The following is a 53835-nucleotide window of genomic DNA, read 5'->3' as shown; positions in this document are numbered from 1 at the left end:
AGCGCGGCGCGGGCGGCGTCGAGCAGGGCCTGGCCCATGTCGAGGCGGTTCGTGTAGGTGTGCACGCGGTCGGTGGTGCCCAGGCCGATGTAGTCGGTCAGGACGACGGCCATGCCGCGGTTGAGGAAGTCGTGGATGCTCGGGATCTCGTAGCCGATGCCGAACTCGTCGCCCTCCACGTTGATGAAGGTCTCCAGGGACTTGGAGGGGGCGCACGCGTCGCCCTGTCCCTGGGTGCCGGCAGCGACCGCGACCAGCGGGCGGGGACCGGTGCCGGTCCACTTCTTCGTGGGCTCGATGTACGCGCCGCTGACGGCCGCGGGGGCGCCGGCCTCGTCGGTGGAGGTGTACATGATCCGCGTGGCCTTGCCCGGGAGGTAGAGGCCGTTGAGGGTCAGCGCGAGCTTCATCGGCTCGGTGCGGATGACCGTGCCCTTGCCGGCCGGCAGGTCCGCGGGCGGGTCGTAGAACGTGGGCGCGGCGGTGGCCTGGGGTGCCGCGGCGAGGCCGGCGACGAGGGCGCCGGCGGCCGCGAGGCCGAGGAATCTTGCGGAACGGAACACAGGGTACTCCCAAGTAATGTGACGCTGGTCACGCGAAAGGTATCACGGAGTTACACCTGAGCGACATGGGGAATTCTCTGGCTCGCAGGTCCCGGCAGTAGGCTGGCTCCCCGTGGCCCTCACCATCGGAATCGTCGGACTTCCCAACGCCGGCAAGTCGACGCTCTTCAACGCCCTGACCAAGAACGACGTCCTCGCGGCGAACTATCCGTTCGCGACGATCGAGCCCAACGTCGGAGTGGTCGGCGTGCCCGACTCCCGCCTGGAGAAGCTGGCCGAGATCTTCGGCTCGGAGCGGATCCTGCCGGCCACGGTCGAGTTCGTGGACATCGCCGGCATCGTCCGCGGTGCGTCCGAGGGCGAGGGCATGGGCAACAAGTTCCTGTCCCACATCCGCGACTCGGACGCGATCTGCCAGGTGACGCGCGTGTTCCGCGACGAGGACGTCACGCACGTCGACGGCGACGTGAACCCCGCGAGCGACATCGAGACGATCGCGATCGAGCTGATCCTCGCCGACCTCCAGACCGTCGACAAGGCGCTGCCGCGCCTCGACAAGGAGTCGCGCAAGGACAAGTCGCTCGTGGCGCAGTTCGAGGAGGCGAAGAAGGCCAAGGAGGCCCTCGAGGCCGGCACCGGCGTGCGCAACGCCGGACTCGACCTCGAGGCGCTGCGCGACCTGCACCTGCTCACCGCGAAGCGCTTCCTGTACGTCTTCAACTGCGACATCGACGAGCTGTCCGACGAGGACCTCAAGTCGAAGATGCGCGAGATCGTCGCGCCCGCTGAGGCCGTCTTCCTGGACGCCAAGAGCGAGGCCGAGCTGGTCGAGCTGGGCGACGACGAGGAGGCCGAGCAGATGCGCGCCGAGATGCTCGCCGACCTCGGCATCGAGGAGCCGGGCCTCGACCAGCTCGCGCGCGTCGGCTTCGACACCCTCGGCCTGCAGACCTACCTGACCGCGGGCCCCAAGGAGTCGCGCGCCTGGACGATCAAGAAGGGCGCCACCGCCCCCGAGGCCGCCGGCGTCATCCACACCGACTTCCAGAAGGGCTTCATCAAGGCCGAGATCGTGTCCTTCGAGGACCTGGTCGCCGCGGGCTCGATGAACGAGGCCAAGGCCGCCGGCAAGGTGCGCATGGAGGGCAAGGACTACGTCATGGCCGACGGCGACGTGGTGGAGTTCCGCTTCAACGTCTAGAACCTCTGGCAGCCGCCCTCGGCTGATGGAGCTGATGCTCGCGGACCCCTGGGCTGAGGGGTGAGCCCGCCTGACAGCCTACTGTCATGGGTCACGTCGACGTCGCACACCTTGATTACGTCCTGCCGGACGGGCGGATGCTGCTCGGGGACGTGTCGTTCCGCGTGGGGGAGGGTTCCGTCGTGGCGCTGGTCGGCCCGAACGGGGCCGGCAAGTCGACGCTGCTCCGGCTGATCGACGGCTCCCTCCAGCCCGACTCGGGCACCGTGAACGTCTCCGGCGGCCTGGCGGTGATGCCGCAGTTCGTCGGGACGGTTCGTGACGGGTCGTCGGTGCGTGACCTGCTGGTGACTGTGGCGCCTGATCGGATCCGCAACGCCGCGCGGGCGGTCGATGCCGCCGAGGCCGCGCTGGCCTCGAACGACGACGAGGCCACGCAGATGGCCTACGCCCAAGCGCTCTCGGACTGGGCCGAGGCCGGCGGCTACGACTACGAGAACACCTGGGACATGTGCACGATCGAAGCACTGGGTGCCTCGTACTACTCCGTCATGGACCGCGAGGCCGTGACGCTGTCGGGCGGCGAGCAGAAGCGGGTCGTGCTGGAGGCGTTGCTGCGCGGACCGGCCGAGGTGCTGCTGCTCGACGAGCCCGACAACTACCTCGACGTGCCCTCCAAGCGCCGGCTGGAGCAGCAGCTGCGCGAGACCCGCAAGACCGTGCTGCTGGTCTCGCACGACCGTGAGCTGCTGTCGGAGGCCGCTGACAAGATCCTGTCGGTCGAGCCGTCGCCGGCCGGGGCCGACGTGTGGGTGCACGGAGACGGCTTCGCGTCCTTCCACGAGGCCCGCAAGCAGCGCTTCGCCCGGTTCGAGGAGCTGCGCAGACGGTGGGACGAGCAGCACGCGCGGTTGAAGAAGCTGGTGGTGAGCCTGCAGCAGGCTGCCGCCGTCAGCCATGCGATGGCGTCGCGGTACGCCGCGGCGCAGACCCGGCTGAGGAAGTTCGAGGAGATCGGGCCTCCCCCTGAGCCGCCGCGCGATCAGGACATCACGATGCGCCTGAAGGGCGGCCGCACCGGCGTGCGGGCGATCACCGTCGAGAAGCTGGAGCTGACGGGCCTGATGATGCCGTTCGACCTCGAGGTGTTCCAGGGCGAGCGGGTGGCCGTGCTCGGCTCGAACGGCTCGGGCAAGTCGCACTTCCTGCGCCTGCTGGCGGGCCAGCCGGTCGACCACTCGGGCACGTGGAAGCTCGGCGCGAGGGTCGTGCCGGGTCACTTCGGGCAGACCCACGCCTACCCCGAGCTCGAAGGCCGCACGCTCCTGGACATCCTGTGGGCCGAGCATGCGCTACAGCGCGGGCCGGCGATGTCGTCTCTGCGTCGCTACGAGCTGGAGCAGCAGGCCGAGACCACGTACGAGCGGCTCTCGGGAGGGCAGAAGGCGCGGGTGCAGATCCTGCGCCTCGAGCTCGGCGGAGCGACGTCGCTGCTGCTCGACGAGCCCACCGACAACCTCGACCTGGAGTCGGCCGAGGCGCTGCAGTCCGCGCTCGAGTCGTACGAGGGCACCGTCCTGGCCGTGACCCACGACCGTTGGTTCGCCAAGACCTTCGACCGATTCCTGGTCTTCGGGGCCGACGGCGTGGTGCGCGAGAGCTCGGAGCCCGTGTGGGACGAGGGACGCGTGCAGCGCGACCGCTGAGACACTGGACTGCCCGGAACCGCTGCCCACACGCCGCTCGACTCCAGAGGAACACTGCATGACCGCAACACTCGTCGCCACCGGACTGGCCGGTGGCTACGCCCACCGGACGCTCTTTGACGACCTCGACCTGACGGTCGCGCCTGGCGACGTCGTCGGCGTGGTGGGTGTCAACGGGGCCGGCAAGTCGACCTTGTTGCGCATCCTGGCTGGAGACCTGGAGCCGCAGGCCGGCACGGTGCAGCTCGCGCCGGCCGACGCGTTCGTCGGAAGTCTGCTGCAGGAGCACGAGCGGGTCCCGGGCGAGACGATGGCGCAGTTCGTCGCGCGCCGCACCGGCTGTGCCGCCGCGACCACCGACATGGACGCCGCGGCCGTGGCGCTGGGGGACACCGAGCCTCCCGCTCCTGGCGCGCCCGACCCCGCCGACGTCTACCAGGCGGCGCTCGACCGCTGGATGGCCAGCGGCGCTGCCGACCTGGAGGACCGACTCCCGGCCGTGCTCGCCGAGTTGGGGCTCGTGCTGGAGGACTCAGCCGACCCGAACGCCGGCGCGCTCTCGCCCGACAGCCTGATGACGTCGCTGTCCGGCGGCCAGGCCGCGCGCGTGGGCCTGGCCGCGCTGCTGCTGTCGCGGTTCGACATCGTGCTGCTCGACGAGCCCACGAATGACCTGGACCTGGATGGCCTCGAACGCCTGGAGAAGTTCGTGCAGGGCCTGCGCGGCGGCGTCGTGCTGGTGAGCCACGACCGCGAGTTCCTGGCGCGCTGCGTGACCCGTGTCCTCGAGCTCGACCTCGCCCAGCACAGGAATCGGGTGTTCGGTGGTGGCTACGAGTCGTACCTGGAGGAACGCGAGATCGCCCGCCAGCACCAGCGCGACGAGTACGAGGAGTTCGCGGCCAGGAAGGCAGACCTGGTCGGGCGCGCCCGCGTGCAGCGCGAGTGGTCCAGCCAGGGCGTGCGCAACGCGATGAAGAAGAACCCGGACAACGACAAGATCCGCCGCAAGGCCGCGTCGGAGTCGAGCGAGAAGCAGGCGCAGAAGGTGCGGCAGATGGAGAGCCGCATCAGCCGGCTCGAGGAGGTCGAGGAGCCGCGCAAGGAGTGGAAGCTGGAGTTCGTGATCGGCGCCGCGCCGCGCTCGAGCGCCGTGGTGGCCACGCTCAACCAGGCCACGGTGCGGCAGGGTGAGTTCACGCTCGGCCCGGTCTCGGTGCAGCTCAACGCCGGCGAGCGCATCGGCATCACCGGCCCGAACGGTGCCGGCAAGTCAACGCTGCTGCGGGCGCTGCTGGGTCGGCAGGAGCTGACGAGCGGAACGGTCGGTCTGGGTGCGTCCGTCGCGATCGGCGAGGTGGACCAGGCGCGCTCGCTGTTCACCGGAGCCGCCACGCTGACCGACGTGTTCGAGGGGCTCGCGCCCGACATGTCACCGGCCGACGTGCGCACCCTGCTGGCGAAGTTCGGGCTGAAGGCCGACCATGTGACCCGACCCGCCGGCGAGCTGTCACCCGGCGAGCGCACCCGCGCCGGACTCGCGCTGCTGCAGGGCCGCGGCGTCAACGTGCTGGTGCTCGACGAGCCCACCAACCACCTCGACCTGCCCGCGATCGAGCAGCTGGAGCAGGCACTCGAGACGTATGAGGGCGCGCTGCTGCTGGTGACCCACGACCGTCGCATGCTGAGCACGGTGCGGCTCGACCGTCGCTGGCACGTCGAGGCCGGGCGGGTCACCGAACTCACGGCGTAGTCTGGCGTCGAGCGTCCCCAGTCGGAGGTGGTCCTGATCGTGACCGAGACGACCCCGCGATGGGAGTGGCGCAGCTTCGCCGACTCAGCCGTCGACATCGGGTCAGCGCGGATGCTCTCTGACGAACGCGGGCTCCAGCAGTGGTCCCCGGTGAGGAAGGCCGGCTTCCCCCTGTCCTCGGCCGACGTGCACCCGAGGCGACCTGGTCGTGCGCGCGGGTGTGCCGGGCGGCCCCTGCGGGTTTACGCTGCGATGGACAACGAGCCGAGTCACATCTGACCAGGACGCACCGGACGAGCGAGGCCCGCGGCGACCGTCATGCGATGTCGTCGCAGCCTTGCCCGCAGGGCAGGGGGCAGCGACATGTGCACGAGCATCAGGTTCTCCGACGGCAGCAATCATCTCTATCTCGCACGCAACCTCGACTGGACGAGCGGCTACGGCGAGCGCGTGGTGGTGACACCCACGGGATACGACACGAAGTCACCATTCGGCGCGGTGCCGCGCATCCAGCACGCCGTCATTGGCATGGGCATCGTGGAGGATGACACGCCGCTGTACTTCGACTGCGGCAACGACGCGGGCCTGGCCGTGGCTGGCCTCAACTTCCCGGGCTACGCGAGCTACGCGCACGAGCCGGTCGAGGGCAGGACCAACGTCGCCGCCTTCGAGTTCCCGCTCTGGGTGGCCTCGCAGTTCGCCAGTGTCGACGAGGTCGAGGCAGCACTGCGCGACGTGGTCATCGTCGACAAGCCCATCAACGATCGGTACCCGAGCTCGCTGCTGCACTGGATCATCGGCGACTCGACGCGCGCCATCGTCGTGGAGTCCACCAAGGAGGGCCTGCAGGTCTTCGACGACGACGTCGACGTCCTGGCCAACCAGCCGGGCTTCGGGTGGCATCACGAGAACCTGCGCAACTACCTCAACGTGGGGCCGGAGTTCCCCGAGGAGACCGTCGTCGGGCGGGCGCGCCTGAGCCCCTTCGGCTCGGGGTCGCACATGCGAGGGGTTCCCGGCGACTACTACTCTCCGTCGCGGTTCGTGCGCGCGGCCTACGTCAACGCGCACTACCCGCAGAAGGCGACGGAGGAGGAGAACGTCAGCCGGGCGTTCCACACGCTCCAGCAGGTGGCGATGGTGGACGGCAGCGCGGCGATGGGCTCCGGCGAGTTCGAGAGGACGATCTACACCGGGCTCTTCTCGTCGCGGACCGGCACCTACTACTGGAACACCTACGACGACCCCGCGATCCGGAGTGTCGCCATGGCCGACCATGAGCCTGCCGGGAGCAAGCTCCTGGTCGTCTGAGCCGGGCGTGCCGTCCAGCCGGGCGGCTACTCGGAGTGCGCCAGCCGCTTCGGACGGTGCGTGGCGTCGAGGGCCACCCGGACGAGGGTCGCCGTTGTGAGCAGGATCAGGGGTGGCAGCAGGAAGTAGGGCAGGATCACGCCGGGGAACTCGTTCGCCTGTCCGGCGCCGGTGTGGAAGTTCGAGGTGTAGAACAGCACCCCGGCGACGACCGCGCACACCTTGAACCACTGTCGCCGTCGAGGCGCGACGAAGGTCCCGATGAGGCAGCAGGCCGTAGCCACCCCGAGCGACCGTCCCTGGACGTTGGAACCGTAGGGGAGCCATCGAGATCCGTACGGCAGGGTCTCCCAGTAGTCGATCGTGGCGGCGATCACGGCGACGAGCGCGAGCGCGGCGAGAGCGATCGACCAGCGCCACGAGACGGTGGGCATGCCTGATGGTGCCACGCGGCCCTCACCCTCGCGTGGCGGTCCCCGATCTTGTGTCGTTGACGCCCCCATGTGGGCTCAATCGACACAAGATCGGGCCAGTCGGGCGATGTTCAGCGCTGGTCGGGCAGGGTGCCGAAGCTGTTGTTGTACTGCCGGCCGGGCTTCGGGTGGGTGAAGCGCAGCGCGCTCCAGGTGTCGTCGATCGCCAGGCACGTGCTCTCCACGAGGCCGTGGTCGTAGCCGATCTCGATCACGGTCGGCAGGGTCAGGTCGGATCCGAGGCGCCGGCCCTTCGGCCACGACAGCCAGAGCTTTCCCTGCGGTGCGAGGTGCGGGACGAGACGCGGGAACTCGTCACGCATCTCCTCCTGGGTCGTGACGAAGAGGTGGAGGTAGTCGACCTCGCCGCTGAGGGGTACCGGCTGGAGGTCGGGCAGACCCATCGACTCCGGCACGCCGTCGGGAGCGTTCACGAAGTGCGCCGTCCAGCCCGCTCGCAGGCCCATCTTCTCGGCGACGGTGCGCATGCTCATGAGTTCAGCCTCATGAGTTCAGGTCCGGCAGGTCGAGGTCGGCGCCGGTGACCTCCCAGTGGTCGACGTGGAGGTCCTTCTCGACGAGCAGCTCGTCGTCGCCGGGGTAGAACACGGCGACCTCGGGCTGCTCGCCGGCGAACCGGCGGACGTCCTCCATCGAGTCCCACAGCGAGAGCGTGACGACCTCGACGAGGTCGCCGAGCGGCCTCCGCAGCACGAACACGCCGCGGTTGCCCGGGGTGGCGCGGTACTCGCGCACGCCCGTGTCGTCCTGGTGGGCGAGGTAGGCATCGGCGTCCTGCGCCCTGACCGCTCCCCGCCAACGCCGCATGATCACGGGTTCATTCTCGTCCGCGGCGGTGGCATGCTGCACGGTATGGAGTCTCGTCACGTCAGCCGGGTCATCGCCGCTTCGCCGCAGGACGTCTACGACTTCGCGGTGGAACCCGCGAACCTGCCGCGCTGGGCCTCCGGTCTGGCGGAGGCGGAGGTCGAGGTGAAGGACGACCACCTCGTCGTGCAGTCGCCGATGGGCGAGGTGCGGGTGCGGTTCGTCCCGCGCAACTCCTTCGGGATCCTCGACCACGACGTGACCTTGCCCTCCGGCGTGACGGTCACGAATCCCCTTCGCGTCCTCGCGCACCCCGACGGCGCCGAGGTCGTCTTCACCGTGCGCCAGCTCGACCTCTCGGACGAGGAGTTCGAGCAGGACGCCCGCACGATCGCGAAGGACCTCGACGCGCTGGCCGCTCTGATCGAGTCCTGACGGTCAGGGGTGGAGCGCTCTCGCCCGGCGCCCACGTCCGGCGAGCATCGCGAGCGCGAGCAGCACGATGCATCCGACCGAGCTAGCGTGCATCAGCGCAGTGGAGAGCGTGAAGAGCGCGTTCGGAACGGTCTCCCCGGGAATCGGCTCGTCGAAGGCGAACAGCCAGACGACCCAATTGGCCAGCCACAGGCCCCACGTCACCGCGGCCACCGCGAAGGTGGAGACCAGCAGCGACCTCCTCGGTGCCACACGCACCGCCAGGACGTAGACCGCCGGAGCCAGCCCACCTGCGAGCAGGCCGCCGAGGATGAGCGACGACTCCTCCCAGGTCTCCATGAGGTGAGGCTAGGCGCTCCGTCTTCGCCGGGGGCCCGATTCCTCGTCAGGGGTGGACGGCGCGGCTCTCGGCGGGGTGGCCGGGCTCGAGGTGAGTGGCTGCCGAGACGCGCAGCGGCGTGAACGGCTCGCCGGCGTGGGCCGCCACGACGCGCGACGCCAGGCACACGTGGTCGCCGCCGTCGTCGAGCACGGCGATCCGCTCGAGCACGATGCGGTTGGGGCAGTCGCGCAGGAGGGGGACCGCGTACTCGTCGGTGTCCACGTCGAGGCCGTCGAACTTGTCGGTCTCGGCGCTGCACGTGGTGCCGAACCGCTCGGCCAGGGCGAGGTCGCGGTCGGTGAGGAAGTGCACGGCGAAGTGCTTCGCGCGCAGGCCGGTGCGGTACGTGTGGTTCGCCTTCGACAGCCACACGCTGTAGTGCTCGGAGTCGATGCTCGACTGCGCGTGGAACCCGACGAGGCACCCCGCGCGTTCGTCCTCGGCGGCCGTCGTCACCACCACGAGCGGCTGGTCGACGGAGGCCATCAGTGTCTCGAACGCGTCGTCATCCACGCGACGACCCTACGTCCGCTCGCGCGGGTCCGCAGGGAACGAACGATGAGGCATTCGGGTACCTGAGCGGGGCGAAAGGCATCATCGTTCGTCGCCTACGGTGGACGCGTGACCGAGGAGCTGGTGGGCCGGGCCGTGATCGGCGTGGTGATGCTCGGCGTCGCCGCGCTGCTGTGGTGGATGGCGCGGGCCGCGGCCGAGGGGCGGTTGGAGCGCAACGCCCTCGTCGGCATCCGCACGCCGAGCACCATGGCGAGCGACGAGGCCTGGCTCGCCGCTCACCAGCGGGCCGAGCGACCGACCAGGGCGGCGGCGGTCGCCTCCGCCGTCGTGGCCGTGGCCTGCCTCGTCCCGATGCCGGAGGCGGCGCTCGTCACGGTGGTGCTCGGCGGGGCCGCGGTCATCCTCGGGCTCGTGATCCGCGCCGCCGTGGTCGGCGGCCGGGCCGCCCGCGCCACGTCGGCCGACTGACCTCACACGTCGGCGAGGTCGGTGCCCTCGGGCGCCCAGTTCCCGTGGAAGCCGGCCGGCACCCGGCCGGGCAGGTGCACGGTGGCCACGTCGTCGAGCGTCGCCGCGTCGAGCAGCCGCAGTTGGCTGCGCCCCTCGGCGCGGTCGTGGACGTACCCCATGAGCACGCCGTCGTCCTCGGCCGTGCCGTCGGGATTCGGCACGAAGCAGAACTCGCTGGCCTCCAGCCCTGCGCCGAGCCGACGCGACTCGGTGGAGCCGGACTCGAGGTCGTGTCGCAGCAGCGTGTCGCCCGGTACGCCGTCCTCGAAGCCGACGGCCCAGCCGTAGCGGTGGCGCCGTCCCGTGAGCCGCTCGTCGTGACGCGGGAACTCCTGCGAGCGCTGGTCGATGCCGGTCTCGCTGGCCCGTCCCGTCCGCAGGTCGAGGGTGAACCGGGTGAGGACCGCCGGGCCCTCGTCGGGCCCGTTCAGCACGGTCGCGAACATCTTCGGGTGGCGGATCACGTCGACCACGACGGTGTCCCCGTCGTCGTAGGCGTTGAGGGTGTGGAACACGTAGCAGGGCGCGATCTCGAACCACCGGACCGAGGCGCTGTCGCCGTCGCGCGGCATGATCCCGATCCGGGCCGGGTAGTCGGGATTCCAGCGGTAGGGGAGGGAGACCGCATCCCCGCCGCGGGCGATCCGCGCGATCACGGGCTCTGGCAGCGGGTTGCGCCCGATGACGCGGTTGAGCAGGCCCCGCACCAGCGGCCGGACGAGGCGCGGCACGTCCTCGGTGGCCGTGCCGATGTCGAACGTGACGGGCAGGTCGAGGATCACGACGTGGCGCTCGGTGAGGGCGAAGTCGTGCATCATCGGGCTGCCGTGCACCTCCACGTCGACGCTGCGCCTGATGCGACCGTCGTTCCCGAGCACCGAGTAGGCCACGCGATTCCCGGCGGTCCAGTTGTAGGACAGGGCGTGCAGCTCGCCGGTGTCCGGGTCGCGGTGCGGGTGCGCGGCGTAGCCCGGCCGGCCGGCGACGCTCGGAAGGGTGCCGCCGAAGTCGCACGGCCCGACCGTGTCGAGGTCGTGGGTCAGCTCGTAGGGCGGTGCCCCCGCCTCGACGAGCGCCAGGGTGCGGCCGTGGTGCTTCAGCACGTTCGTGTTCGCGGCGAAGTCACGCTCGCTGGGCGTCCCGCGGTGCGGCTCGCCCAGGGCGTCGGCCACGGCGGCGGACCGGACCCAGCGGTTGCGGTACCACTCGGCGTGCCCGTCGCGGATCCGCACGCCGTGCACCATGCCCTCGCCGAGGAACCAGTGGTGCTGGTCGCCCGGGTCGTCGAGAGGGTTCGGTCCGATGCGCAGGTAGCGGCCGTCGAGGTGGTCGGGCAGGCGGCCGGTGACGGTGAGGTCCGTGGCGGTGAGCTCCTCGCGCACCGGCGCGAAGTTGTCGCGCAGGTACCGGTTCGTGGACTCGGTGGTGGGGTGGATGGTCTCGGTCATGACGTCTCTCCTGGTGACGCGCGCCCGAGTCGCATAACACTGTTATCCACGACCATAACGGCGTTATGCCATGCTGTCGAGTATGAGTTCTGTACCGGGTCCGCAGGCGCCTGCCGTCCGTGCGCGGCTCCTCGAGGAGGCGGCGCGGATCCTCGACGAGGAGGGACCCTCGGCACTGTCGACCCGTCGGCTCGCCACCGGCGCGGGCACGTCCACGATGGCCGTCTACACGCACTTCGGGAGCATGGGCGGGGTCGTCGACGCCGTCGCGACCGAGGGATTCCGCCGCCTCATCGACCGGGTGGGTGCCGTCGAGAGGACCGACGACCCCGCGGCCGACCTGCTGGCGGCCGCGGTGGCCTACCGCGAGAACGCCCTCCAGAACCCTCATCTCTACGCGGTGATGTTCGGGGCGATCAGCGTGCGGGGTCTCGGTGGACAGGGGCCCGACGCGGACGTGGCGTATGCGGCGTTCCGGCAGCTGGTGGTCTTCGTGGAGCGGGCCATGGACGCGGGTCGACTGCGCCCCGACGATCCGAAGGCGGTGGCGGCGCAGTGGTGGAGCGCGCTCCACGGCTACATGATGCTGGAGCTCGCAGGGATGGACCAGGTGGTGAAGGATCCCGAGCACCACGTGCTGTGGCAGCTCATGGGAAACCTGCTCCGCTCGTTCTCGGTCTGACGCGTCAGGCGCTGCGCGGCGCGTACATGATCACGGCCACGCCGACGAGGCAGACCGCGGCGCCGGCCACGTCCCACCGGTCCGGGCGGAAGCCGTCGAACAGCATCCCCCAAGCGAGGGAACCGGCCACGAAGACGCCGCCGTAGGCGGCCAGGATGCGACCGAAGTTCGCGTCGGGCTGCAGCGTGGCCACGAATCCGTAGAGCCCCAGGGCGACGACGCCGAGCCCCATCCACATCACGCCGCGGTGCTCGCGGACGCCCTGCCAGATCAGCCAGGCGCCGCCGATCTCGGCGACCGCGGCCACGGCGAACAGGCTGATCGAGCGCATCACGTCCATGCCGTGATTGTGTCGTGCCACGCCGGGGCCGTGCGAGGCTGGTGCCGTGACGGACCAGCCCCTGACCGCCGAGGCGCTCATGCGCTCGCGGTTCGACGCCTTCAGGCGCGGCGACCGCGACTGGCTGCTCGCCACCTGGCACCCCTCGACCCGTCCGGCCGAGCTCGATCTGGCCGACAACCCGCGGTGGCGGGGGCTCCAGGTCGTGGACACCGAGGCCGGCGGACCGCAGGACGACAGGGGTGTGGTGGAGTTCCGCGCGACCTACATCGCCGACGGCGAGCTGGGGATCCTGCACGAGCGGTCGACGTTCCTGCGCGAGGACGGTCGCTGGTACTACGTGGACGGAGAGGTCAGATGACGAACGCCGACGCACCCCGGCCCAGCGGCCTGCCCGCCTCGATCGGGCGCCCCGCGACGAACGCCCTCGCCGCGCAGGGCATCACGTCGCTGGAGCAGGTCGCGGGTCTCTCCGAGTCCGAGCTGCTCGCCCTGCACGGCGTCGGCCCGAAGGCCGTGCGCCTGCTCGGCGAGGCCCTCGCGGCACGCGGCCTGGAGTTCGGGTCCCGGGCGGCGGGGACTGACTAGGCTCGAGTCATGAGTGAGGACGTCAAGGGACCCGCGTCGTACTTCCCGGCGATCGAGAAGAAGTACGGCGAGCCCATCGAGCACTGGATGCGCCAGCTGGAGTCGGTCGCGAACGCCAAGCACATGGAGCAGGTCGCGTACCTGAAGGACGACTTCGGCTTCGGGCACGGCCATGCCAACGCGGTCGTCGCGGTGTTCCGCAAGGAACGGGGCCTCTGAGTGGCACGCATCGCCTTCGCCACCTGCGACCGACTCGCCGACGGATTCGAGGACGACCACGAGGCCGCGCGTCTCGTCGGAGCCGAGTTCGTCGTCTGGAACGACCCCGACGTCGACTGGTCGGTCTACGACCACGTGGTCATCCGCTCGGCCTGGGACTACACGATCCAGCGCGAGGCGTTCGTGGTGTGGGTGCGGTCGCTCGGCGACCGTGTCTCCAACGCCCCCGACCTGGTCGCCTTCAACTCCGACAAGGCCTACCTCGGCGCGCTCGGCGTTCCCACCGTGCCCACGGCGTACGTGGTGCCCGGGGCGCAGGCGCCGCAGCTGCGCGGTGAGGTCGTCGTGAAGCCCACGGTCTCGGCCGGCGGGCGCGACACGGGTCGCTTCGACCCGGCCCACCACGACGACGCCCGCGAGCTGATCGAGCAGATCAACGCCTCGGGGCGCGTCGCGATGGTCCAGCCGTACGTCGAGGGCGTCGACGCTGCGGGCGAGACGGCCGTGGTCTTCATCGGCGGTGAGATCTCCCACGTGCTGCACAAGAAGCCGGTCCTGCGCGAGCAGGGCACCGCGGCCCTGCTCAACCCTGACGACCCGGCGTCCGAGGCCGCGATCATGCACGACGAGGACCTCGTGACCGCCGGGGAGGCGGCACCGGAGTTCCTCGACCTCGCGAACGCCGCCCTCGGCGAGCTGGCCGCGCGCTTCGGCGTGCCGCTCTACGCGCGCGTCGACCTGGTGCCCGGCCCGGCGGGCCCGGTGGTCATGGAGATCGAGGCCGTCGAGCCGTGCCTCTACCTCGACCTCGTCCCGGGGGCGGCCGAGCGCTTCGCCGACGCGATCAGGTCGCGTCTGAAGCGCTGAGCGTGACGTTCGAGGGGTGCTTCACGGCGTGTCGGCCCCGGAAAGGTCACGCTCAGCGATGCGGGTGGGTGCCAGCCAGACGGCGATGACTGTGGTGATGGGCACCGCCAGCACGAGGCCGATCGCGCCGACGAGCGTGCGCACGATCTCCTGCGCGATCCCCTCGGTGACGGCGACCTCGAGCAGCGGGCGCTGGTACGCCGAGATCAGCAGCAGCGTGGTCATGGCCGTGCCCGCATACGCGAAGACCAGCGTGTAGACGCTCGAGGCGATGTGGTCGCGGCCGATGCGCATGGCCGAGCCGAACAGCTCGGTGCGGCCGGCGGTGGGCTTGAGGGCCCGCATCTCCCACACGGCGCTGGCCTGCGTGACCGTGACGTCGTTGAGCACGCCGAGTCCGGCGATCACCATCGAGGCCGAGACGACGCCGGCCAGGCTCATCTCGGGCGCGGTGGCGAGCAGCAGGTGGTCGTCCTCCGACCCGACCCCGGTCAGGTGGGCCCAGTCCGTGGACATCGCTCCGGCGAGGGCCGTGAAGGCGATGCCGAACAAGGTGCCGAACAGGGCCGCCGTGGTGCGGATCGAGACGCCGTGGGCCAGGTAGAGCACCGCCAGCATGATGACGGTCGAGCCCGCCACGGCCACCGCGATCGGTGGCTGGTCGGCCAGCAGCGCCGGCAGCACGAACCTCAGCAGGACCAGGAGGGTGATGCCGATGCCGACGAGCGCGAACAGTCCGCGCCAGCGGCCCACCACGGCGACGAGGATCGCGAACACGATCGCCAGGATCATCAGCTGGGGACCGCGCTGGTGGTCGTAGAACTCGTACGTGGGCTGCTGGCCGTCGGGGGCGACCTCGATGACGCGGATGTCGTCGCCCTGCTCCACGGCTCCGCCGACGTAGCGCGTCGGGTCGAGGGTGAACACCGCCGACGTCCCGCGCTCGGTCTCGGCCGTGACGTTCGCGCACGAGCCCTCGACCATGGGGATGTTGTCGGGCCCCGTGCCCGTGCTGTTGCAGTCGAACGGGGTGACCTCGGTGACCGTCGCGTCGAGGATCGCGACGGCGCCGTACGGGTCGGCGCCCTGCGGGACGTCGTCGGGATCGGGCCACAGGGCGGCCACCGCGCCGAAGGCCAGGAGGGCCACGACGAGCACCACGGCGGTCAGCGACCACGCCAGGCGGGGTCGGGGCGGTCCCTCGGCAGGCTCGATCGCGTGGTGATGTGTCACGATGCCAGCGTGGCACGTGGTGAAGAGATCCCCGAACACCTCCCCGGTGGTTCCGGCGGCGTGTGGCGTGTGGGCCGCACGGTCCGCCGCCCCACCGGCCCCTGGACGCCGGCCGTCCACGAGCTGCTGGACTGGCTCGCCGGCGAGGGCCTCGGCGGCATCCCGCACGTCTCCGGACTGGACGAGGACGACCGCGAGGTCGTCTCGTACATCGAGGGCCGCGGCGTGCCCGTCGACGACGAGGTGGTGCTGGACACCGTGCTCGTCGAGGCGGTGGCGTGGCTGCGCGACTTCCACGACATCGTCGAGGACTTCCGGCCCGACGGCCCGCGCACGTGGCGCCAGGCGGGCGAGGTCGAGCTCGGCGACGACGAGATCATCTGCCACAACGACCCCGGCGCCTACAACTGGATCATCCAGAGCGGGCACTTCGTGGCGATGATCGACTGGGACCTCGCCGGGCCGGGGCAGCGCATCGACGACCTGGCCTTCCTGTGCTGGACGGCCATCCCGCTCTACCGCGAGATCCCGCTCGAGGACGTCGTCCGCCGACTGGATCTCGTGGTCGACACGTACGCCGAGTGGGGCCCGACGGCGCTGCTGGACGCGGTGGTCGCGCGGATGACCACCGCGACGGAGCGGATCGCCGCCGGGATCGAGCGAGGTGACCCCGGCATGCTCAACCTCGCGCGCAAGGGAGAGCCCCAGCGAACCCGCGACCGGCTGGCCGCCTTCGAGGCCCGCCTGCCGGCCATCCGCGCGGCCCTCTGAACCCGCCCGGAATGTGACACCCGTCACGTAGGGTGTCGGCCATGGATTCGATGCTGTCGACCGTGGGCCTGCCGATCGCCCTCGGGATCATCATGTTCGGTCTCGGGCTGTCGCTCACTGTCGCGGACTTCGCGCGGGTGCGGAGGTCGCCGAAGGCCGTGGCGATCGCGCTGCTGTGCCAGCTCGTGCTGCTGCCGGTCGTGTGCTTCGGGCTCGTGCTGGCGCTCGACCTGCCGCCCGTGCTCGCGGTGGGCATGCTGCTCCTGGCCGCCTCGCCCGGCGGCAGCACCGCGAACCTGTTCAGCCACCTCTTCCGCGGCGACGTCGCCCTGAACATCACGCTGACCGCGATCAACTCTGTCGTTGCGATCGTCTCGCTGCCGATCGTCACGAACCTGGCCATGGCCTACTTCGACCTCGGGGACGAGGTCACGCTGCAGTACCGCAAGGTGGTCGAGGTCTTCGCCATCGTGCTCATCCCGGTCGTGATCGGCATGTGGGTGCGGGCGAAGCGGCCCGACTTCGCCGACCGCATGGACCGGCCCGTGCGGATCGGCTCGGCAGTGGTGCTGTTCATCATCATCGTGGGCATCGTCGTCGACCAGCGCTCGAACGTGGGGGACTACGCGGCCTCGGTCGGCCTGGCGGTCGCGATCTTCTGCGCCGCGAGCCTGGTCATCGGGTTCGTGGTGCCCGCCTGGGCGGGCGTCACCGAGCGGCAGGCCGTGGCGTGCTCGTTCGAGATCGGCGTGCACAACGCCACGCTCGCGATCTACGTGGCGGTCGAGGTGCTCGACAGCGTGGAGCTCTCGGTGCCGGCGGCCGTCTACGGACTGGTGATGTTCGTGATGGCCGCGCTGTGGGGCCTCGCGCTCACCCGGTGGATCCTGCCGCGGACGGAGGCCCGGACGCTACCGTCGCACCATGGCTGACGTGCACTTCGACGAACGCGACGACGCGGAGGCCTTCGCCGCCGTGCTCGGGGCCGAGGGCATCGCCTGCCGGCTGCACCGCGACGAGTTCGCGGGCGAGGACGACTTCGAGGACGCCGCCTGGCTGGTCGAGGTCGACGACTCGGTGCCGGCCCTGGCCGACCGTGCCGAGCAGGCCGGGGGATGGGTCGTCGTCGCGCCGGATCCACCCTCCGCCGCTCCCGCGCCACTGCCCGCCGGACCCCGGCGCATCAAGCGGTCGCAGCACCGTTGACGAGTTGCGTGTCTGCCCCGCGCTCAGGTGGAGACCGAGGTCTCCTCCTCCGGCAGCTGGATGATGCCCTCGAAGATCGTCAGCATCATCTGGTCGAGCACGCTCTCGCGGTCGAAGGGGCGCTCGGTCCACCGGGCCATCTCCGCGGTGAACCACAGGGCTCCAAAGACCTTCTCCATCCCCAGCCGGACGTCGACGTCGTCGCGCATGAGGTCGGGGATGCCGCTGACGGTGATCGCCGTCGCCACCTCGAAGAGTGCGTCGAGGCGCTCGATCAGCTTCGTGCGGACGGGCGACTCGGGACCGAAGCCGGTGGCGCCGATGAGCGGACCGAGGTCGACGGCGAGGTCGAGCAGGTCGGTGAAGAACTTCCGGATGCCGTCCTCGATGTCGGTGGCCGAGCCGGCGAGGTCGCGGCTGATGCCCCGGGCATTCTCCGTGGCGCGCACCATCGCCGCGTCGATGGACTCCAGGACGGAAGCCTCGAAGAGCTCCTCCTTGGACGGGAAGTGGCGGTAGAGCATCGCCTCGTTGACGCCGGCCTCCGCCGCGATCTCGCGCGTGCGGGTGGCGGCGAAGCCCTTCTGGGCGAACACGTGACGCGCCGAGTCGATGATCTGGGCACGGCGTCGTTCCGCGCTCATCCGCCGCTTCGGCCCACGTTCAACGGTCACGGCTGAACCGTAGGACACGCACTCGCCACGGGCGTGGAGAAGTGAAACTAGTGGGGGACATGTGTCCAATGTGACTGGATTGACGAAGAAATGTCGCCGGAATCACAAATTCTCAGGTTTCGATTGCCACTCGCGTCATAGCCCCCCTAATCTGGCGTCACTTGCTTGAAGTCAATACCTACTTACTTAGGTCGGATGCTGCCCCGGCCTTCGCGAAGGAGAAGACATGAGCGTTCCGAAGCCGCTCGTCCGTACCCGCCTCCTGCTGGCCCGCCCCGTGATGCACTCGACCCGAGTCAGCCTCGGTACCAAGCGCACCATGGCCGACTCGATCGCCTCCGCTGCCCGCGCCCCCGAGGGCGCGATCTACGACTTCGACGTGATCGCCGGACTGCCCGTGCAGTTCGTCACCGTCGAGGGCACCGGCCCGGCCACCGGCCGCGCCACCATGATCTACCTGCACGGCGGCGGTCACGTCGTCGGCAGCTCGCGCGCCTACCGTGCCTTCGCCGCCCATGTGGCGATGCACGCCGGCATGGACGTGCTGCTGCCGGAGTACCCGTTGGCTCCCGAGAGCCCCTACCCGGCCGCGCTGGACATGCTCATCGCGCTCTACCGGGCGCTCCCGTCCTACGGCGTCGACCCGAGCACGGTCGTCCTCGCGGGCGACGACGCCGGAGCCGGCCTGGCCCTGGCCATGGCGCTCGAGATCCGCGACCTCGGCCTGCCGATGCCCGCGGCGATCGGCATGATCAGCCCCTGGCTGGACATGCATGCCGACATCGAGCGCTCGCGCCCCTCGGCCTCCGACCCGTGGTTCACCCCGGCGCTGGCCACCCGGTGGGCCCGCACGTACCTGGGCGGCGCCGATCCGCTCGATCCCGGCGTCTCGCCGCTGCACGGCGACTTCGACGGTCTCCCGCCCATCGTCATCCACTACAGCGGCCTCGACCCGCTGCGCACCGACTCCGAGGCGTTCCTGCAGAAGGTGACGCTGAAGTCCGACAGTCCTCGCGTCATCGCGCGGGAGTACCCCGAGATGTGGCAGTCGTTCCACCTGCAGGCCGGCCGCCTCGACGCGGCCGACCAAGCGGTCGAGGAGTTCGGCAAGGCGATGGCCTCGCTCGTCGAGGTCCCCGGCGGTCACGGCGACGTGGTGCCGATCAACCGCCCGGTCGCCGGCCAGGGTGGCCGTCGCCTGCGGCTGGTCAAGCCAGCTGCTGCCGCAGGAACTCCATCTGTATGAGCTTGAGGTTCTCCGCGACCTCTTCCTGAGGCGTCATGTGGGTGACCCCCGACAACGGCAGGACCGTGTGGGGGCGCCCCGCCGCCAGCAGGGCTGACGACAGCCGAAGCGTGTGCGCCGCGACCACGTTGTCGTCGGCCAGCCCGTGGATGAGCATGAGCGGACGCTCCAGCCGCGGCGCGAGCGGCAGCAGCGAGTTGGCGTCGTAGACGTCGGGCTGCTCGTCCGGGTGTCCCAGGTAGCGCTCGGTGTAGCAGGTGTCGTACAGCCGCCACTCGGTGACGGGAGCGCCGGCGACCGCCGCATGAAAGACGTCGGGACGGGCCATCACGGCCAGCGCCGCCAGGTAGCCGCCGTAGGACCACCCCGTGATGCCGACGCGCCCGGGATCGATGTCGTCGGGGAACCGCTCGGCGACCGCGGCGACGGCGTCGACCTGGTCCTGCAGCGTGACGTCGGCGAAGCGGTCGCGGATCTCGCGCTCCCACGCGGAGCCGCGTCCCGGCGTGCCGCGCCCGTCGGCCACGACCACGCAGAAGCCCTGGTCGGCCATCCACTGCGCCTCGAGGAACATCCGTCCCGAGGCCAGCACGCGCTGGGCGTGCGGGCCGCCGTACGGATCCATCAGCAGCGGGAGGCGCCGCGACCCGCGCACGTGGTCGCGGGGGAAGAGCACCGCGGCCCGCAGGTCACGCTCGCCCAGGTGGACGATCTCGACCTGGGGCGTGAAGGGCGCGGGCTCGGCGAGGACCCGGATCGAGCCCGTGGCGTCGCCGGAGTGGACCGTGATCGTGGCGGCGGTGGAGTCGAGGCCGTGACGCACGACGACCGTGGTGCCGCCGTCGGCCACCGCGCCGTGCACGGCCGCGCCCTCGGTGAGCACCTCGGCGGACCCGTCGGGCCCGAAGCGCACGAGCTGGACCTCGGTGGGCTCGGCCGACGCGGTGGTGAGCACGCCCGCGTCGTCGACCGTGACGATCGAGCGCACCTGCCACTCGTCACCGCTGACGGGGGAGCCGTCGAGGCACACGCGGTGGCGGCCGGCGACGTCCTCGAGCGTGACGAGGCGGCCCTGCACGTCGCGGCGCGGGGCCGAGGAGAGCTCGACCCAGGCGTCGTCGGTCAGCTCGCGCAGGGTGCGCGTGGCGCCGGTGGCGGGATCGGCCTCGAGGACGAGGCTGCTGCGCTGGTCACGGCTGAGCACCTGCAGGACGGGATCGTGGCCGGGCGTCCAGTCGACCCGCGCGAGGTACTCGTGCGCCTCGTGGTCCCACGCGATCTCGGTGGGCGCCGTGCCGTCGAGGCTCACGTGCCAGAGGCTGACCGTGCTGTTGGTCGTGCCGGCGGCGGGGTAGCGCTGCTCCACGGCGGGCTGGTCGGGGTTGGCGGGGTCGGCGATGTGCCACACCTGGACGTCGGCGTCGTCGTACCGCTCCACGAGCAGCGAGCGGCCGTCGGGCGCCCACCAGAAGCCGCGGAAGCGATCCATCTCCTCCGCCGCGATGAACTCGGCGCGACCCCACGCCTGCGTGGGGGAGTCGGGCGTGACCAGGGCGCGGTCGTCGGTCCCGGCCACGCCCACGACGCGCAGCTCGCCCGCGGCGTTGGCGTAGGCGACGTGGCGGCCCGTCGGATCGAGGCGGGGGTCGATGACGGGGCCGGCGGCCGGGAGCTCGCGCACCGCTCCCGCGCCGAGGTGGATCGCGAAGAGGCGGCCGGACAGGGGGAAGCAGGCCCAGCGGCCCGTGCCGTCGACGTCGTAGGAGACGAGGCCGCCGGCACCCTCGCGGCTGCGCTCGCGGCGGGCGCGCTCCTCGGGGGAGAGGTCCTCGTCGGCGCCGCCGAGCACCTCGACCGGGTCGGCCAGCAGCGACTCCTCGCCGGTGGCGACGTCGTACTCCCACAGCGCACCCGAGCGCGTGACGCCGTCGGGCGTACGGATGAAGCGGACCGTGGCGCCGTCGGGGGAGACCGTGAGGTTGCGGGGGATGCCGAGGGTGAAGCGCAGCGTGCGTGCGGCCAGTCGGGGGTAGGACTCCGTCATGCCTCCCATCCTGTCAGGGCGGCCTGTCGGCGTCGGCCCCTACATTGGGGGGCATGTCCGATCGCCGACTCCTCCTCGTGCACGCCCACCCCGACGACGAGTCCATCCAATCCGGCCTCACGATGGCCAAGTACGTCGCCGAGGGAGCCCACGTCACCCTCGTCAGCTGCACGCTGGGCGAGCACGGCGAGGTCCTCGTCCCCGAGCTGGAGCACCTCGCCGCCGAGCGGGAGGACCGGCTCGGTCCCCAGCGGCTCATCGAGCTGAGCGACGCGATGGCCCACCTGGGCGTCACCGACTTCCGCCGGCTCGGCGGCGACGGCACCTTCCGCGACTCCGGCATGGTCTGGGACGAGAACGGCAACGCGGCCGCGGTGGAGGACGTCGACCCGCGCTCGTTCTGGCGCGCCGACCTCCTCGAGGCCGCCAACCACCTCGTCGCGGTGATCCGCGAGCTGCGCCCGCAGGTGCTGGTCACCTACGACGAGTTCGGCAACTACGGTCACCCCGACCACATCCAGGCCCACCGGGTGGCCCACTACGCGGCGGCGCTGGCCGCCGTGGAGTCCCACCGGCGCGACCTCGGTCCGGCGTGGGACGTGCCCAAGATCTATTGGACCGCCGAGTCCGCCTCCCGGATGCGCGAGGGCGCCAGGATGATGGCCGAGGCCGGCCAGCCGCCGCCGTTCGAGATCGACCCGGAGAACCTTCCGCCGATGTTCATCGAGGACGAGGACCTCAGCACGGCGGTCTCATCCACGCCTGAGCACGTCACCGCCAAGCTCGACGCGATGCGGGCGCACGCCACGCAGATCACCCCCGACGGAGTCTTCTTCGCGATGGGCATCGACCTCGCGGCGATCGCGTGGGGCACCGAGTACTACCGGCTCGCCAAGGGTCGCCGGGGCCCGGCCGGCGCGTCGGGGTTCGAGGAGGATCTGTTCGCCGGTCTTGACTGAACTGCGGGCGAATCTGCCGCTTGGGCCGGAGCCCGTAGGCTTGTCGGGTGGAGAAGTCCGTCGACCAAGCTGCTTTCCGGGGTGCACTGTCGCGATTCGCCAGTGGCGTGACCGTCGTGTCCACCCAGCACGACGGCATCGATCACGCCATGACCGCGAGCGCGTTCACGTCCGTGTCCCTCATCCCGCCGCTCGTCCTGGTGTGCTCGAACAAGGGCAGTCGCTTTCACGACGCCGTCCGCGAGTCGCGCCGGTGGGGCGTCTCGATCCTGTCCGAGCACGGTCGTGAGGCGTCGGCCTGGTTCGCCCACCGCGGGCGCCCCCTCGACACCCAGTTCGCCGGCGTCGAGCACCACCCCAGCCCGGGTGGCCTTCCGCTGCTCGACGATGCCCTGGCCTGGCTCGAGTGCGAGACCGAGGCCGAGCACGACGGCGGCGACCACCTGATCCTCATCGGTCGCGTCACGTGGGCGCAGTACCAGGACGAGACCGACGATCCGCTGCTGTACTACCGCTCGCACTACGGCACGATCATCCGTCAGGCCGACTCCGAGAAGACCGTCTACCGAGGGGGCGCATGAGTCGCCGTCGCGGGCTGATCGCCCTCGGCGCCGTGGTGGCCGCGCTCGCGATCGCCTACGTCGCCGGCTACGTGATGACCGGGCAGCGCCTTCCCGCCGACACGTCGATCGCCGGCGTGGACGTCGGCGGCATGAGTCCCGACGCCGCCGAGGACGCCCTGACGAAGGGCCTGTCCGACCGCGTCGAGGAGCCGATCGTCGCCACCTTCGAGGATCGCGAGATCGAGATCCAGCCCACGCAGGCCGGGCTCGCGGTGGACGTCCCCGCCAGCGTGAAGGCCGCCGGCGGCCGGTCGTGGGACCCGCGCGACATGATCGCCCTCGTCGCCGGTGGGTCCGACCACGATCCCGTGCTCGACGTGGACTCGGCGAAGCTCTCCGCGGCGGTCGCGTCGGTCGCCGAGACGGTCGACCAGCCGGTGGTGGAGGCCCAGATCACGTTCCCCGACGCGAAGCCGAAGGCACGTCGCCCGAAGGCCGGCAACGAGGTCCCGCAGGACGAGTTCGCCGAGGTGATCCAGGAGGCGTGGCTGGTCACCGACGAGCCCGTCGAGGTCCCCGTCGAGTCCGTCGCCCCCGCCGTCGACGTGGCCGGACTGCGCCAGGCGCTGCGCGACATCGCCGCGCCGGCCGTCGCCGGTCCCGTAGCGCTGAAGGTGGGCGACGCCACGGTCGACCTGCCCGTCACCGCCTACGCGCCCGCGCTGTCCGTGGTGGTCAGCGACGGGAAGATGGTCCCGGTCGTCGATGCGAAGGACCTGGCGAAGCCGCTCACCAGCTCGACGACGGGCGTCGGCAAGCGCGCGGTCGACGCCTCGTTCCGGTTCGAGGGCGGCAAGGCCGTGGTCGTGCCCAGCAAGGCCGGCGTCGGCCTGGATCCCGACACCATGGCGAAGCAGCTGGTCCCGGTGCTGACGAAGACCGGCGCCGCTCGCTCGATCACCGTCGAGGCCAGTGCGGTGCAGCCCGAGTTCACCACGAAGGACGCCGAGGCACTCGGCATCAAGGAGAAGATCGGCAGCTTCACCACCGAGTACCCGCACGCCGACTACCGCAACACCAACCAGGCCGAGGCCGCCCGCCGCATCGACGGCGTCATCCTCGAGCCGGGTGAGACGTTCAGCTTCAACGACATCGTCGGCGAGCGGACCGCGGCCAACGGGTTCGTCGCGGGCTTCGTCATCAACGGGGGAGTGTTCCGCGAGGAGCTGGGCGGTGGCGTCTCCCAGGTCGCCACCACGGCGTACAACGCGGCGTTCTTCTCGGGTCTCGACGACGTCGAGCACCACCCCCACGCCTTCTACATCGACCGCTACCCGGTGGGCCGCGAGGCCACGATCTACTACGGCAGCCTCGACCTGCGGTTCCGGAACCCCTACAAGACCGGCGTCGTGATCCGCGCCTGGGTCGACCGGAGCTCCCCGGGCACGGTCGGCAGGATGAACGTGGAGATGTACGGCACGAAGGTCTACACGGTGAAGTCGCGCTCGAGCGAGCGCTACAACTTCCGCGAGCCCGGCACCCAGTACGACGACACCGACGCGTGCGTCAGCCAGTCCCCGGTCACCGGCTTCGACATCGACATCCACCGCGACTTCTACCAGGGCGGGAAGCGCGTCAGGACCGAGAAGGACACCGCCTACTACCAGGCGGCCGACCGCGTCATCTGCGGCAAGAAGCCCAAGGCCGACTGACCTCGCGGAGACGGTGATCTCGATACACCGTCTCGCAAGCTCGCCGGCACTCGATCACCGGTGGTTGAGTAGCACGGCGAGGAACGAGCCGGCACATCGAAACCACCGGCTCAACCGGGCGTTAGGTAGCGGTACGCGTGGTGCGTCGTGAAGCCGTAGGGCTCGTAGAGCGCGAGGGCGGGCGCGTTGTCGCGCATCGTCTGCAGGTAGGCCTTGTCGGCGCCGTGGGCGACGGCCCAGGCCAGCGAGGTCTCGACGATGCGCCGGGCCAGCCCGCGGCGCCGGTGGGCGGGGTCGACCTCCACCGCGGCCAGGCCGGCCCACTCGCCGGTCACCACCACGCGCCCGATCGCCACCTCGCCGATCGACACGAAGCCCACCGTCGCGGGACCCTCCATCACGGCGCGCGCGGCGGCGGGGTCGCGGACGCGTCCGTAGAGCCCGAGCCACGCGTCGCTGGCGTGATCGCTGACGACCGCCTCCGGGTCGGTCTCCGGTGCCGAACGGAGGTCGGCCACCTGCACGATCGCGCCCGGCGGCTGGTCGACCACGCCCGTCCAGCCCGCGTCCACGAAGCGCCGGTGCCAGGGCGAGTCCTCGACGACCTGAACCAGCGGCCGCAGCCCGCGCGTCGCGTAGAAGTCGACGACCGCCGCGAAGGGATCGTCCACGCCGGGGTCGCCGTGCACGGCCGCGGAGTTCGCCCGGCCGGTGAAACCTCCCGACGCGCGCAGCTCCCACTCGCCCAGCGATGCGGACTCGACGGCGGGCCAGCCGCGCGACGTGATCCGGGTCAGGTCCTCGGGGGTGACGGTGTTGGCACGGCGCGTGCGCACGGGACGATCGGGGACCACCCGCATTGCCAGGACGGTGCCCGTGGGGACGAACGCGAGGTCGCCGTCGCGCCGCTCGATGCGCAGCCCGTCGGCCTCCGCGCTGATCACGCGGCCGACCACGTCGCGCACCCCGTCGGCTGCACGATGCCGCACGGAGACGCGGCGCCCGACCAGATCCACGACGCCACGATCTCATGTGGCGAACCCGCCCAGCGCCACTTGGGTCGGGCACGCGATACTGGAGCCGAACCGAAGGAGCAAGCCCGTGACGTATGTGATCGCCCAGCCGTGTGTCGACATCAAGGACCGTGCCTGTGTGGACGAGTGTCCGGTCGACTGCATCTACGAGGGCAACCGCATGCTCTACATCCAGCCCGACGAGTGCGTGGACTGCGGCGCCTGCGAGCCGGTCTGCCCCGTCGAGGCCATCTTCTACGAGGACGACACCCCGGACGAGTGGAAGGACTACTACGACGCGAACGTGCACTTCTTCGACGACCTCGGTTCGCCCGGCGGCGCGGCGAAGATGGGCGTGATCGACGACGACCACCCGCTCATCAAGGCGCTGCCCCCGCAGAACCAGGAGTGACGTTGTCAGGCGTCCGGGTGTCGGACCGGTTCCCCGACTTCCCGTGGGACACGATCGCCGCCGCCAAGGCCCGCGCGGCCGAGCACCCCGACGGTCTCGTCGACCTCTCGATCGGCACCCCGGTCGACCCGACGCCCGAGGTCGCCCGCCAGGCCTTGGTCGCCGCCGCCGACTCGCCGGGCTACCCCACGGTCCTGGGCCCCGAGTCGCTGCGCCGCGCGGTCGTCGACTGGCTGGAGCGCCGCTTCGCGATCACGGGGGTCGGCACCGAGCACGTGCTGGCCACGATCGGCAGCAAGGAGCTGATCGCCAACCTGTGCGTGCAGCTGGGCGTCGGGCCCGGTGACGTGGTGGGACTCCCGGAGACGGCCTACCCGACCTACGCCGTGAGCGCCGCCTACGCGGGCGCCACCGCGATCCCCACGGACTCGCGCGTCGCTTTCGGTCCCCAGCGGCCGAAGCTCGTCTTCATCAACTTCCCCGCGAACCCGCACGGCCGCGTCGTGGGACGCGAGCACCTCAAGGCGTGGGTGGACTTCTGCCGCGAGTCCGGCGCACTGCTCGTGAGCGACGAGTGCTACCTGGAGTTCGTCTGGGAGGGCGAGCCCGTCTCGGTGCTCGACCCCGAGGTCAACGGCGGGTCGCTCGACGGCATCATCGCGCTGCACTCCCTGTCGAAGCGGTCGAACATGGCCGGCTACCGCGACGCGTTCGTCGTGGGCGACCGGTCGGTGGTGGCCGAGCTGCTGGCCGTGCGCAAGCACCTGGGCTTCATGCTGCCCACGCCCGTGGCCGCCGCGATGCAGGCCGCGCTGGGCGACGACGCCCACGTCGACGAGCAGCGCGCGCGGTACCTGGCGCGCCGCTCCACCCTGCGGGCCGCGCTCGAGGGCGCGGGCTTCCGCATCGACCACTCGCAGGGGTCGCTCTACCTGTGGGCCACCCGTGGAGAGCCCTGCCGCGAGACGGTGGACTGGCTCGCCGAGCGGGGCATCCTCGTCGCACCGGGCGACTTCTACGGGGCCACGGGCTCGCACCACGTGCGGTTCGCCTTCACGGCCACCGACGAACGCATCGCCGCGGCGGCGGCCCGGCTGGCCTGATCAGCCCGGCAGCTCGACGGCCTCGAGGGCCATCAGCACGCTGCCCACGCACGAGGGGCGCCCGGTCAGCTCCGAGCCGGTGACCCGCACCTCGCGGGCGACCGGGGTCAGGGCGTGGCGACGCATCGAGGCCCGGACCTCGTCCAGCAGCAGGTCCCCGGCGGCGGCCAGGTCGCCTCCGATCACGACGACCTCGGGACCGAGCAGGTTCGCGACGGCGGCGACGGCCTCGCCGAGGTGGCGGCCCGCGTCCTCGATCAGGCGGCGGGCGCCTTGGTCGCCGCGCAGGGCCCGCTCGACGAAGCCGGGGACGTCCAGCTCGCCACCGGTGGGGGCGTACTGGGCGATGAGAGCCGCTCCGCCGACGTAGGCCTCGAGGCAGCCGCGGCTGCCGCACCGGCACAGGGGACCGGACTCGTCGATCGTCAGGTGACCGAGCTCGCCGGCGGTGCCGAGGCCGCCGTGGTGGATCCGCCCGTCGAGGACGAGTCCGCAGCCGACGCCCGACGCGATCTTGATGTAGACGAGGTCCTGGTGCCCGCGCCCGGCGCCGAGCCTCCACTCGGCGAGGGCGCTGAGGTTGGCGTCGTTGTCCACCACGGTGGTGCGCTCGAAGACCTTCTCGGCCGCGGCGCGGGCCTCCACGCCCACCCATCCGGGCAGGATCGAGCCGGAGTCGATGATCCCGTCGCGGCCGATGGGGGCGGGGATCGCCATGCCCACCGCGCGGAGGCTGTCGTGGCCGAGGCCGGCCGACGCGAGCAGGTCGTCGATCATGGTGCGGGCCAGGGCGAGCGAGCCGTCGCTCGGGGCGTCCGGCGCGAGGGCGGCCAGCCGCGAGTCGCTGATCTCGCCCCCGAGATCGGCCAGCGCGACCTGCAGGTGCGCGTGGCCGAAGTCGACGCCTGCCACCACGCCGGCCCCGCGCGAGACCGTGACGGTTGCGCCGCGGCGCCCGGCACCGCCCTCGGACTGCAGGAAGCCCGCGGCCACGAGCTCGCGGATGATGCCCGAGACGGTGGCCGGGGCGAGCTGCGTCCGGCGGGCGATCTGGGCCTGGCTCAGCCCACCGGCCTCGCGTACCGCCTGCACGACGCGACTCTGGTTGGAGGCGCGCAGGGCGGCGGTCGAGCCGGGGCTGGTGGACATGGCGTCCACTGTGACTGACGTCGCAGTTGTCGTCAAGACCTGAAGGCAACGTCATGGCTTACGGTGTAGCGACCTGATTTGCGTTCATCTCTTGACGTCAAAGTTGTGACGTAGTTCACTGGTCATGCTCCACGCCGACGTGGGGTCGACATTTCTTGGAGGAACTGTGAACACCATCTCCCGTGTCGCCGTGGTGACGGCGACCCTGACGATCGGCCTCGGCGGCCTCGCCGCCTGCGGCTCCAACGACGACGGCGGCAGCGGCTCGGACGAGGGCAAGACCATCGCGCTCCTGCTCCCCGAGACCAAGACCACCCGCTACGAGAGCTTCGACAAGCCGCTCTTCGAGGCGAAGGTCAAGGAGCTGTGCGACGACTGCAAGGTCGACTACCTCAACGCCGACCAGGACGCGTCCAAGCAGCAGCAGCAGGCCCAGTCGGCGATCACCAACGGCGCTTCCGTGCTCGTGCTCGACCCGGTCGACGGCAAGGCCGCGACCACGATCGTCAAGTCCGCCCAGGGCTCCGACGTGCCCGTCGTCGCGTACGACCGCTTCATCGAGGGTGCCGACTACTACATCTCCTTCGACAACGAGCGTGTCGGCCAGATGCAGGGCGAGGCCCTCGTGGAGGCCACAGGCGACAAGGGCGACATTCTCATGCTGAACGGCTCGCCGACCGACCCGAACGCCGCACAGTTCAAGAAGGGCGCGCACTCGGTGCTCGACGCCAGCGGCCTGAACATCGTGGCCGAGTACGACAACCCCGACTGGAGCCCGGACAACGCGCAGAAGTTCACCAGCTCGCAGTTCAACAAGGTCGACCCGGGCGACCTGGCCGGCGTCTACGCCGCCAACGACGGCCAGGCCGGTGGCGTGTTCGCCGCGTTCACGTCCGCCGGTGCCAGCGAGGTCCCGCCGATCACCGGGCAGGACGCCGAGCTCGCCGCGATCCAGCGCATCGTTGCCGGTCAGCAGTTCATGACCGTCTACAAGCCGATCAAGGCCGAGGCCGAGCAGGCCGCCGAGCTGGCCGTCGACCTCGTCAACGGCGAGGACATCAGCGGCACCGAGGACTTCCAGGGCGTGCCGTCGTTCATCCTGGACCCGATCTCGGTCAAGCAGGACAACGTGGGCGACACGGTCGTCAAGGACGAGTTCTACACCGTCGACCAGATCTGCACCGCCGAGTACGCCGACGCGTGCACGAAGGCCGGTCTGTCCTGAGTGATCCACGGTGGGGCCGGCCCGGCCGGCCCCACCGTGCTTCCTCTCCCTCACTCGTCCGACCCCAGGAATTCCCATGACCACACCCGTGCTTTCCCTGCGCGGCGTCGGCAAGCGGTTCGGTGCCGTCCAGGCACTCACCGACGTCGACTTCGACGTGCGACCCGGCGAGGTGGTGGCGCTCGTCGGAGACAACGGCGCCGGCAAGTCCACGCTCGTCAAGATCATCTCCGGCGTCTACTCCGCCGACTCCGGCGCGATCGAGGTGGAGGGCCGGGAGGTCCAGATCCACGGTCCGAAGTCGGCCCAGGCCCTCGGCATCGCGACGGTCTTCCAGGACCTGGCCCTGGCCGACAACCTCGACGTGGTGGCCAACCTGTTCCTCGGCCAGGAGGCGACCTCGGCCGGTGTCCTCGACGAGGAGACGATGGAGTCGCGCAGCTGGGAGCTGCTGCGTCAGCTCTCCGCCAAGATCCCGTCGGTGCGCATCCCCATCGCCGCCCTGTCCGGCGGTCAGCGCCAGACCGTGGCCATCGCCCGCAGCCTCGTGGGCGAGCCGAAGATCGTCATGCTCGACGAGCCGACCGCCGCCCTCGGCGTCGCCCAGACCGCCGAGGTGCTCAACCTCATCGAGCGGCTGCGCGAGTCCGGACTGGGTGTCGTCGTGATCTCGCACAACATGGCCGACGTGCAGGCCGTGGCCGACCGGATCTACGTCCTGCGACTGGGCCGCAACGCGGCCGAGTTCACCATCGACGAGGTCACCACCGACCAGCTGGTCGCCGCGATCACCGGCGCCTCGGACAACGTCGTGGCCGCCCGCCGCGCCCGCGCCCAGGGAGCCGACGTGTCCCCGATCCCGCAGGTCGACCTGCCCGAGGAGCAGTCATGAGTTTCGCGGACCGCGCCGACGAGCGCCTCGTCCAGGACACCTCCCCGAAGGCCCTGCTCGGCAACGTGAGCCGGCGCCTGCGATCGGGCGACCTCGGGATGATCCCCGTGATCGTCGGACTGGTCGTCATCTGGATCGTCTTCTACGCGATGAACCCGCGGTTCCTGTCGTCGCGCAACCTCGTCGAGCTGAGCCTGGACTCCGCCACGATCGGCATGATCTCCGTCGGCATCGTGCTGGTGCTGCTGCTCGGCGAGATCGACCTGTCGGTCGGATCGGTCTCGGGTCTCTCGGGATCGATCCTCGCGGTGCTGCTGGTCTACCAGGGCTGGCCGCTGCTCGGGTCGATCCTGGCCGCGCTGTGCGCGGGCCTGCTGATCGGTGTCTTCTACGGAGTGCTCTACACCCGCTTCGGCGTGCCGAGCTTCGTCATCACGCTGGCGGGCCTGCTGGCCTTCCTGGGAGCCCAGCTCCAGGTGCTCGGCTCGAACGGCACGGTGAACCTGCCCGGCGACTCGGCGCTGATCGACTTCGCCAACTTCACGTTCCTGCCGCCGTGGCTCTCGTACGTCCTGGCGGGCGTCGTGGGCCTGGCGTACCTGCTCGCGCGGGTGCGGACGATCCGCCGCCGTACCGCGGCGAACCTCTCGACCCCGGGCCTGCAGTCGGTGGTCGTGAAGGCCGTCCTGATCACGGCGGCCGTCGCCGGCGTCGCCTGGTACCTCAACATCGACCGCGGCATCGGCGCGATGCCGCTGCTGTGGGTCGGCGTCATCATCGGGATGGACTTCCTGCTGCGCCGCACGACGTGGGGCCGGCACGTGTTCTCCGTCGGCGGCAACGAGGAGGCCTCGCGTCGCGCCGGCATCGGCGTCGACCGGGTGTACATCTCGGTCTTCGCCCTGTGCTCGATGTTCGCCGCATTCGGTGGTGTGCTGGCGGCCGGACGTCTGCAGGCCGTGAGCCAGACCAGCGGCGGCACCGACACCAACCTGATGGCGATCGCCGCCGCGGTGATCGGCGGCACCAGCCTCTTCGGCGGTCGCGGCTCGGTCTACTCGGCGCTGTTCGGGATGCTCGTGCTGCAGTCGATCACGAGCGGCCTGAACCTCGTCGGCGTCGACGCCTACGTGCGCTACATGGTCACCGGCGCCGTGCTGCTGCTGGCCGTCACCATCGACTCGCTGTCTCGCCAGGCGCGCAAGAGCAGCGGCAGCGGCTGAGCCGTCGCCGCCGCCCTGCGTCGTCCCCCCGGCACGGCGAGCGGCGCAGAAGAGCCCGTCACTCAGCGAGTGGCGGGCTTTTCTGCGCCACTCGGGAGGCGGGCTTGCACCGCTCGCGGACCAAACTGAACCTGACGTTAGGGTCGAGACATGCGAACCGAGACCGACATCGTCGTCGATCACCTGACCAAGCAGTTCGGTTCCGTCAAGGCCGTCGATGACCTGAGCTTCACCGTCCGACCCGGCGCGGTGACCGGATTCCTCGGCCCGAACGGCGCCGGCAAGACCACCACCCTGCGCATGCTCCTGGGCCTCGTGAAGCCCACCGGCGGCCACGCCCTCATCGGCGGGAAGCGCTACGAGGAGATCCACCAGCCCGGGTCCATCGTCGGCGCCGCGCTGGAGGCCTCGAGCTTCCACCCCGGCCGCACGGGCCTGGACCACCTGCGCGTCTACGCGCCCCAGGTGGGTGCCACCGACGCACGCTGCCACGAGCTCCTCGAGCTGGTCGGCATGACCGACGCGGCCAAGCGCCGCGTCGGCGGCTACTCGATGGGCATGCGCCAGCGCCTCGGCCTGGCGTACGCGCTGCTCGGCGATCCCGAGGTGATCCTGCTCGACGAGCCGGCCAACGGCCTCGACCCGCAGGGCATCGTCTGGCTGCGTCACCTGCTGCGCGCCTTCGCCGCGGAGGGCCGCACCGTGCTGGTGTCGAGCCACGTGCTCAGCGAGGTGCAGCACACCGTCGACGACGTCGTCATCATCGCCGGCGGACGCCTCGTGCACTCCTCACCGCTGCAGGGCCTGCACGCCCTGGTGGAGTCCCGCGTGCGCCTCGCCGGACCCGCGCCCGACCGCATCGAGGCTCTCGCCGCCGAGCGGAGCTGGCGCAGCGAGCCGGTGGCCGGCGGCGTCGACATCATCGACGTCCCCGCGGCCGAGGTCGGCGCCGCCGCGTTCGGCGCAGGCATCGAGGTGCACCAGCTGGCCGACGTGGGCGTCGGCCTCGAGGACGTGTTCCTGCGCCTGACCTCCAGTCCCGACGCCCCGGCGTCGCGAGGAGGTGTGGCCGCATGAGCAGTGCGATCCGCGCCGAAGTGCGCAAGCTGTTCACGACGCGTCTGTGGTGGCTGCTGGCTCTCGTGCTGGTGGCGTACCTCGTGTTCATCGGCGCCGTGATGGCGTTCTCGTTCACGGTCGACACGGGCGATACCGGCATGACCGGCGCCGGGCCCCTGGCGGAGGGGGAGGAGCTGGCGAAGCAGATCTACTCCCTGACCAGCCCCATCGGCTACGTCTTCCCGCTCATCATCGGCAGCCTGCTGTTCACGGGCGAGTTCCGGCACAAGACGATCACCGCGTCCCTGCTGGCGCAGCCGAACCGCTCGGTGCTGATGGCGGCCAAGCTGGTCGCCGGCCTCGTCGTCGGCGTCGTGTACGGCGTCATCGGCACGCTGTCGACGGTGCTCGGCGCCGCACCGATCCTCGCGTGGCGCGGTGACGGGGCGTACCTCGGGTCGAGCGACGTGCTGGTGCTGCTGGGCATGTCCGTCGTCGTCATGACGATCTGGGCCGTCCTCGGCACCGCGGTCGGCAGCGTGCTGACCAACCAGGTCGCCGCGATCATCGTGATCCTGGCGTTCACGCAGTTCATCGAGCCCATCGCGCGCGTGGCGCTCGGGGCCTGGGACGCCACGTCGGAGGTGGCCAAGTACCTGCCCGGCGCGGCGGCCGACGCCGTCATGGGCTCGAGCTTCTTCGCGAGCGACGCCTCGGCCGACCTGCTGTCGCGGGGCGCCGGCGCCGCCGTGCTGCTGGTCTACGTCGCGGTGTTCGTCCTCATCGGGCGCCTCGTCACCTTGCGTCGCGACGTCGGCTGAGCGGCCGCCCGAACTCCCCGGGTCACCCGGCCCCCCGCTCCACTTGTGGAACGGGATCCACCGTCTGCCAGCGCAGGAACGTTGATCCTGTTCCAAAAGTGGGCAGGGGGGAGCGGGAGAGGCCGGCGTCAGCGACGGACGAAGCGCACCTCGGTGCGGCTGGCGTCCTCCGTGGGCTCCCAGCCGGGCTCGCTCTGGCCGGCCTTCCAGCGCATGTCGTCGAACGTGACCTCGCTGATGCGGAACTCGGTCGAGTTCGCGACGAGGAACTGCGCGAGCGCCCAGCCGCGTGCGTCAACGTCCTCACCCGTGAGCGCGATCGCGCTCTGGCCCGACGACGGGTCGGTGTCCACGCGCACGCGGCCGAACGCCGCGTTCAGGTAGTCCTCGAGGTCCGCGGAGGTGCTCGACTCGGCCTTCAGGTCGGTCGCGCAGGCGAACGCGGCGGGGGAGAAGCCACGCAGCGACGAGGCCAGCACGCGCGCGTCGGCCTCGTGGTCGGCGTAGGCGTCGGGGAATCCCGAGCGCTGCACGGCCTGGGCCGCGTCGGTGATCTCCATCGACTCGTAGTCGTCGAGCTTCTCCAGCGCGTCGTAGAACTTCGTGATCGAGTACTGCGGGTCGAGGATCTGCTCCACGGTGCCCCAGCCCTGCGAGGGTCGCTGCTGGAACAGTCCCACCGAGTCGCGGTCGCCGTAGTCGATGTTGCGGATCTTCGACTCCTGGTAGGCCGTCGCGATGGCGATCGTGGTGGCCCGCGGCGGCAGCCCCCGCTGCTGGGCCTTGGCGGCCATGAGGGACGCCCACTTCGCCTGCTCGAGGTCGACCTCGACCGTGCGGTCGCCGACCGTGGCCACGCAGAAGCCGCTCGCGTCGGTGCCGCTCTCGAAGACCTTGAAGACGACGAGCACGAGCGCCACCGTCGCGACGACGGTGGCGACGATCCAACGCATCAGTTGGCGTGCAGGTCGGCGTTCAGCTCGACGCCGGTGCGGCCCCCGCGGGGACGCGCCTCGATGGCGCCGGTCTGGCTGTTGGTCAGGAAGAGGATGCCGTCGGAGCCGGACAGCTCGGCGGCCTTCACCACGGAGCCGTCGGGCAGGGTGACCTTGGAGCCGGCCGTGACGTAGGTGCCCGCAGCCACGACGCAGTCGTTGCCCAGCGAGATGCCGATGCCCGCGTTGGCGCCGATCAGGCAGCCCTCGCCGACGCTGACGACCTCCTTGCCGCCGCCGGAGAGCGTGCCCATGATCGAGGCGCCGCCGCCGACGTCGGAGCCGTTCCCCACGACGACGCCGGCCGAGATGCGGCCCTCGACCATCGCGTGCCCGAGCGTGCCGGCGTTGAAGTTCACGAATCCCTCGTGCATGACGGTGGTGCCCTCGGCCAGGTGCGCGCCGAGGCGCACGCGGTCGGCGTCGCCGATGCGGACGCCGGCGGGGACGACGTAGTCGGTCATGCGCGGGAACTTGTCCACGCTGGTGACCGCGACGGTGAGCCCGGCGGCACGGGCGCGGGCGCGCACGTCCTCGAAGTCCTCCACCGGGCACGGGCCGATGGTGGTCCACACGACGTTCGTGAGGAGTCCGAAGACGCCGTCGAGGTTCTGCCCGTGCGGCTGCACGAGGCGGTGCGACAGCAGGTGCAGGCGCAGGTAGACGTCGTAGGCGTCGGTGGGCGCGGCGTCCAGGTCGGCGATCTCGGTGTGCACCACGCGGGTCTCGACCCCGCGGATCGCGTCCTCACGAGCGGCGGCCACGAGGGCGGACGGCTCGGTGGTGGTCTCCGGCGCGGAGCCCAGCAGGGGCTGCGGGTACCAGACGTCGAGGACGGTGCCTTCGGGCGTGACGGTGGCCAAGCCCCAGGCGTGGGCGGATCGGGGGGAGTCGCTCATGGCCCCAAGGCTATCGAGCGGTCACACCCCGCCGGCGAACCCGTGCTGCCGCCAGGCCTCGTAGACCGCGATGGAGGCGCAGTTGGCCAGGTTCATCGACCGGCGCGACGGCAGCATCGGCAGGCGGAGCCGGTCGGTGACGCGGTCGTCGGCGAGGACGTCCTCGGGCAGGCCGGTCGGCTCGGGCCCGAACAGCAGCACGTCTCCGGGTTGGTAGGCGACGTCCGCGTACCCCGTGGTGGCGGCCGTCGTGAACGCGAACACCCGCGCCGGCAGCAGGGCGTCGTAGGCCTGGTCCAGCGTCTCGTGCACCGTGACGACGGCGAGGTCGTGGTAGTCCAGGCCGGCCCGGCGCAGCTTGCTGTCCTCGAAGTCGAACAGCGGATCGACCAGGTGCAGGTGGCTCCCGGTGGCGGCGGCCAGCCGGATCGCGTTGCCGGTGTTGCCCGCGATCCGCGGCTCGAAGAACAGGATCCGGAACACGGACCCACAGTAGGCGCTAGCACTTCCACGACGGCGCGGACGTCCGTTCTTGATGGGTGAGACGTGGTCGAAGGGGCGTGTGGGACCTGCCTACGGTCGTCGTGGCTCCCCCCACAAGGACCGGGGCCGTCGCACCACCGAAAGGAACCACCACCGTGTCCGACCAGAACTCCCCCCTCATCGAGGCCCCCAAGCGCCGCGGACCCGCGATCGCGCTGGCGGTCGTCGTGATCGCCGTCATCGGCGCTCTGATCGCCTTCGCCCTGACCCGGGGCGGCGACAGCGCCGGCAGCGACCTCGAGAAGGTCAAGCTCGGCGTGGTGGGTGCGAGCGACCCGTACTGGAAGACGCTCACCGAGGAGGCCGAGAAGGAGGGCATCGACCTCGAGGTCGTCGACTTCGCCGACTACCCCCAGCCCAACCCGGCGCTGTCCGAGGGCGAGATCGACATCAACCAGTTCCAGCACATCGTGTACCTCGCGGACTACAACGTCGCCAACGACCAGGACCTCGTCCCGGTCGGCGCCACGGCGATCTACCCGCTGGGCCTGTACTCGCAGAAGGTCGACTCGGTCGAGGAGATCAAGGCCGGCGACACCGTCGTCGTGCCCGACGACGACAGCAACCAGGCCCGCGGCCTGCTGATCCTGCAGTCGGCCGGGCTCATCGAGCTCAAGGACGGGGGCTCGATCTTCTCGACCCTCGCCGACGTCGACACGGACGCCTCGAAGGTGAAGGTCAAGGCCATCAAGGCCGACCTCACGCCCACCTCGCTGCCCGACGTGACCGCCGCGATCGTCAACAACGACTTCGTCGAGAAGGCCGGCCTGAAGTTCTCCGACGCCATCGCGCAGGACGACCCGGCCGACCCGAACGCCGTCCCGTACATCAACATCTTCGCCGTCCGCGCCGAGGACAAGGACAACGCGACGTACAAGAAGCTGATCGAGGTCTACCAGAACAGCAAGCCCGTGCTCGACGGGGTCCAGGAGGTCTCCGGTGGCACCGCGCAGCTGCTGAAGACGCCGGCCGCCGACCTCCAGGCGTCGCTGGCCGACGTCGAGGCGGACACCCGCGCGCAGGGCTGACATGGCACTGGTCGAGCTGCGCGACGTCCACAAGACGTTCGCGCCGACGAAGAAGGGCGGCGCCCCGATCGAGGCGATCCGGGGCGTCGACCTCGACGTCGAGGCCGGGGAGATCCACGCGATCGTGGGCTACTCCGGCGCGGGCAAGTCCACCCTGGTGCGACTCGTCAACGCTTTGGAGCAGCCGACGTCCGGCAGCGTCACGGTGGACGGGACGCGGCTCGACCAGCTGGGCGAACGCGACATCCGCCGGGTCCGGCAGGGCATCGGGATGATCTTCCAGCAGTTCAACCTCATGCGGTCGCGCACCGTGTGGGGGAACCTGGAGTTTCCGCTGAAGCTCGCGGGAGTCGACCAGGCCGAGCGCCAGCGCCGGATCTCCGAGCTGCTGCACTTCGTCGGTCTCGCCGACAAGGCGCACGCCTACCCCGAGCAGCTCTCGGGCGGGCAGAAGCAGCGCGTCGGCATCGCCCGGGCGCTGGCCACGAACCCGTCGATCCTGCTGGCCGACGAGTCGACGAGCGCCCTCGACCCCGACACCACGCGCGAGGTGCTGTCGCTGCTGCGCAAGGTGAACGAGGACCTGGGCATCACGATCATCGTCATCACCCACGAGATGGACGTGGTCCGCACGCTGGCCCACCGGGTGAGCGTCATGGAGCACGGCCGCGTCGTCGAGTCCGGCGACGTCGCCGAGGTGTTCGCCCGCCCGCGCGAGCAGGTCACGCGCCGGTTCGTCGCGACGCTCGTCGACGAGGTGCCGCAGGGTGCCGAGCTGGAGGCTCTCCGCGAGCGCTTCGGCGGCCGGCTGCTCGTGGTGGACGTCGAGGGCCACACCAGCCAGGCGGAGGTCTTCGCGGCGCTCGCCGCGCGCGGCGTCTCGGTCGAGGTCGTCCAGGGCGGCGTGAACCGCGTCGGCTCGGCCGTCTTCGGGCACGTGACGCTGTCGGTGCACGGCGAGGACGTCGATGCCGCGGTCGCCCAGGTGGGCCGCCTCGACGGCGTGGAGGTGCTCGCATGATCGCCACCGACACCAACCTCCCCGAGCTCTGGCCGCTCATCGCCGAGGCCACGTGGGAGACCGTCTACATGGTCGCGATCACGGTCGCGATCGGTGGCGTCCTCGGCCTCGGTGTGGGGCTCGCGCTCTACGCCACCCGGTCGGGCGGGCTGTTCGCGAATCGCGTCGCGTTCACGGTGCTGAACGTCGTGGTGAACTTCTTCCGCCCCATCCCGTTCGTCATCTTCATCGCCGCGGTCCAGCCGCTGGCGCGCGTCGTGGTGGGGATCGGGATCGGCAACAAGGCGATCATCTTCGCGATGACGCTCGCGGCGATGTTCGGCATCGCGCGCATCGTGGAGCAGAACCTCGTCACCGTGGAGCCCGGCGTGATCGAGGCGGCGCGGTCGATGGGTGCGAGCCGGCTGCGGATCCTGACGACCGTCGTCGTGCCCGAGGCCCTCGGGCCGCTGATCCTGGGCTACACGTTCGCCTTCGTGGCCATCGTCGACATGAGCGCCATCGCGGGCGCGATCGGCGCCGGCGGCCTGGGTGCGTTCGCGCAGCAGTACGGCTACCGCCAGTTCGACACCGTGGTGACCTGGACCGTCGTCCTGATCATCGTGGCCTTCGTCCAGGTGGGGCAGTTCCTCGGCAACACGCTGGCGCGCAGGGTCCTGCGCCGCTGACCACGGCGTGCCGGTGAGTGGGGTTGGCTATCACCCGATCGACCACATCCTGAGACGGTCCGCCCCGTTTGGTTGCACATGAATGACTGAAGTCCCATTCACGAGCACCCGTCCGGAGGTGACCGTCATGACCGAGCCGATCCGTCGCCCGGTGTCGCAGCTGCGCGCCGGCGACCTGATCGCCCTCGACGACGAGGAGACCGCCCTGGTGGTGTGTGCCGTGTCGCAGCCGCTCGGTGCGAGCCGCCGCGTGGAGCTGGCCGATGCCGCCACCGGCCGGCCGGTGCCGTGGGTGCGGCTCGACCTGCACGACGCCGTGCTGACGCTCCCGGGCCGGGCGCGGTGGGTCGTCGCCACCGACGGGCAGGGCCGCGCCGAGCAGCTCGTCGCCGGCGACGACTTCGAGGCCCCGGTCGGCGACGGCCGGTCCTACGCCTGGTGGCCGGTGGAGGTCGATCCGCTCAGCCGGCCGGGCTGGGAGGAGCTCCGCCGGGGGCCCCGCCGGGACGAGGCCTCGGCCGCCTGACCAGCGGCCGCGCGGTCAGAGGAAGTCGCGCGGGTCGAACTCGTCGATCGGGATGATCCTGATGCGCGGCAGCGGCACCGTGAAGGCGTCGACGTCGTGCTCGAGGTCGAAGCACTCCAGGCCCCGGGGGACGAGCGCGGCGAAGCGGGAGTTGCGGAACTCCTCGAAGCCGAGCACCGCCACGCGCCGCGACCCGCTGACCAGCGCCTCCACCTGGGGAACGAAGTCGCCGTCGTTGCTGGCGAGCATCACGTCGGCCTCGCGGCGGGCGATCTCCTCCAGCGTGCGCTGGATGGCCAGGTCGACGACCTTCTGGTCGGACGCGCCCGACAGCGGCACCGGGCGGTAGCCGATCGAGGTCAGCGCCTGCACGAACGGCATCGGCAGCTCGGTGTCGACGGCGAGGAAGAACAGGCCCTGGACGGGCTGCTCCCAGAGGTCCTCGGCGAAGCGCAGGAGGCGGTCCCAGCGCGGGCGCTCCTGCGGCTGGGGGCGACGCCCCAGGATCGACATGCCGAGGGTCGCGTCGATGTTCTCGCCGTCGACCAGGAGGTAGGTCTGGTTGCCGGGGGCGCTCTGGTTCACGGTCCGACCCTACGCGGCCCGCCGGCACCCCGGGAACGCACGACGCCCCCGGGAGATCCCGGGGGCGTCGTGGCGGACGTGCCTCAGACGAGGTCGTAGCGGTCCAGGTCGACGACCTTGGTCCACGCGGCGACGAAGTCCTTGACGAACTTCTCCTTCGCGTCGGCGCTGGCGTAGACCTCGGCCAGCGCGCGCAGCTCGGAGTTCGAGCCGAACACGAGGTCGGCGCGAGTGCCCGACCAACGGCCGTCCTTCGTGGCGAACTGCGTGCTCGTCGAGTCGGTGGCGGTCCACTCGGTGTCGATGTCGAGCAGGTTGACGAAGAAGTCGTTCGTCAGCGTGCCGACCCGGTCGGTGAGCACACCCAGGTCCGAGCCGTCGTAGTTCGCACCCAGGACGCGCAGGCCACCCACCAGCACGGTGGTCTCCGGCGCGGTCAGGGTCAGCAGGTTCGCCCGGTCGATCAGCTCGTACTCGGCCGGCATGCCGCCCTTGCCCTGGTAGTTGCGGAACCCGTCGTGACGCGGCTCGAGGTAGCCGAAGGACTCGACGTCGGTCTCGTCGGCGCTCGCGTCGACGCGGCCCACGGTGACCGGCACCGTGATGTCCACGCCGCCGTCACGAGCGGCCTTCTCGACCGCGGCCGCACCGGCGATCGCGATGACGTCGGCCAGCGAGACGTTCTTCTCGTAGTCGTCGGCGACACCCTGCAGGACCGACAGCACCTTCGCGAGCTGCGCCGGGTTGTTGACCGCCCAGCCGTTCTGCGGGGCGAGGCGGATGCGGGCGCCGTTGAGGCCACCGCGCTTGTCGCTGCCACGGAAGGACGACGCGGCCGCCCAGGTGGTGGAGACGAGCTCGGAGACGGTCAGGTTGGACTCGAGGACTTTCGCCTTGAGAGCGGTGACGTCAGCGTCGCCGATGACCTCGCCCTCCCACGCCGGCAGCGGGTCCTGCCACAGGAGGTCCTCCTGCGGGACCTCGGGACCGAGGTACCGGGCCTTGGGGCCCATGTCGCGGTGCGTCAGCTTGAACCAGGCGCGGGCGAACGCGTCGCCGAAGGCCACCGGGTCGTTCTTGAACCGCAGCGAGATCTCGCGGTAGGCGGGATCCTCGCGCAGCGCGATGTCCGACGTGAGCATGCGGGGCTCGCGACGACCGGTGCCGTGCGCCTCGGGGACCATGTCCTCGCCCATGCCGTTGACCGGACGCCACTGGTGCGCACCGGCGGGGGAGGTGAACAGCTCCCACTCGTAGGCGAACAGGATGTGGAAGAACTCGTTGTCCCAGCGCGTCGGGTGGTAGGTCCACGTGACCTCGATGCCCGACGTGATCGTGTCGGCGCCGTGGCCGGTGCCGTGGGTGTTCTTCCAGCCCAGCCCCATCTGCTCGATGGGCGCGCCCTCGGGCTCGGGCTGCAGGTGGTCGGCCTCGGCCGCACCGTGCGTCTTGCCGAAGGTGTGGCCACCGGCGATCAGCGCGACGGTCTCCTCGTCGTTCATCGCCATGCGGCCGAACGTCTCGCGGATGTCGCGCGCGGAGGCCAGCGGGTCGGGGTGACCGGCGGGGCCCTCGGGGTTGACGTAGATCAGGCCCATCTGCACCGCGGCGAGCGGGCTCTCGAGGTCGCGGTCGCCGCTGTAGCGGTGCTCGTCGCCCAGCCACTCGGTCTCGGCGCCCCAGTACACGTCCTGGTCGGCCTCCCAGACGTCCTCACGACCACCGGCGAAGCCGAAGGTGGAGAAGCCCATGGTCTCCAGCGAGACGTTGCCCGCGAGGATCATCAGGTCGGCCCAGCTGATCTTCTGGCCGTACTTCTGCTTGACCGGCCACAGCAGGCGGCGGGCCTTGTCGAGGTTGACGTTGTCCGGCCAGGAGTTGAGCGGGGCGAAGCGCTGCTGGCCCGCGCCCGCGCCGCCGCGACCGTCGGTCACGCGGTAGGTGCCCGCGCCGTGCCACGCCATGCGGATCATGAACGGGCCGTAGTTCCCGAAGTCGGCGGGCCACCAGTCCTTGGAGTCGGTCAGGACGGCGGCGATGTCGGCCTTCACGGCGGCCAGGTCCAGCGACGAGAACTCCGCGCGGTAGTCGAAGTCGTCGTCCATCGGGTTCCGGACGGGGGCGTTCTTGGCCAGGATCTGCAGGTTCAGACGCTCAGGCCACCACTTGCGGTTGGCGTCACCGACCGTGGGGGCCGGCAGCTGGTTGTGGACGACGGGGCACTTGCCCTTCGCCTCGTCCGGGTCGTTGACCTCGGCGAGAATCGCGTCGTCGTGGTTCTTGTCAGACATGCTGGTCCTTTCGGGGTTCTTCAGGCGTTTGTGGAGGAGCAGGAGGGGCACAGGCCCCAGAAGACGACCTCGGCCTCGTCGATCACGAAGCCGTGGTCCTCGGCGGGAGTGAGGCACGGGGCCGCACCGATCGTGCAGTCGATGTCGACGATCCGGCCGCAGGACCGGCACACGAGGTGGTGGTGGTTGTCGCCCGTGCGGGACTCGTAGCGGGCCACGGAGCCGGCCGGCTCGATGCACCGCACGAGGCCGGCGTCGGTCAGCGCCTTCAGCGCGTCGTAGACGGCCTGGTGCGAGAGCTCGGGGATCGACAGGCGGGCGTGCTCGATGATCGTCGAGGTCTCCGCGTGCGGGTTGGCCGCCACGGCCTCGAGGACCGCCGTGCGCTGACGCGTGACCCGCAGTCCGGCGTCGCGCAGCGACTGCTCGGGAGCGGGGGAGAGGGTCATGGCTCCACCCTAGTGAGTTTTCTTGAATTGATCAAGAAAACTGGTCAGGGTGTCGCGCGGCGGGCCTCACGCGGGCAGACTGGCCTCATGCCACTGACTGGAGAATACGAACCGAGCACGTCCGAGTGGGCGCGCAAGCAGGCCGAGACCTTCGAGGCGACGGACGGCCGCGAGGCCAACACGCTCAAGGGGGTGCCGATCATCGTGCTCACGAGTGTCGGTGCGAAGTCGGGCAAGCTCCGCAAGACCGCGCTGATGCGGGTCGAGCACGACGGCGACTACGCGGTCGTCGCCTCCAAGGGCGGACACCCCGAGCAGCCGAACTGGTACTGGAACATCAAGGGGAACTCGCACGTCGAGCTGCAGGACGGCGCCGAGAAGAAGGACTACCGCGCCCGCGAGCTCGACGGGGACGAGTACGAGACCTGGTGGGAGCGCTCCGTGGCCGTGTGGCCCGACTACGCCGAGTACCAGAAGAAGACCGACCGGAAGATCCCGGTGTTCGTGCTCGAACCGATGGGCTGAGCTCGGTGCCGGTGACAGGACTTGAACCTGCACGCCCGTGAGGACACCAGGACCTAAACCTGGCGCGTCTACCATTCCGCCACACCGGCAACTGGCCCCAGCGTAGGGCCGGGGCGGGCGACGCCTCAGGCGGCGTCGAGCCCCAGGTCGCGCCGCAGCTTCGCCACGTGCCCCGTGGCCTTGACGTTGTACTGCGCCACCTCGACGCGGCCCTCGGCGTCGATCACGAAGGTCGAGCGGATGACGCCCTCGACGACCTTGCCGTAGAGCTTCTTCTCGCCGAAGGCCCCGTACGCACCGAGCACCTGCTTGTCCGGGTCGGACAGCAGCGTGATGCCCAGGCCGTCGCGCTCGCGGAACTTCGCCAGCTTCTCGGGCTGGTCGGGGCTGATGCCCAGCACGTCGAACCCCTCGGCCTGCAGGCGGTCGAGGGAGTCGCTGAAGTCGCAGGCCTGCTTCGTGCACCCCGGCGTCATGGCGGCGGGGTAGAAGTAGACGATCACGCGACGCCCACGCAGATCGGAGAGGGTCACGGTCCTCCCGTCGTCGGTGGGGAGGGTGAAGTCGGGTGCCGGATCGCCGGGCTGCAGTCGGGTCGTCATGGGCACTATCCTGACAAGGCATCCCGCACCGATCGAGAGGACTCCCGTGGCACGAGGACATGCGGAACCCGCCCAGACGTCCCCCGACGTGATCGTCGACGAGCTGGAGGTGCTGCTGACGCGCTTGAGCGGCAACATCGACGAGCTCGTCGACCGTGTCAAGCCCGCCAACGTCGCCAAGCGACAGGTGCAGCGCATCAAGGAGTACTTCGTCGACGAGCAGACCGGCCCGCGGTACGAGCACATCGTCCCGGTGGTCGTCGGCACGGTCGGCACGATCGCCGGCTTCGCGGTGCTGCGTCGACTCCTGAAGTGATGGACGCCAAGCTCCCGATCCGCATGCTGCACGACCGACTCCTGGTCGCGCTCGACACGGAGGCGGGCGACCGCCGCTCGTCCGGTGGCATCGTCATCCCCGCCACGGCGGCGATGGGCCGCCGGCTGGGCTGGGCTCGGGTCGAGGCCGTCGGGTCGCAGGTCCGCGCGGTCGAGGTGGGCGACCGCGTGCTGTTCGACCCGGAGGACCGTGCCGAGGTCGAGGTGCGCGGCGAGAGCTTCGTCCTGCTGCGCGAGCGCGACCTGCACGCCGTCGCGTCCGAGCGCATCGACGAGGGCCAGACCGGCCTGTACCTGTGACCACCAGCGACCGGCTCCCGTTCCGCCGGTTGCGCCTGCCCCACTCCGACGTCTCGGTCCGCGACCGCCTCGAGCGGGTCCGCCGCAGCTGGCGCCTCCTGCTGCGGCTCGCGGTCGCCACCGGCGCCTCCTACGCCATCGCCACCTACGCGTTCGGTCACTCGCAGGCCTTCTTCGCGCCGATCGCGGCGGTCATCGCGATGATGGCCGGTGCGGGCCGTCGCCAGCGGGTCGTCTTCGAGCTCGTGCTCGGGGTGGCCTTCGGCGTGCTGGTCGGCGAGCTCCTCATCCTGGCCATCGGCCGCGGTGCCTGGCAGATGGCGCTCATCGCCTCGCTGACCGCGATCGTGGCGATGCTGTTCAACCTGACGGGGATGGCGTTGACCCAGGCGATCAACTCGGGGGTGCTCCTGGCGGCCGTCGTGCCGCTCGCGGGGACCGCCAACCCTGCGGTCACCCGGTTCACCGACGCGCTCATCGGCGGGCTGTGCGGGTTCGTCGTGATGCTGCTCCTGCCGCGCAACACCCGTCGCGACATCGACGAGAGCCTCCAGAAGCTGCTGGCCGGGCTGGCCGAGGTGCTGACGCATGTCGGCGACGCCATGCGAACCCACGACGTCTCGGTCGCGGAGAAGGCACTCACCGAGGCCCGGGAGACCCAACCCGTCATCGAGTCCCTGCAGGCCACGGCCACGAACGTCAGCGAGATCGCCCGGCTCGCGCCCCTGCGCTGGAACCAGCGCGCCGATGTCGCGCGCTACGCCGGAAGCGTCAACGACCTGGACAACGCGCTGCGCGACGCGCGGGTGCTGGCTCGCCGCGTCGCCTCGATGCTGCGCCACGGGGAGCAGGCGCCCGAGCGGCTCACGGAGTCCGTGGAGACCTTGGTGACCGCCGTGCGGATCTACGCCGACGAGTTCGCCTCGGCCGTGGACCTGGAGCGAGCGAACGAGCGTCTGGTCCACGCCTCCGACCTGGCCATGCACGCGATGGGCGACCGGCTCACGGTCAACACCGCCTCGATCGCCGCCCAGGTGCGGTCGCTGGCGGCCGATCTGCTGATGGCCGGGGGAGTGCCGCGCGCCGCTCTCGACGACCTCCTGGACGTGGACTGATGGAGCCGCGACACCTGCTCGAGGAGCTGCGGCGACGACTCGGACTACCGGACCCGGAGGAAGATTCCGAGAAACACGCCGAAGAACCCTCGACAGAGGACGACTGACTCCACTATCTTCGATGAGTCGCTTCGATCGAAGTGACACAGCACACACCAGGAGGTGAGTCCCGATGACCAAGTTCTTCGCGCTCACGAACGCCCCCGGGCGTCGCTCCGTCGTGTTGCTGACCTAGTCGATCCTTTTCGACACGTATCACCAGCCGCTTCGGACGCTCGTCCGGAGCGGCTCTTCTTTTGCCCACCCATCCCACGAATCAGAAAGGAGGCGCGTCATGACCACGACTCTCACCCACCTCATGCCCGCGAACACCACTGCCCCGACCACAGTCCCGAACCCCGGGACCGTCCACGCGGAGGCGACCACGGGAGAGGAGGTGACCTCCATGTCGTTGTTCGAGTTCAAGAGTCAGCCACGACCGCGCGCCGACCTTGATCGAATCGTGGTCCTGGAAAGGATGAAGCAGCGCCGTCGCGCCGAGCGCCATGCGTCGGCTGTCTACAGCCAGGTGTGGGGCATTCGCGCCAACCGGTGACATCGCTGGTCGAGTAGCTGGCGAGCGCAGCGAGCGGCGTATCGAAACCACGTCACGTGATCTCGATACGCCGCCTCGCCAGCTCGTCGGCTACTCGATCGTCGTTCAGCGGCCCTGCAGGGCCTCGGCGTAAGCCAGGATCCGCTTCGCGTCGCGGATGTGCAGCTCCTCGATCATCTTGCCGTTGTACGTGGCCACGCCCTTGTTCTCGGCGGCGGCCTCGTCGAACGCGGCGATCATGCCCTCGGCACGCTCGACGTCGGCCGCGCTGGGGGCGAACGCCTCGTTGGCCGGCTCGACCTGCGAGGGGTGGATGAGCGTCTTGCCGTCGAAGCCCATCTCGCGGCCCTGGCGCGCCTCGGCGGCGAACCCCTCGGGGTCCTTGACGTCGTTGTAGACGCCGTCGATGACGACCTTGCCCGCGGCGCGGACGGCCAGCAGGGTCCACGCGAGCGACGTCAGGACCACGGCGTTGCGGCCGGGCACGTGCAGGCCGTACGTCTCGTTGACGATGTCGTTCGTGCCCATGACGATCACCGTGAGTCGCTCGTGCGCGGCGGCGATCTCCTCGGCGTGCAGCAGTGCCTTCGGCGTCTCGATCATGGCCCACAGCTGCGTGGACTCCGGGGCGCCCGCGGCCTCGATGGCGGCCACCAGGTCGCGCACCTGCTGGGCCGACTCGACCTTCGGCACGAGGATCGCGTCCGGTCCGGCCTGGGCGGCCGCGGCGATGTCGTCATCGTGCCACTGGGTTCCGATCGAGTTCACCCGGATGGCGAGCTCGCGGTGGCCGTACTCGGCGGAGGTCACGGCGGCGCACACGTTGGCGCGCCCGGTGTCCTTCGCGTCGGGCGACACCGAGTCCTCGAGGTCGAGGATCAGCGCGTCGGCGTCGATCGTCTTGGCCTTCTCGAGCGCGCGCTCGTTGGCGCCGGGCATGTAGAGGACGGAACGGCGGGGGCGGATCTGCGTCATCTCAGGCTCCTCAGAGGTCGTAGGCCGCAGCCAGGTCGGCATCGCGCTCGGCCAGGGACTTGGCCAGGTCGAGCATGACGAGGCACTGCTTGCAGGAGGCGTCGTCCTCCATCTTCCCGTCGATCATCACCGCGCCGGAGCCGTCGCCCATCGCCTCGACGACGCGCTTGGCGTGCGCGACGTCCTCGGGGCTGGGGGAGAAGACCTTCTTGGCGATGTCGATCTGCACGGGGTGCAGGCTCCACGCACCGACGCAGCCGAGCAGGAAGGCGTTGCGGAACTGGTCCTCGCACGCGACGACGTCCTTGATGTCACCGAACGGGCCGTAGAACGGGAGGATGTCGTTCATCGCGCAGGCGTCGACCATGCGCGCGATCGTGTAGTGCCACAGGTCCTGCTGGTACGTGGTGCGGCCGACGGTGAGGTCCTCGCCGGTGGGGTCCTGGCGCACGATGTAGCCGGGGTGCCCGCCGCCGACGCGGGTGGTCTTCATGCGACGGCTGGCGGCCAGGTCGGCCGGGCCGAGGCTGATGCCCTGCATGCGCGGGCTCGCCGCGGCGATCTCCTCGACGTTGGCGACGCCCTCGGCGGTCTCGAGGATGGCGTGCACGAGGATCTGGCGGTCGAGGCCGGCGCGGGCCTCGAGCTGGGCCAGCAGGCGATCGACGTAGTGGATGTCCTGGGCGCCCTCGACCTTCGGCACCATGATGACGTCGAGCTTGTCGCCGATCTCGGTGACCAGCGTGATGATGTCGTCGAGGACCCACGGGGAGTCGAGGCTGTTCACGCGGGTCCACAGTTGCGTGTCGCCGAAGTCGGTCGCCTTCGCGATGTCGACGAGGCCCTGGCGCGCCGCTTCCTTCTTCTCGGTCTTCACCGCGTCCTCGAGGTTGCCGAGGATGATGTCGACCTTCTTCGCGATGTCCGGCACCTTCGCGGCCATCTTCTCGTTGCTCGGGTCGAAGAAGTGGATCATCCGGCTCGGGCGGAACGGGACGTCGGAGCTGGGCTTCGGGGCGCCGACGGCGAGCGGACGCAGGAAGGCACGGGGATTGCGCACGGGAACTCACTTCCGTGGGAGTCAGGGTCGGGGCCAGTATGGCGCGCCAGGTGAGAGGCGGCGCGACGGGTCCGGAATCCGAGGGTGACGATGCTTGCTTTGTTGGGCCCAATGGACTAGTCTTGGTACATCAGTTCGAAGGCGGATCGGGGGATGCGTGGACGTCGTCAGTGGGCTCAGGTCGGGGCAGCGGTTCCTGGCCGACGCGCGCTCGCGCGACCTGGGTTCACTCGGCCCCGAGCAGCTCGCGGCGGAGGTCGCCGCGGTGCAGGCGCTGCGTCGCGAGGCCGACGCGCTGAACCTCGCGCTGGTGGCCGCTGCCGACCAGAAGGACGCCCACCGCGCCACCGATGCGCCGAGTCTGACGGCGCTGGTCGCCATGGAGTCCGGTGTGACCCGGCGCGACGCCGCGAGAGAGATTCGCTTGGCGAACCGGATCGAGGCCGCGCCGCGGGTGAAGGAAGCGATGGCGAAGCCGGGCATGTCGACGGCGAAGGCCGCGATCGTGACCGACGCGCTCGACACGTTGCCGACCGGGCTCACGATCGAGCAGCGCGACACCGTGGAGGCCGACATGGTCGCCGCGGCGCAGGTGATGACCGCCGAGCAGTTACGTCGCAAGGCGCGCCGGGCGGTCGAGGTGGTCGACGTCGACCGCGCCGACCGGATCGAGAACGCTGGCCTCACTCGCGACGAGTCGGGCCAGCGCCAGCTGCGGGAGTTCTGGATCGGATGTCCCGACGAGACCACCGGACTCGTCCCGTTCGGCGGGAAGACGGATGCGGTCACTGCGGACATGTTGCGCGCGGTGGTGGAGTCCAAGACCAGTCCTCGTCGGCGTGCGCTCACCGAGACGTCACCTGAGGAGTCGAACCTCGAGCCGCGCGAGAAGGCCGGTGACGCGTTCGCCGAGATCGTGCGCCACCTGCCGCGCGAGGGCTACGGCAACCACGGCGGCGTCGCCGCCACTCTGGTCGTCACCGTCGACGAGAAGACCCTGCGCGGCGAGACCGACCGCGCCGGGGTCACCGAGTTCGGCACCCCGGTGTCGGCCAACCAACTTCGCAAGCTCGCATGCGGCGCCGGGATCCTCCCCGTCGTGATGAACGGGTCGAGCCAGGTCCTCGACGAAGGACGGGCGAAGCGCCACCACACCGCAGCCCAACGCATCGCCCTCGCCCAACGCGACCAAGGCTGCGCGTTCCCCCAGTGCGACCGACCACCGGGCTGGACCGAAGCCCACCACGCGATCCCGTGGAGCCAGCACGGCGAGACCAACCTCGAGACCGGGGTCCTGCTCTGCTCACACCACCATCACCGCGTCCACGAGGCCCACATCGCGATCAGGTTCAGCACCGACGACGGCACACCCGAATTCCGCATCAAGAACCAATGGCAGCGCAACCACCGCTATCGACCCCTCGCCGCCTGAGGGTCAGAGGATCTCGTCGATCGACTCGATCGGTCGGGCCAGTCGGGTGCCCTTCTCGGTGACGACGAAGGGCCGCTCCACGAGCACCGGGTGCTCGACCATCGCGGCGAGAATCTGGTCGTCGGTGGCGTCGGCGAGGCCGAGCTCGGCGTAGTGCGGGTCGCGCCTGCGGACGGCCTGGGCCGGGGTGAGCCCGGCGGCGGCGAACAGGTCGCGCAGCTGCTGCTCGGTCCAGCCCACGTCCACGTACTTCACGACCGTCGGCTCGATTCCGGCCTCGCGGAGCCGGTCGAGCGTCTTGCGCGAGGTCGTGCAGCGGGGATGGTGATAGATCGTCGCTTCCACGCCTCCGACGGTACTCACCACACGCGGGGCAGCACGTCCAGCCGGTCGCCGGGTGCGATCCCCGAGCGGGGCACGACGGCTACGACGTCGGCCTCGGCCAGTCCACGCAGCATGTGCGGTCGGCTGGTCCCGGCGGGGACGACCCCGTCCGGGGTGTGCACGGCAGGGACGAGGGTGGTGCCGGCCCGGCCCTCGAACGCCGCCCCGGCGACGGCGACCGCGGGCTCACGGAGGGCACCACCCGTGAATCCGGCGACGAGTGCCGGTACGAACGAGAGCGCCGTCAGCGCCGCGGCCAGGGGATTGCCGGGCAGGGCGAGCCAGGGGCGCCCGTCGGGCAGGACCGCCAGCGAGACGGGGTGCCCCGGACGCACGTCGACGCCGCGGAAGTGCACCTCGGCGCCGAGTGCCGACCACGCGCCCTCGATCGGGTCGGCCGAGGAGTGACCCGTCCCGCCCGCGCTGACCAGGAGGTCCGCGTCGCTCGACCGCGCAGTCCGGGCCACGGCGGTCGCCTCGTCGTGGACGTGATCGTGGTGTGAGGTCTTGGCGCCCAGCGCGGCGAGCAGCGGGGGCAGCATGGGCGTCATGACGTCGCGCACCTGACCCGGCTGGGGGAGGCCCGACCCGACCAGCTCGTCGCCCGTGACCAGCAGGTGCACGAGCGGGGCACGGCGGATCCCCACGTGGTCGTGGCCCGTGGCGGCCAGTACAGCGAGCCTCGCCGGAGTCAGTGCCGACCCGGCCGGAACGATCACGTCGCCGAGCGCGGCCTCCTCGCCCGCGGGTCGCAGGTGCCGGCCGGGCGGGGGAGCGTCGCCGTGGAGCAGGTCGCCCTCGACCCGGCCCAGCTCGGAGGGCAGCACGGCCTCGGCACCCTCCGGGGGAACGCCTCCGGTGACGATCGGCCGGGCGCTGCCGGACGCGAGGGCTCCGTCGGCCGGGTCGAGGCGCCAGGGCCCGCGGCCCGCCACGGCCCACCCGTCCATCGCCGAGGTGGTCGCGTGGGGGACCGGGCCCAGAGCGCACAGGTCCTCGGCGGCCGTGGTGCCCAGCGCCTCCGTGACGAGGAGCTCGATCACCTCGCCCTGACCGATCGAGGCCTGCGCGATCTCGCGGGCCTCGTCCCAGGAGGGGTGGGTCACGCGAAGTCCTCCGCGGCGCGCTCGGCGCGGGCGATCAGGTCGGTGAGCCCGTCCCGGTCGGCATCGGCCAAGCCGGCGGCGTAGCCGACCAGGAACGTGGTCAGCGGCGCGGCGGGTCGTACGACCGAGTGCGCCGCCGTGCCGGCGAGGTCCAGCAGGGCCTCGGGATCGGCGTCGGGCGCGATGCCCAGCTCGGTCGTCAGGGCCTGCCACCAGCGCGCGAGGGTCTCATCGGTCGTCATCGGCGTACTCCTCCAGGTCGTCGGGGGTGTCGACGTCGGCGCCGGCCTCGGTGCTGACGGGGACGTCGACGGGGTCCAGCCGGCCGATCAAGGATCGCAGGGAGAGGCCCTCGGTGGGCAGCGACGCGACCGCCGCGGCCAGGTCGCCGGCGACGACCCGGCACGCCGCCCACTGGCGGCGCCCCGAGGGGTCGACGGCCACCCGGTTGCCGGTGCCGTCGCGCAGCGCAGCCACGAGCAGGTCGGGCCGGACGTGGTCGGCCGCGAGGACGAGCACCTCGTCGCCCTCGCCGGGCGCCAGTGCGGCCAGTCCGGCGGCCACCGCATGGGCGGGACCCGCGAACGGCGGGTCCTCCCGCACCCAGACGACCTCGCGGCCGAACTCCAGCTCGCGTCGCGGACCCACGACCACCACGCCCGCTGCGTCCGCGACGGCGTCGATGGCCCGCCCCAGCAACGGCGTCCCGGCCACCGGGACCAGGACCTTGTCGATCCCGCCCAGCCGGCTCGAACGCCCGCCGGCCAGGACGATCGCGTGGAACCGGGACATGGCCTCATCGTGCCCCAGGTGACACCAGGGTTGCGTGTGACCCACCCGAGAGACTTGGTTGGGATCATGGCGAAGCCTCCCGATGGCCCCGCAAGCGCTGCACTGCTGCGAACCGGCCGGTTCTTCACGCGATGGGACGAGACGGACGACGGCAGGGCGGTGTTCCGCGAGGGTGGTCGTCGCGGCGACGTCTTCTACCGCGACCGCTGGAGCCACGACAAGGTCGTGAGGTCCACCCACGGCGTGAACTGCACGGGCTCGTGCTCCTGGAAGATCTACGTCAAGGACGGGATCATCACGTGGGAGGCCCAGCAGACCGACTACCCCTCCGTCGGACCCGATCGCCCCGAGTACGAGCCGCGCGGCTGCCCTCGGGGCGCTGCCTTCTCTTGGTACACCTACTCGCCGACCCGCGTGCGCTACCCGTACTCCCGCGGCGTGCTGCTCGAGATGTACCGCGAGGCCAAGGAGCGCCTCGGCGATCCGGTGCTGGCGTGGGCCGACGTGGTCGGCGACCCCGAGCGCCGGCGCCGCTACCAGCAGGCGCGCGGCAAGGGTGGCTTCGTCCGCACGAACTGGACCGAAGCCGTCGAGATGGTCGCCGCCGCGCAGGTGCACACGATCAAGGAGCACGGTCCCGACCGGATCGCGACCTTCAGCCCCATCCCGGCGATGTCGATGGTGTCGCACGCCGTGGGCGCCCGCTTCACGCACCTGCTCGGTGGCGCGATGACGTCGTTCTACGACTGGTACGCCGACCTCCCCGTGGCGAGCCCCCAGGTGTTCGGCGACCAGACCGACGTACCCGAGTCGGGCGACTGGTGGGACTCGACGTACCTGATGATGTGGGGCTCGAACGTCCCCGTGACCCGCACGCCGGACGCGCACTGGATGGCCGAGGTCCGCTACCGCGGCACCAAGGTCGTCACGATCAGTCCCGACTTCGCCGACAACACGAAGTTCGCCGACGAGTGGCTGCCCGCGCAGGCCGGCACCGACGGCGCCCTCGCGATGGCGATGACCCACGTCATCCTCAAGGAGTTCTTCGTCGAGCGCCGGGTGCCGTTCTTCGTCGACTACGTCCGGCAGTACACCGACCTGCCGTTCCTCATCACGCTCACGCCGAACGAGGAGCACGGCGGACTCGTGCCGGGCAAGTTCCTCACCGCGCGGGACCTCGGCGACGAGGCGCCCGAGGGCGCCTGGAAGACGGTCCTGATCGACGCCGCCACGGGCGAGCCGGTGGTCCCGAACGGCACGCTGGGCGACCGCTACTCCGAGTCGGGGGAGGGCAACTGGAATCTCGACCTCGAGGGCGTGACCCCGGCGCTGTCGCTGCGCGACGCGAAGCTCGAGCCTGACGCCGCCGAGGTGCTGCTGCCCTCGTTCGCGGGGCTCAACGGCGACGGGGAGGTGCTGCGTCGCGGCGTGCCGGTCACCCGCATCGGCGACCGGCTCGTCACCACCGTGTTCGACCTCATGCTGGCGCAGCACGGGGTGGGCCGCCCCGACCTGCCGGGCGAGTGGCCGGCCGGCTACGAGGACGCCGAGTCCCCGTACACGCCCGCCTGGCAGGCCGAGATCACGAGCGTCCCGGCCGAGGCGTGCCTGCGCATCGCGCGCGAGTTCGCCACGAACGCGGAGGAGTCCGGCGGCCGCTCGATGATCATCCTGGGCGCAGGTGTGTGCCAGTGGTTCCACGCCGACGCCACGTACCGGGCGATCCTGTCAATGCTGCTGCTGACGGGCTGCATGGGCCGCAACGGCGGCGGCTGGGCCCACTACGTCGGCCAGGAGAAGTGCCGTCCGATCACGGGCTGGATCTCGTTGGCCAACAACCTCGACTGGAGCCGCCCGCCGCGCACCATGACGGGTACCTCGTACTGGTACATGCACACCGACCAGTGGCGCACCGACGGCTACCGCGCCGACGCGCTCGCGTCGCCGCTGGCCGAGGGTCACCTCTCCGGCATGCACACCGCCGACACGATCGCCCAGTCGGCGCGGATGGGCTGGATGCCCTTCTACCCGCAGTTCGACCGCAACCCGCTCGATCTCGCGGACGAGGCGCAGGCGGCGGTGGATGCGGGCACCGCCACGGACGTCAACGACTACGTGGTGCAGCGGCTCAAGGACGGAACGCTGAGGTTCGCGATCGAGGACGTCGACGCGCCCGAGAACTGGCCGCGCACCCTCATGCTGTGGCGGTCGAACCTGTTCGGCTCCTCCGCGAAGGGCAACGAGTACTTCCTCAAGCACCTGCTCGGCACGCACTCGAACGCCGTGGCCGTCGACGGGGAGCCGGCCGTGCGCCCCAAGGACGTGGTCTGGCGCGAGCAGGCGCCCGAGGGCAAGCTCGACCTGCTCGTCTCCGCGGACTTCCGCATGACGTCGACCACCCTGCTCTCGGACGTCGTCTTCCCGGCCGCCACCTGGTACGAGAAGCACGACCTGTCCTCGACGGACATGCACCCGTTCGTG

General features: G+C 70.7%; 62 protein-coding genes and 1 tRNA gene (2 of these 63 running past the window's edge). 36 read left to right on the top strand and 27 right to left on the bottom strand.

Translation table 11 applies throughout. From position 1 onward, the window contains the following. On the bottom strand, positions 1-563 hold the 5' end (the start) of the coding sequence (locus tag ACY1JX_RS06140; RefSeq protein WP_462565558.1) for a lipase family protein. The gene continues 724 nt to the left of window position 1, outside the view; the window shows 563 of its 1287 coding nt (coding positions 1-563); the start codon lies at positions 561-563; its stop codon lies off the left edge, out of view. A gap of 112 nt (positions 564-675) precedes the next feature. On the opposite strand from ACY1JX_RS06140, the gene ychF reads away from it, so the two are divergent. From ychF to bsh, 4 genes are all read left to right on the top strand, one after another. Further along, entirely contained in the window at positions 676-1764 is a 1089-nt protein-coding gene (gene ychF, locus ACY1JX_RS06135) for a redox-regulated ATPase YchF (RefSeq protein WP_286929452.1), read from the top strand. An 86-nt stretch (positions 1765-1850) separates the two neighbouring features. Then, positions 1851-3470 (top strand): ABC-F family ATP-binding cassette domain-containing protein, encoded by a 1620-nt coding sequence (locus ACY1JX_RS06130; protein ID WP_286929453.1) that lies wholly within the window; start codon positions 1851-1853, stop codon positions 3468-3470. A 58-nt stretch (positions 3471-3528) separates the two neighbouring features. Next, positions 3529-5223, top strand: coding sequence for an ABC-F family ATP-binding cassette domain-containing protein (locus tag ACY1JX_RS06125; RefSeq protein ID WP_462565557.1), 1695 nt, complete (start codon positions 3529-3531; stop codon positions 5221-5223). A 363-nt stretch (positions 5224-5586) separates the two neighbouring features. Beyond that, positions 5587-6534 carry a choloylglycine hydrolase gene (bsh, locus tag ACY1JX_RS06120; RefSeq protein ID WP_462565556.1) on the top strand — a complete coding sequence of 316 codons (948 nt, stop codon included), beginning with the start codon at positions 5587-5589 and terminating at the stop codon, positions 6532-6534. Between the two features lie 26 nt (positions 6535-6560). Here the strand turns inward: bsh and ACY1JX_RS06115 are convergent, their stop codons facing one another. The 3 genes from ACY1JX_RS06115 to ACY1JX_RS06105 form a co-directional block, all read right to left on the bottom strand. Beyond that, the gene (locus tag ACY1JX_RS06115; RefSeq protein ID WP_462565555.1) at positions 6561-6968 is read right to left on the bottom strand and encodes a hypothetical protein; all 408 of its coding nucleotides are present in this window, start codon (positions 6966-6968) and stop codon (positions 6561-6563) included. A 110-nt stretch (positions 6969-7078) separates the two neighbouring features. After that, positions 7079-7501 (bottom strand): hypothetical protein, encoded by a 423-nt coding sequence (locus ACY1JX_RS06110; RefSeq protein WP_462565554.1) that lies wholly within the window; start codon positions 7499-7501, stop codon positions 7079-7081. A gap of 10 nt (positions 7502-7511) precedes the next feature. Beyond that, the gene (locus tag ACY1JX_RS06105; protein ID WP_462565553.1) at positions 7512-7877 is read right to left on the bottom strand and encodes a hypothetical protein; all 366 of its coding nucleotides are present in this window, start codon (positions 7875-7877) and stop codon (positions 7512-7514) included. Between the two features lie 3 nt (positions 7878-7880). Between ACY1JX_RS06105 and ACY1JX_RS06100 the strand changes: the two genes are divergently transcribed. Next, positions 7881-8270, top strand: a complete 390-nt coding sequence (locus tag ACY1JX_RS06100; RefSeq protein ID WP_462565552.1) for an SRPBCC family protein — start codon at positions 7881-7883, stop codon at positions 8268-8270. Positions 8271-8273: 3 nt separating this feature from the next. Here the strand turns inward: ACY1JX_RS06100 and ACY1JX_RS06095 are convergent, their stop codons facing one another. Beyond that, the gene (locus tag ACY1JX_RS06095) at positions 8274-8609 is read right to left on the bottom strand and encodes a hypothetical protein (RefSeq protein WP_462565551.1); all 336 of its coding nucleotides are present in this window, start codon (positions 8607-8609) and stop codon (positions 8274-8276) included. A 46-nt stretch (positions 8610-8655) separates the two neighbouring features. After that, positions 8656-9165, bottom strand: coding sequence for a flavin reductase family protein (locus ACY1JX_RS06090; RefSeq protein ID WP_181755002.1), 510 nt, complete (start codon positions 9163-9165; stop codon positions 8656-8658). A gap of 108 nt (positions 9166-9273) precedes the next feature. Between ACY1JX_RS06090 and ACY1JX_RS06085 the strand changes: the two genes are divergently transcribed. Next, positions 9274-9636 (top strand): SdpI family protein, encoded by a 363-nt coding sequence (locus ACY1JX_RS06085; protein WP_462565550.1) that lies wholly within the window; start codon positions 9274-9276, stop codon positions 9634-9636. Between the two features lie 2 nt (positions 9637-9638). On the opposite strand, the gene ACY1JX_RS06080 is transcribed toward ACY1JX_RS06085, so the two are convergent. Next, positions 9639-11126 carry a carotenoid oxygenase family protein gene (locus tag ACY1JX_RS06080; protein WP_462565549.1) on the bottom strand — a complete coding sequence of 496 codons (1488 nt, stop codon included), beginning with the start codon at positions 11124-11126 and terminating at the stop codon, positions 9639-9641. 82 nt (positions 11127-11208) lie between these two features. Between ACY1JX_RS06080 and ACY1JX_RS06075 the strand changes: the two genes are divergently transcribed. Beyond that, positions 11209-11808, top strand: a complete 600-nt coding sequence (locus ACY1JX_RS06075; RefSeq protein WP_462565548.1) for a TetR/AcrR family transcriptional regulator — start codon at positions 11209-11211, stop codon at positions 11806-11808. A 4-nt stretch (positions 11809-11812) separates the two neighbouring features. Here ACY1JX_RS06075 and ACY1JX_RS06070 read toward each other — a convergent pair whose 3' ends face one another. Then, a complete protein-coding gene (locus ACY1JX_RS06070) occupies positions 11813-12148 on the bottom strand; it encodes a YnfA family protein (RefSeq protein ID WP_462565547.1) in 336 nt (111 codons plus the stop codon). A gap of 46 nt (positions 12149-12194) precedes the next feature. Between ACY1JX_RS06070 and ACY1JX_RS06065 the strand changes: the two genes are divergently transcribed. Genes ACY1JX_RS06065 through ACY1JX_RS06050 form a run of 4 tightly spaced genes read left to right on the top strand, consistent with a single transcriptional unit; the run spans position 12195 to position 13822 of the window. Further along, the gene (locus ACY1JX_RS06065; RefSeq protein WP_462565546.1) at positions 12195-12509 is read left to right on the top strand and encodes a YchJ family protein; all 315 of its coding nucleotides are present in this window, start codon (positions 12195-12197) and stop codon (positions 12507-12509) included. After that, positions 12506-12736, top strand: a complete 231-nt coding sequence (locus ACY1JX_RS06060; protein WP_462565545.1) for a helix-hairpin-helix domain-containing protein — start codon at positions 12506-12508, stop codon at positions 12734-12736. Before ACY1JX_RS06065 ends, ACY1JX_RS06060 begins: the two co-directional genes overlap by 4 nt. Positions 12737-12745: 9 nt before the next feature. After that, on the top strand, positions 12746-12955 hold the full coding sequence (locus tag ACY1JX_RS06055; protein WP_462565544.1) for a DUF4287 domain-containing protein: 210 nt from the start codon (positions 12746-12748) through the stop codon (positions 12953-12955). Beyond that, positions 12956-13822 (top strand): ATP-grasp domain-containing protein, encoded by an 867-nt coding sequence (locus ACY1JX_RS06050; RefSeq protein ID WP_181755015.1) that lies wholly within the window; start codon positions 12956-12958, stop codon positions 13820-13822. A 21-nt stretch (positions 13823-13843) separates the two neighbouring features. On the opposite strand, the gene ACY1JX_RS06045 is transcribed toward ACY1JX_RS06050, so the two are convergent. Continuing rightward, positions 13844-15055 carry a YibE/F family protein gene (locus tag ACY1JX_RS06045; RefSeq protein ID WP_462565543.1) on the bottom strand — a complete coding sequence of 404 codons (1212 nt, stop codon included), beginning with the start codon at positions 15053-15055 and terminating at the stop codon, positions 13844-13846. A 9-nt stretch (positions 15056-15064) separates the two neighbouring features. On the opposite strand from ACY1JX_RS06045, the gene ACY1JX_RS06040 reads away from it, so the two are divergent. Genes ACY1JX_RS06040 through ACY1JX_RS06030 form a run of 3 tightly spaced genes read left to right on the top strand, consistent with a single transcriptional unit; the run spans position 15065 to position 17032 of the window. After that, positions 15065-15826 carry a phosphotransferase gene (locus ACY1JX_RS06040; protein ID WP_462565542.1) on the top strand — a complete coding sequence of 254 codons (762 nt, stop codon included), beginning with the start codon at positions 15065-15067 and terminating at the stop codon, positions 15824-15826. Between the two features lie 41 nt (positions 15827-15867). Then, the gene (locus ACY1JX_RS06035; protein ID WP_462565541.1) at positions 15868-16758 is read left to right on the top strand and encodes a bile acid:sodium symporter family protein; all 891 of its coding nucleotides are present in this window, start codon (positions 15868-15870) and stop codon (positions 16756-16758) included. Continuing rightward, positions 16751-17032 carry a hypothetical protein gene (locus ACY1JX_RS06030; RefSeq protein WP_462565540.1) on the top strand — a complete coding sequence of 94 codons (282 nt, stop codon included), beginning with the start codon at positions 16751-16753 and terminating at the stop codon, positions 17030-17032. Before ACY1JX_RS06035 ends, ACY1JX_RS06030 begins: the two co-directional genes overlap by 8 nt. Before the next feature lie 23 nt (positions 17033-17055). Here the strand turns inward: ACY1JX_RS06030 and ACY1JX_RS06025 are convergent, their stop codons facing one another. After that, entirely contained in the window at positions 17056-17706 is a 651-nt protein-coding gene (locus tag ACY1JX_RS06025) for a TetR/AcrR family transcriptional regulator (RefSeq protein WP_462565539.1), read from the bottom strand. Positions 17707-17932: 226 nt separating this feature from the next. Here ACY1JX_RS06025 and ACY1JX_RS06020 point away from each other — a divergent pair, with 226 nt between their 5' ends. Then, the gene (locus ACY1JX_RS06020; RefSeq protein ID WP_462565538.1) at positions 17933-18952 is read left to right on the top strand and encodes an alpha/beta hydrolase fold domain-containing protein; all 1020 of its coding nucleotides are present in this window, start codon (positions 17933-17935) and stop codon (positions 18950-18952) included. Here ACY1JX_RS06020 and ACY1JX_RS06015 read toward each other — a convergent pair. Next, positions 18915-20996: a S9 family peptidase gene (locus ACY1JX_RS06015; RefSeq protein ID WP_462565537.1), complete on the bottom strand. Its 2082-nt coding sequence runs from the start codon at positions 20994-20996 to the stop codon at positions 18915-18917. The two genes, ACY1JX_RS06020 and ACY1JX_RS06015, sit on opposite strands and share 38 nt — an antisense overlap. 53 nt (positions 20997-21049) lie before the next feature. Between ACY1JX_RS06015 and mshB the strand changes: the two genes are divergently transcribed. The 3 genes from mshB to ACY1JX_RS06000 are packed head-to-tail and all read left to right on the top strand — an operon-like array spanning position 21050 to position 24230. Beyond that, positions 21050-21955, top strand: a complete 906-nt coding sequence (gene mshB, locus ACY1JX_RS06010) for an N-acetyl-1-D-myo-inositol-2-amino-2-deoxy-alpha-D-glucopyranoside deacetylase (protein ID WP_462565536.1) — start codon at positions 21050-21052, stop codon at positions 21953-21955. Between the two features lie 47 nt (positions 21956-22002). Further along, positions 22003-22536, top strand: a complete 534-nt coding sequence (locus ACY1JX_RS06005; protein ID WP_286929475.1) for a flavin reductase family protein — start codon at positions 22003-22005, stop codon at positions 22534-22536. Continuing rightward, positions 22533-24230 carry a VanW family protein gene (locus ACY1JX_RS06000; protein WP_462565535.1) on the top strand — a complete coding sequence of 566 codons (1698 nt, stop codon included), beginning with the start codon at positions 22533-22535 and terminating at the stop codon, positions 24228-24230. Before ACY1JX_RS06005 ends, ACY1JX_RS06000 begins: the two co-directional genes overlap by 4 nt. 110 nt (positions 24231-24340) lie before the next feature. Here the strand turns inward: ACY1JX_RS06000 and ACY1JX_RS05995 are convergent, their stop codons facing one another. After that, positions 24341-25246: a GNAT family N-acetyltransferase gene (locus ACY1JX_RS05995; RefSeq protein ID WP_462565534.1), complete on the bottom strand. Its 906-nt coding sequence runs from the start codon at positions 25244-25246 to the stop codon at positions 24341-24343. Positions 25247-25331: 85 nt separating this feature from the next. On the opposite strand from ACY1JX_RS05995, the gene fdxA reads away from it, so the two are divergent. Both fdxA and dapC read left to right on the top strand, forming a co-directional pair. Then, on the top strand, positions 25332-25655 hold the full coding sequence (gene fdxA / locus ACY1JX_RS05990; protein WP_078698823.1) for a ferredoxin: 324 nt from the start codon (positions 25332-25334) through the stop codon (positions 25653-25655). 2 nt (positions 25656-25657) lie between these two features. Further along, positions 25658-26758, top strand: coding sequence for a succinyldiaminopimelate transaminase (gene dapC, locus ACY1JX_RS05985; protein WP_446678472.1), 1101 nt, complete (start codon positions 25658-25660; stop codon positions 26756-26758). On the opposite strand, the gene ACY1JX_RS05980 is transcribed toward dapC, so the two are convergent. Further along, positions 26759-27907 (bottom strand): ROK family transcriptional regulator, encoded by a 1149-nt coding sequence (locus ACY1JX_RS05980; RefSeq protein ID WP_462565533.1) that lies wholly within the window; start codon positions 27905-27907, stop codon positions 26759-26761. A 166-nt stretch (positions 27908-28073) separates the two neighbouring features. On the opposite strand from ACY1JX_RS05980, the gene ACY1JX_RS05975 reads away from it, so the two are divergent. From ACY1JX_RS05975 to ACY1JX_RS05955, 5 genes are all read left to right on the top strand, one after another. Then, on the top strand, positions 28074-29132 hold the full coding sequence (locus ACY1JX_RS05975) for a substrate-binding domain-containing protein (protein WP_286929480.1): 1059 nt from the start codon (positions 28074-28076) through the stop codon (positions 29130-29132). Between the two features lie 76 nt (positions 29133-29208). Then, positions 29209-30024: an ATP-binding cassette domain-containing protein gene (locus tag ACY1JX_RS05970; RefSeq protein WP_462565532.1), complete on the top strand. Its 816-nt coding sequence runs from the start codon at positions 29209-29211 to the stop codon at positions 30022-30024. After that, a complete protein-coding gene (locus ACY1JX_RS05965) occupies positions 30021-31247 on the top strand; it encodes a sugar ABC transporter permease (RefSeq protein ID WP_462565531.1) in 1227 nt (408 codons plus the stop codon). The genes ACY1JX_RS05970 and ACY1JX_RS05965 overlap by 4 nt, the downstream gene beginning before the upstream one ends. 150 nt (positions 31248-31397) lie before the next feature. Beyond that, positions 31398-32324, top strand: a complete 927-nt coding sequence (locus ACY1JX_RS05960; RefSeq protein WP_462565530.1) for an ABC transporter ATP-binding protein — start codon at positions 31398-31400, stop codon at positions 32322-32324. Beyond that, a complete protein-coding gene (locus tag ACY1JX_RS05955) occupies positions 32321-33127 on the top strand; it encodes an ABC transporter permease subunit (RefSeq protein WP_462565529.1) in 807 nt (268 codons plus the stop codon). The genes ACY1JX_RS05960 and ACY1JX_RS05955 overlap by 4 nt, the downstream gene beginning before the upstream one ends. Positions 33128-33255: 128 nt before the next feature. On the opposite strand, the gene ACY1JX_RS05950 is transcribed toward ACY1JX_RS05955, so the two are convergent. The 3 genes from ACY1JX_RS05950 to ACY1JX_RS05940 are packed head-to-tail and all read right to left on the bottom strand — an operon-like array spanning position 33256 to position 35504. Next, positions 33256-34080 (bottom strand): hypothetical protein, encoded by an 825-nt coding sequence (locus ACY1JX_RS05950; RefSeq protein ID WP_462565528.1) that lies wholly within the window; start codon positions 34078-34080, stop codon positions 33256-33258. Further along, positions 34080-35021, bottom strand: coding sequence for a 2,3,4,5-tetrahydropyridine-2,6-dicarboxylate N-succinyltransferase (gene dapD / locus ACY1JX_RS05945; protein ID WP_181755058.1), 942 nt, complete (start codon positions 35019-35021; stop codon positions 34080-34082). Before dapD ends, ACY1JX_RS05950 begins: the two co-directional genes overlap by 1 nt. A gap of 21 nt (positions 35022-35042) precedes the next feature. Beyond that, positions 35043-35504, bottom strand: a complete 462-nt coding sequence (locus tag ACY1JX_RS05940; RefSeq protein ID WP_462565527.1) for a tRNA (cytidine(34)-2'-O)-methyltransferase — start codon at positions 35502-35504, stop codon at positions 35043-35045. A 155-nt stretch (positions 35505-35659) separates the two neighbouring features. On the opposite strand from ACY1JX_RS05940, the gene ACY1JX_RS05935 reads away from it, so the two are divergent. The 4 genes from ACY1JX_RS05935 (at position 35660) to ACY1JX_RS05920 (ending at position 38807) form a co-directional block, all read left to right on the top strand. Further along, positions 35660-36592 carry a MetQ/NlpA family ABC transporter substrate-binding protein gene (locus tag ACY1JX_RS05935; RefSeq protein ID WP_462565526.1) on the top strand — a complete coding sequence of 311 codons (933 nt, stop codon included), beginning with the start codon at positions 35660-35662 and terminating at the stop codon, positions 36590-36592. Position 36593: 1 nt separating this feature from the next. Next, positions 36594-37613, top strand: a complete 1020-nt coding sequence (locus ACY1JX_RS05930; protein ID WP_462565525.1) for a methionine ABC transporter ATP-binding protein — start codon at positions 36594-36596, stop codon at positions 37611-37613. After that, a complete protein-coding gene (locus ACY1JX_RS05925) occupies positions 37610-38281 on the top strand; it encodes a methionine ABC transporter permease (protein WP_181755064.1) in 672 nt (223 codons plus the stop codon). The genes ACY1JX_RS05930 and ACY1JX_RS05925 overlap by 4 nt, the downstream gene beginning before the upstream one ends. Before the next feature lie 127 nt (positions 38282-38408). Continuing rightward, positions 38409-38807 (top strand): hypothetical protein, encoded by a 399-nt coding sequence (locus ACY1JX_RS05920; RefSeq protein WP_181755066.1) that lies wholly within the window; start codon positions 38409-38411, stop codon positions 38805-38807. A 15-nt stretch (positions 38808-38822) separates the two neighbouring features. Here ACY1JX_RS05920 and ACY1JX_RS05915 read toward each other — a convergent pair whose 3' ends face one another. From ACY1JX_RS05915 to ACY1JX_RS05905, 3 genes are all read right to left on the bottom strand, one after another. Continuing rightward, positions 38823-39392, bottom strand: coding sequence for an NYN domain-containing protein (locus ACY1JX_RS05915; RefSeq protein ID WP_181755068.1), 570 nt, complete (start codon positions 39390-39392; stop codon positions 38823-38825). 83 nt (positions 39393-39475) lie between these two features. Next, positions 39476-41683, bottom strand: a complete 2208-nt coding sequence (gene katG, locus ACY1JX_RS05910; protein ID WP_462565524.1) for a catalase/peroxidase HPI — start codon at positions 41681-41683, stop codon at positions 39476-39478. A 20-nt stretch (positions 41684-41703) separates the two neighbouring features. Continuing rightward, on the bottom strand, positions 41704-42132 hold the full coding sequence (locus ACY1JX_RS05905; RefSeq protein WP_462565523.1) for a Fur family transcriptional regulator: 429 nt from the start codon (positions 42130-42132) through the stop codon (positions 41704-41706). 87 nt (positions 42133-42219) lie between these two features. Here ACY1JX_RS05905 and ACY1JX_RS05900 point away from each other — a divergent pair, with 87 nt between their 5' ends. After that, positions 42220-42657, top strand: a complete 438-nt coding sequence (locus ACY1JX_RS05900; RefSeq protein WP_181755076.1) for a nitroreductase family deazaflavin-dependent oxidoreductase — start codon at positions 42220-42222, stop codon at positions 42655-42657. A gap of 6 nt (positions 42658-42663) precedes the next feature. Here the strand turns inward: ACY1JX_RS05900 and ACY1JX_RS05895 are convergent. Together ACY1JX_RS05895 and bcp are read right to left on the bottom strand one after the other, a co-directional pair. After that, positions 42664-42746: transfer RNA gene (locus ACY1JX_RS05895), tRNA-Leu, on the bottom strand. Between the two features lie 36 nt (positions 42747-42782). Beyond that, entirely contained in the window at positions 42783-43259 is a 477-nt protein-coding gene (gene bcp / locus ACY1JX_RS05890) for a thioredoxin-dependent thiol peroxidase (RefSeq protein WP_181755090.1), read from the bottom strand. 46 nt (positions 43260-43305) lie between these two features. Between bcp and ACY1JX_RS05885 the strand changes: the two genes are divergently transcribed. The 4 genes from ACY1JX_RS05885 (at position 43306) to ACY1JX_RS05870 (ending at position 45605) form a co-directional block, all read left to right on the top strand. Further along, complete coding sequence (locus tag ACY1JX_RS05885; RefSeq protein WP_181755092.1) at positions 43306-43575, top strand: DUF3618 domain-containing protein; 270 nt, start codon at positions 43306-43308, stop codon at positions 43573-43575. Continuing rightward, complete coding sequence (locus ACY1JX_RS05880; protein WP_181755094.1) at positions 43575-43895, top strand: GroES family chaperonin; 321 nt, start codon at positions 43575-43577, stop codon at positions 43893-43895. Before ACY1JX_RS05885 ends, ACY1JX_RS05880 begins: the two co-directional genes overlap by 1 nt. Then, entirely contained in the window at positions 43892-45010 is a 1119-nt protein-coding gene (locus tag ACY1JX_RS05875) for an FUSC family protein (protein ID WP_462565522.1), read from the top strand. The genes ACY1JX_RS05880 and ACY1JX_RS05875 overlap by 4 nt, the downstream gene beginning before the upstream one ends. 445 nt (positions 45011-45455) lie before the next feature. Continuing rightward, positions 45456-45605, top strand: coding sequence for a hypothetical protein (locus tag ACY1JX_RS05870; protein ID WP_286929494.1), 150 nt, complete (start codon positions 45456-45458; stop codon positions 45603-45605). Positions 45606-45710: 105 nt separating this feature from the next. On the opposite strand, the gene ACY1JX_RS05865 is transcribed toward ACY1JX_RS05870, so the two are convergent. After that, positions 45711-46580, bottom strand: coding sequence for an HpcH/HpaI aldolase/citrate lyase family protein (locus tag ACY1JX_RS05865; RefSeq protein ID WP_462565521.1), 870 nt, complete (start codon positions 46578-46580; stop codon positions 45711-45713). 10 nt (positions 46581-46590) lie between these two features. After that, entirely contained in the window at positions 46591-47640 is a 1050-nt protein-coding gene (locus tag ACY1JX_RS05860; RefSeq protein WP_181755102.1) for an HpcH/HpaI aldolase/citrate lyase family protein, read from the bottom strand. A 157-nt stretch (positions 47641-47797) separates the two neighbouring features. Here ACY1JX_RS05860 and ACY1JX_RS05855 point away from each other — a divergent pair, with 157 nt between their 5' ends. Then, complete coding sequence (locus ACY1JX_RS05855; RefSeq protein WP_462565520.1) at positions 47798-49072, top strand: HNH endonuclease signature motif containing protein; 1275 nt, start codon at positions 47798-47800, stop codon at positions 49070-49072. A gap of 3 nt (positions 49073-49075) precedes the next feature. Here ACY1JX_RS05855 and arsC read toward each other — a convergent pair whose 3' ends face one another. Genes arsC through mobA form a run of 4 tightly spaced genes read right to left on the bottom strand, consistent with a single transcriptional unit; the run spans position 49076 to position 51354 of the window. Next, on the bottom strand, positions 49076-49417 hold the full coding sequence (arsC, locus tag ACY1JX_RS05850) for an arsenate reductase (glutaredoxin) (protein ID WP_462565519.1): 342 nt from the start codon (positions 49415-49417) through the stop codon (positions 49076-49078). Positions 49418-49431: 14 nt separating this feature from the next. Continuing rightward, positions 49432-50562, bottom strand: coding sequence for a molybdopterin molybdotransferase MoeA (locus tag ACY1JX_RS05845; RefSeq protein ID WP_462565518.1), 1131 nt, complete (start codon positions 50560-50562; stop codon positions 49432-49434). After that, positions 50559-50804: a DUF6457 domain-containing protein gene (locus tag ACY1JX_RS05840; RefSeq protein WP_462565517.1), complete on the bottom strand. Its 246-nt coding sequence runs from the start codon at positions 50802-50804 to the stop codon at positions 50559-50561. The genes ACY1JX_RS05845 and ACY1JX_RS05840 overlap by 4 nt, the downstream gene beginning before the upstream one ends. Further along, positions 50791-51354: a molybdenum cofactor guanylyltransferase gene (gene mobA, locus ACY1JX_RS05835; protein ID WP_462565516.1), complete on the bottom strand. Its 564-nt coding sequence runs from the start codon at positions 51352-51354 to the stop codon at positions 50791-50793. Before mobA ends, ACY1JX_RS05840 begins: the two co-directional genes overlap by 14 nt. A gap of 66 nt (positions 51355-51420) precedes the next feature. Here mobA and ACY1JX_RS05830 point away from each other — a divergent pair, with 66 nt between their 5' ends. Further along, positions 51421-53835, top strand: the 5' portion of a protein-coding gene (locus tag ACY1JX_RS05830) for a nitrate reductase subunit alpha (protein ID WP_462565515.1). 1287 nt of this gene lie beyond the right edge of the window; 2415 of the gene's 3702 nt are visible here — the first part of the coding sequence; its start codon is at positions 51421-51423; the stop codon falls past the right edge of the window.

Source organism: Aeromicrobium sp. JP4 (genome assembly GCF_054957925.1).
Note: the sequence above shows the minus strand (reverse complement) of the source record. Positions and strands in the feature narration are given on the sequence as shown.

Excerpts from the sequence above, each read along its gene's own strand:
- ACY1JX_RS06130 (WP_286929453.1), top strand. The coding sequence starts at position 1,851 with ATGGGTCACGTCGACGTCGCACACCTTGATTACGTCCTGCCGGACGGG.
- ACY1JX_RS06125 (WP_462565557.1), top strand. The coding sequence starts at position 3,529 with ATGACCGCAACACTCGTCGCCACCGGACTGGCCGGTGGCTACGCCCAC.
- bsh (WP_462565556.1), top strand. The coding sequence starts at position 5,587 with ATGTGCACGAGCATCAGGTTCTCCGACGGCAGCAATCATCTCTATCTC.
- ACY1JX_RS06115 (WP_462565555.1), bottom strand. The coding sequence starts at position 6,968 with ATGCCCACCGTCTCGTGGCGCTGGTCGATCGCTCTCGCCGCGCTCGCG.
- ACY1JX_RS06110 (WP_462565554.1), bottom strand. The coding sequence starts at position 7,501 with ATGAGCATGCGCACCGTCGCCGAGAAGATGGGCCTGCGAGCGGGCTGG.
- ACY1JX_RS06100 (WP_462565552.1), top strand. The coding sequence starts at position 7,881 with ATGGAGTCTCGTCACGTCAGCCGGGTCATCGCCGCTTCGCCGCAGGAC.
- ACY1JX_RS06095 (WP_462565551.1), bottom strand. The coding sequence starts at position 8,609 with ATGGAGACCTGGGAGGAGTCGTCGCTCATCCTCGGCGGCCTGCTCGCA.
- ACY1JX_RS06080 (WP_462565549.1), bottom strand. The coding sequence starts at position 11,126 with ATGACCGAGACCATCCACCCCACCACCGAGTCCACGAACCGGTACCTG.
- ACY1JX_RS06075 (WP_462565548.1), top strand. The coding sequence starts at position 11,209 with ATGAGTTCTGTACCGGGTCCGCAGGCGCCTGCCGTCCGTGCGCGGCTC.
- ACY1JX_RS06070 (WP_462565547.1), bottom strand. The coding sequence starts at position 12,148 with ATGGACGTGATGCGCTCGATCAGCCTGTTCGCCGTGGCCGCGGTCGCC.
- ACY1JX_RS06060 (WP_462565545.1), top strand. The coding sequence starts at position 12,506 with ATGACGAACGCCGACGCACCCCGGCCCAGCGGCCTGCCCGCCTCGATC.
- ACY1JX_RS06055 (WP_462565544.1), top strand. The coding sequence starts at position 12,746 with ATGAGTGAGGACGTCAAGGGACCCGCGTCGTACTTCCCGGCGATCGAG.
- ACY1JX_RS06035 (WP_462565541.1), top strand. The coding sequence starts at position 15,868 with ATGGATTCGATGCTGTCGACCGTGGGCCTGCCGATCGCCCTCGGGATC.
- ACY1JX_RS06030 (WP_462565540.1), top strand. The coding sequence starts at position 16,751 with ATGGCTGACGTGCACTTCGACGAACGCGACGACGCGGAGGCCTTCGCC.
- ACY1JX_RS06020 (WP_462565538.1), top strand. The coding sequence starts at position 17,933 with ATGAGCGTTCCGAAGCCGCTCGTCCGTACCCGCCTCCTGCTGGCCCGC.
- ACY1JX_RS06015 (WP_462565537.1), bottom strand. The coding sequence starts at position 20,996 with ATGACGGAGTCCTACCCCCGACTGGCCGCACGCACGCTGCGCTTCACC.
- mshB (WP_462565536.1), top strand. The coding sequence starts at position 21,050 with ATGTCCGATCGCCGACTCCTCCTCGTGCACGCCCACCCCGACGACGAG.
- ACY1JX_RS06000 (WP_462565535.1), top strand. The coding sequence starts at position 22,533 with ATGAGTCGCCGTCGCGGGCTGATCGCCCTCGGCGCCGTGGTGGCCGCG.
- ACY1JX_RS05980 (WP_462565533.1), bottom strand. The coding sequence starts at position 27,907 with ATGTCCACCAGCCCCGGCTCGACCGCCGCCCTGCGCGCCTCCAACCAG.
- ACY1JX_RS05970 (WP_462565532.1), top strand. The coding sequence starts at position 29,209 with ATGACCACACCCGTGCTTTCCCTGCGCGGCGTCGGCAAGCGGTTCGGT.
- ACY1JX_RS05965 (WP_462565531.1), top strand. The coding sequence starts at position 30,021 with ATGAGTTTCGCGGACCGCGCCGACGAGCGCCTCGTCCAGGACACCTCC.
- ACY1JX_RS05960 (WP_462565530.1), top strand. The coding sequence starts at position 31,398 with ATGCGAACCGAGACCGACATCGTCGTCGATCACCTGACCAAGCAGTTC.
- ACY1JX_RS05955 (WP_462565529.1), top strand. The coding sequence starts at position 32,321 with ATGAGCAGTGCGATCCGCGCCGAAGTGCGCAAGCTGTTCACGACGCGT.
- ACY1JX_RS05950 (WP_462565528.1), bottom strand. The coding sequence starts at position 34,080 with ATGCGTTGGATCGTCGCCACCGTCGTCGCGACGGTGGCGCTCGTGCTC.
- dapD (WP_181755058.1), bottom strand. The coding sequence starts at position 35,021 with ATGAGCGACTCCCCCCGATCCGCCCACGCCTGGGGCTTGGCCACCGTC.
- ACY1JX_RS05930 (WP_462565525.1), top strand. The coding sequence starts at position 36,594 with ATGGCACTGGTCGAGCTGCGCGACGTCCACAAGACGTTCGCGCCGACG.
- ACY1JX_RS05925 (WP_181755064.1), top strand. The coding sequence starts at position 37,610 with ATGATCGCCACCGACACCAACCTCCCCGAGCTCTGGCCGCTCATCGCC.
- ACY1JX_RS05920 (WP_181755066.1), top strand. The coding sequence starts at position 38,409 with ATGACCGAGCCGATCCGTCGCCCGGTGTCGCAGCTGCGCGCCGGCGAC.
- katG (WP_462565524.1), bottom strand. The coding sequence starts at position 41,683 with ATGTCTGACAAGAACCACGACGACGCGATTCTCGCCGAGGTCAACGAC.
- ACY1JX_RS05905 (WP_462565523.1), bottom strand. The coding sequence starts at position 42,132 with ATGACCCTCTCCCCCGCTCCCGAGCAGTCGCTGCGCGACGCCGGACTG.
- ACY1JX_RS05900 (WP_181755076.1), top strand. The coding sequence starts at position 42,220 with ATGCCACTGACTGGAGAATACGAACCGAGCACGTCCGAGTGGGCGCGC.
- bcp (WP_181755090.1), bottom strand. The coding sequence starts at position 43,259 with ATGACGACCCGACTGCAGCCCGGCGATCCGGCACCCGACTTCACCCTC.
- ACY1JX_RS05880 (WP_181755094.1), top strand. The coding sequence starts at position 43,575 with ATGGACGCCAAGCTCCCGATCCGCATGCTGCACGACCGACTCCTGGTC.
- ACY1JX_RS05870 (WP_286929494.1), top strand. The coding sequence starts at position 45,456 with ATGTCGTTGTTCGAGTTCAAGAGTCAGCCACGACCGCGCGCCGACCTT.
- ACY1JX_RS05865 (WP_462565521.1), bottom strand. The coding sequence starts at position 46,580 with ATGACGCAGATCCGCCCCCGCCGTTCCGTCCTCTACATGCCCGGCGCC.
- ACY1JX_RS05840 (WP_462565517.1), bottom strand. The coding sequence starts at position 50,804 with ATGACGACCGATGAGACCCTCGCGCGCTGGTGGCAGGCCCTGACGACC.
- mobA (WP_462565516.1), bottom strand. The coding sequence starts at position 51,354 with ATGTCCCGGTTCCACGCGATCGTCCTGGCCGGCGGGCGTTCGAGCCGG.